Origin of the sequence: Clostridium cavendishii DSM 21758, assembly GCF_900141845.1 — a bacterium.
In the GTDB taxonomy this organism is placed as follows: Bacteria; Bacillota; Clostridia; order Clostridiales; family Clostridiaceae; genus Clostridium_AG; species Clostridium_AG cavendishii.
On sequence record NZ_FQZB01000005.1, the window covers coordinates 1 to 57,671 of the forward strand.

At 26.9% G+C, this 57,671-nt stretch carries 49 protein-coding genes, 1 pseudogene and 2 other annotated features (1 of these 52 running past the window's edge); of the genes and pseudogenes, 36 read left to right on the plus strand and 14 right to left on the minus strand.

Going from position 1 to position 57,671, the window contains the following annotated elements; genetic code table 11:
• From BUB01_RS23075 to BUB01_RS03805, 3 genes are all read left to right on the plus strand, one after another.
• On the plus strand, positions 1-1,486 hold a 1,486-nt coding region (locus tag BUB01_RS23075; RefSeq protein WP_159433202.1), incomplete at its 5' end, for a tetratricopeptide repeat protein.
• 64 nt (positions 1,487-1,550) lie between these two features.
• Positions 1,551-2,186 carry an HAD family hydrolase gene (locus BUB01_RS03800; RefSeq protein ID WP_341422257.1) on the plus strand — a complete coding sequence of 212 codons (636 nt, stop codon included), beginning with the start codon at positions 1,551-1,553 and terminating at the stop codon, positions 2,184-2,186.
• A 194-nt stretch (positions 2,187-2,380) separates the two neighbouring features.
• Positions 2,381-2,433, plus strand: a sequence feature (sodium ion sensor (DUF1646 type); this cis-regulatory element may regulate processes involved in with the transportation of sodium ions).
• Positions 2,434-2,590: 157 nt separating this feature from the next.
• The gene (locus BUB01_RS03805) at positions 2,591-3,601 is read left to right on the plus strand and encodes a DUF1646 family protein (protein ID WP_072985368.1); all 1,011 of its coding nucleotides are present in this window, start codon (positions 2,591-2,593) and stop codon (positions 3,599-3,601) included.
• A 163-nt stretch (positions 3,602-3,764) separates the two neighbouring features.
• Here the strand turns inward: BUB01_RS03805 and BUB01_RS03810 are convergent, their stop codons facing one another.
• Positions 3,765-4,151, minus strand: coding sequence for a hypothetical protein (locus BUB01_RS03810; RefSeq protein WP_072985369.1), 387 nt, complete (start codon positions 4,149-4,151; stop codon positions 3,765-3,767).
• Positions 4,152-4,489: 338 nt separating this feature from the next.
• Here BUB01_RS03810 and BUB01_RS03815 point away from each other — a divergent pair, with 338 nt between their 5' ends.
• Positions 4,490-4,948 (plus strand): MgtC/SapB family protein, encoded by a 459-nt coding sequence (locus BUB01_RS03815; RefSeq protein WP_072985370.1) that lies wholly within the window; start codon positions 4,490-4,492, stop codon positions 4,946-4,948.
• A gap of 93 nt (positions 4,949-5,041) precedes the next feature.
• Here the strand turns inward: BUB01_RS03815 and BUB01_RS03820 are convergent, their stop codons facing one another.
• Entirely contained in the window at positions 5,042-5,635 is a 594-nt protein-coding gene (locus BUB01_RS03820; protein ID WP_072985371.1) for a hypothetical protein, read from the minus strand.
• Positions 5,636-5,814: 179 nt separating this feature from the next.
• On the opposite strand from BUB01_RS03820, the gene BUB01_RS03825 reads away from it, so the two are divergent.
• The 4 genes from BUB01_RS03825 to BUB01_RS03840 all read left to right on the plus strand — a co-directional run bounded on the left by BUB01_RS03825 (position 5,815) and on the right by BUB01_RS03840 (position 10,635).
• Entirely contained in the window at positions 5,815-6,483 is a 669-nt protein-coding gene (locus tag BUB01_RS03825; protein ID WP_072985372.1) for a response regulator transcription factor, read from the plus strand.
• Positions 6,480-7,493, plus strand: a complete 1,014-nt coding sequence (locus tag BUB01_RS03830) for a sensor histidine kinase (protein ID WP_072985373.1) — start codon at positions 6,480-6,482, stop codon at positions 7,491-7,493. Before BUB01_RS03825 ends, BUB01_RS03830 begins: the two co-directional genes overlap by 4 nt.
• A 375-nt stretch (positions 7,494-7,868) precedes the next feature.
• Positions 7,869-8,639, plus strand: coding sequence for an ABC transporter ATP-binding protein (locus tag BUB01_RS03835; protein WP_084108322.1), 771 nt, complete (start codon positions 7,869-7,871; stop codon positions 8,637-8,639).
• Positions 8,629-10,635 carry an FtsX-like permease family protein gene (locus BUB01_RS03840; RefSeq protein ID WP_072985374.1) on the plus strand — a complete coding sequence of 669 codons (2,007 nt, stop codon included), beginning with the start codon at positions 8,629-8,631 and terminating at the stop codon, positions 10,633-10,635. The genes BUB01_RS03835 and BUB01_RS03840 overlap by 11 nt, the downstream gene beginning before the upstream one ends.
• Before the next feature lie 89 nt (positions 10,636-10,724).
• Here BUB01_RS03840 and BUB01_RS23900 read toward each other — a convergent pair whose 3' ends face one another.
• The 3 genes and pseudogenes from BUB01_RS23900 to BUB01_RS03870 form a co-directional block, all read right to left on the minus strand.
• Positions 10,725-11,540: an immunoglobulin-like domain-containing protein gene (locus BUB01_RS23900; protein ID WP_341422409.1), complete on the minus strand. Its 816-nt coding sequence runs from the start codon at positions 11,538-11,540 to the stop codon at positions 10,725-10,727.
• Positions 11,532-13,337: pseudogene (locus BUB01_RS03865) on the minus strand (glycosyl hydrolase family 18 protein); the annotation flags it as partial. The pseudogene BUB01_RS03865 and the gene BUB01_RS23900, both read right to left, overlap by 9 nt.
• Positions 13,338-13,539: 202 nt before the next feature.
• Positions 13,540-15,354, minus strand: coding sequence for a glycosyl hydrolase family 18 protein (locus tag BUB01_RS03870; RefSeq protein ID WP_072985375.1), 1,815 nt, complete (start codon positions 15,352-15,354; stop codon positions 13,540-13,542).
• 252 nt (positions 15,355-15,606) lie between these two features.
• On the opposite strand from BUB01_RS03870, the gene BUB01_RS03875 reads away from it, so the two are divergent.
• Entirely contained in the window at positions 15,607-16,197 is a 591-nt protein-coding gene (locus tag BUB01_RS03875) for an NUDIX hydrolase (protein WP_072985376.1), read from the plus strand.
• Between the two features lie 56 nt (positions 16,198-16,253).
• On the opposite strand, the gene brnQ is transcribed toward BUB01_RS03875, so the two are convergent.
• Positions 16,254-17,591: a branched-chain amino acid transport system II carrier protein gene (brnQ, locus tag BUB01_RS03880; RefSeq protein ID WP_072985377.1), complete on the minus strand. Its 1,338-nt coding sequence runs from the start codon at positions 17,589-17,591 to the stop codon at positions 16,254-16,256.
• Between the two features lie 240 nt (positions 17,592-17,831).
• Positions 17,832-18,092 (minus strand) — a binding site (T-box leader).
• Positions 18,093-18,153: 61 nt separating this feature from the next.
• On the minus strand, positions 18,154-20,208 hold the full coding sequence (locus tag BUB01_RS03885) for a glycosyl hydrolase family 18 protein (RefSeq protein ID WP_072985378.1): 2,055 nt from the start codon (positions 20,206-20,208) through the stop codon (positions 18,154-18,156).
• Between the two features lie 401 nt (positions 20,209-20,609).
• Between BUB01_RS03885 and BUB01_RS03890 the strand changes: the two genes are divergently transcribed.
• The 7 genes from BUB01_RS03890 (at position 20,610) to rpsD (ending at position 27,170) form a co-directional block, all read left to right on the plus strand.
• Positions 20,610-21,995, plus strand: coding sequence for a TldD/PmbA family protein (locus BUB01_RS03890; RefSeq protein WP_072985379.1), 1,386 nt, complete (start codon positions 20,610-20,612; stop codon positions 21,993-21,995).
• A 12-nt stretch (positions 21,996-22,007) separates the two neighbouring features.
• Positions 22,008-23,351 (plus strand): TldD/PmbA family protein, encoded by a 1,344-nt coding sequence (locus BUB01_RS03895; protein ID WP_072985380.1) that lies wholly within the window; start codon positions 22,008-22,010, stop codon positions 23,349-23,351.
• 162 nt (positions 23,352-23,513) lie between these two features.
• Positions 23,514-23,930: a hypothetical protein gene (locus BUB01_RS03900; protein ID WP_072985381.1), complete on the plus strand. Its 417-nt coding sequence runs from the start codon at positions 23,514-23,516 to the stop codon at positions 23,928-23,930.
• A 185-nt stretch (positions 23,931-24,115) separates the two neighbouring features.
• The gene (locus tag BUB01_RS03905; RefSeq protein WP_072985382.1) at positions 24,116-24,661 is read left to right on the plus strand and encodes a sigma-70 family RNA polymerase sigma factor; all 546 of its coding nucleotides are present in this window, start codon (positions 24,116-24,118) and stop codon (positions 24,659-24,661) included.
• A 1-nt stretch (position 24,662) separates the two neighbouring features.
• Complete coding sequence (locus BUB01_RS03910) at positions 24,663-26,021, plus strand: DUF4179 domain-containing protein (protein WP_072985383.1); 1,359 nt, start codon at positions 24,663-24,665, stop codon at positions 26,019-26,021.
• A 13-nt stretch (positions 26,022-26,034) separates the two neighbouring features.
• The gene (locus BUB01_RS03915) at positions 26,035-26,439 is read left to right on the plus strand and encodes a hypothetical protein (protein ID WP_072985384.1); all 405 of its coding nucleotides are present in this window, start codon (positions 26,035-26,037) and stop codon (positions 26,437-26,439) included.
• A gap of 137 nt (positions 26,440-26,576) precedes the next feature.
• Positions 26,577-27,170, plus strand: coding sequence for a 30S ribosomal protein S4 (gene rpsD, locus BUB01_RS03920; RefSeq protein ID WP_072985385.1), 594 nt, complete (start codon positions 26,577-26,579; stop codon positions 27,168-27,170).
• A gap of 157 nt (positions 27,171-27,327) precedes the next feature.
• Here the strand turns inward: rpsD and BUB01_RS03925 are convergent, their stop codons facing one another.
• A complete protein-coding gene (locus tag BUB01_RS03925; protein ID WP_072985386.1) occupies positions 27,328-28,620 on the minus strand; it encodes an NCS2 family permease in 1,293 nt (430 codons plus the stop codon).
• 456 nt (positions 28,621-29,076) lie between these two features.
• On the opposite strand from BUB01_RS03925, the gene BUB01_RS03930 reads away from it, so the two are divergent.
• Positions 29,077-30,264, plus strand: coding sequence for an SEC-C metal-binding domain-containing protein (locus tag BUB01_RS03930; protein ID WP_072985387.1), 1,188 nt, complete (start codon positions 29,077-29,079; stop codon positions 30,262-30,264).
• Between the two features lie 153 nt (positions 30,265-30,417).
• Here the strand turns inward: BUB01_RS03930 and BUB01_RS03935 are convergent, their stop codons facing one another.
• Complete coding sequence (locus BUB01_RS03935; RefSeq protein WP_072985388.1) at positions 30,418-31,278, minus strand: hypothetical protein; 861 nt, start codon at positions 31,276-31,278, stop codon at positions 30,418-30,420.
• 177 nt (positions 31,279-31,455) lie between these two features.
• Between BUB01_RS03935 and BUB01_RS03940 the strand changes: the two genes are divergently transcribed.
• Positions 31,456-32,319: a DUF975 family protein gene (locus BUB01_RS03940; RefSeq protein WP_072985389.1), complete on the plus strand. Its 864-nt coding sequence runs from the start codon at positions 31,456-31,458 to the stop codon at positions 32,317-32,319.
• Between the two features lie 366 nt (positions 32,320-32,685).
• The gene (locus BUB01_RS03945; protein ID WP_072985390.1) at positions 32,686-33,618 is read left to right on the plus strand and encodes a DUF975 family protein; all 933 of its coding nucleotides are present in this window, start codon (positions 32,686-32,688) and stop codon (positions 33,616-33,618) included.
• A 166-nt stretch (positions 33,619-33,784) separates the two neighbouring features.
• On the opposite strand, the gene BUB01_RS03950 is transcribed toward BUB01_RS03945, so the two are convergent.
• Positions 33,785-34,225, minus strand: coding sequence for a hypothetical protein (locus BUB01_RS03950; RefSeq protein ID WP_072985391.1), 441 nt, complete (start codon positions 34,223-34,225; stop codon positions 33,785-33,787).
• A gap of 169 nt (positions 34,226-34,394) precedes the next feature.
• Between BUB01_RS03950 and BUB01_RS03955 the strand changes: the two genes are divergently transcribed.
• The 3 genes from BUB01_RS03955 (at position 34,395) to BUB01_RS03965 (ending at position 36,473) form a co-directional block, all read left to right on the plus strand.
• A complete protein-coding gene (locus tag BUB01_RS03955) occupies positions 34,395-34,589 on the plus strand; it encodes a hypothetical protein (protein ID WP_072985392.1) in 195 nt (64 codons plus the stop codon).
• A 32-nt stretch (positions 34,590-34,621) separates the two neighbouring features.
• Complete coding sequence (locus BUB01_RS03960) at positions 34,622-34,810, plus strand: hypothetical protein (RefSeq protein WP_072985393.1); 189 nt, start codon at positions 34,622-34,624, stop codon at positions 34,808-34,810.
• A gap of 193 nt (positions 34,811-35,003) precedes the next feature.
• Positions 35,004-36,473, plus strand: coding sequence for a methyl-accepting chemotaxis protein (locus tag BUB01_RS03965; protein ID WP_072985394.1), 1,470 nt, complete (start codon positions 35,004-35,006; stop codon positions 36,471-36,473).
• 82 nt (positions 36,474-36,555) lie between these two features.
• On the opposite strand, the gene BUB01_RS03970 is transcribed toward BUB01_RS03965, so the two are convergent.
• A complete protein-coding gene (locus tag BUB01_RS03970) occupies positions 36,556-36,804 on the minus strand; it encodes a CPF_0552 family protein (RefSeq protein ID WP_072985395.1) in 249 nt (82 codons plus the stop codon).
• A gap of 179 nt (positions 36,805-36,983) precedes the next feature.
• Here BUB01_RS03970 and truA point away from each other — a divergent pair, with 179 nt between their 5' ends.
• The 3 genes from truA to BUB01_RS03985 all read left to right on the plus strand — a co-directional run bounded on the left by truA (position 36,984) and on the right by BUB01_RS03985 (position 42,218).
• A complete protein-coding gene (gene truA, locus BUB01_RS03975) occupies positions 36,984-37,733 on the plus strand; it encodes a tRNA pseudouridine(38-40) synthase TruA (RefSeq protein ID WP_072985396.1) in 750 nt (249 codons plus the stop codon).
• 153 nt (positions 37,734-37,886) lie between these two features.
• On the plus strand, positions 37,887-39,068 hold the full coding sequence (locus BUB01_RS03980; protein WP_072985397.1) for a pentapeptide repeat-containing protein: 1,182 nt from the start codon (positions 37,887-37,889) through the stop codon (positions 39,066-39,068).
• Between the two features lie 228 nt (positions 39,069-39,296).
• Positions 39,297-42,218: an insulinase family protein gene (locus BUB01_RS03985; protein ID WP_072985398.1), complete on the plus strand. Its 2,922-nt coding sequence runs from the start codon at positions 39,297-39,299 to the stop codon at positions 42,216-42,218.
• Positions 42,219-42,416: 198 nt separating this feature from the next.
• Here the strand turns inward: BUB01_RS03985 and BUB01_RS03990 are convergent, their stop codons facing one another.
• A complete protein-coding gene (locus BUB01_RS03990) occupies positions 42,417-43,202 on the minus strand; it encodes a histidinol-phosphatase HisJ family protein (RefSeq protein ID WP_072985399.1) in 786 nt (261 codons plus the stop codon).
• 442 nt (positions 43,203-43,644) lie between these two features.
• On the opposite strand from BUB01_RS03990, the gene BUB01_RS03995 reads away from it, so the two are divergent.
• The 7 genes from BUB01_RS03995 to BUB01_RS04025 all read left to right on the plus strand — a co-directional run bounded on the left by BUB01_RS03995 (position 43,645) and on the right by BUB01_RS04025 (position 51,317).
• Positions 43,645-45,216, plus strand: a complete 1,572-nt coding sequence (locus tag BUB01_RS03995) for a MutS-related protein (protein ID WP_159433203.1) — start codon at positions 43,645-43,647, stop codon at positions 45,214-45,216.
• Positions 45,217-45,336: 120 nt separating this feature from the next.
• On the plus strand, positions 45,337-45,678 hold the full coding sequence (locus BUB01_RS04000; protein ID WP_072985401.1) for a hypothetical protein: 342 nt from the start codon (positions 45,337-45,339) through the stop codon (positions 45,676-45,678).
• A 538-nt stretch (positions 45,679-46,216) separates the two neighbouring features.
• On the plus strand, positions 46,217-46,921 hold the full coding sequence (locus BUB01_RS04005) for an ABC transporter ATP-binding protein (RefSeq protein WP_072985402.1): 705 nt from the start codon (positions 46,217-46,219) through the stop codon (positions 46,919-46,921).
• Complete coding sequence (locus tag BUB01_RS04010; RefSeq protein ID WP_072985403.1) at positions 46,921-48,519, plus strand: hypothetical protein; 1,599 nt, start codon at positions 46,921-46,923, stop codon at positions 48,517-48,519. The genes BUB01_RS04005 and BUB01_RS04010 overlap by 1 nt, the downstream gene beginning before the upstream one ends.
• A gap of 179 nt (positions 48,520-48,698) precedes the next feature.
• Positions 48,699-49,481 (plus strand): YhfC family intramembrane metalloprotease, encoded by a 783-nt coding sequence (locus BUB01_RS04015; protein WP_072985404.1) that lies wholly within the window; start codon positions 48,699-48,701, stop codon positions 49,479-49,481.
• A gap of 81 nt (positions 49,482-49,562) precedes the next feature.
• On the plus strand, positions 49,563-49,934 hold the full coding sequence (locus BUB01_RS04020) for a GntR family transcriptional regulator (protein ID WP_072985405.1): 372 nt from the start codon (positions 49,563-49,565) through the stop codon (positions 49,932-49,934).
• Positions 49,935-49,943: 9 nt separating this feature from the next.
• On the plus strand, positions 49,944-51,317 hold the full coding sequence (locus BUB01_RS04025) for a DUF5808 domain-containing protein (RefSeq protein ID WP_072985406.1): 1,374 nt from the start codon (positions 49,944-49,946) through the stop codon (positions 51,315-51,317).
• A 62-nt stretch (positions 51,318-51,379) separates the two neighbouring features.
• Here the strand turns inward: BUB01_RS04025 and BUB01_RS04030 are convergent, their stop codons facing one another.
• Together BUB01_RS04030 and BUB01_RS04035 are read right to left on the minus strand one after the other, a co-directional pair.
• Positions 51,380-51,838: a chemotaxis protein CheX gene (locus BUB01_RS04030; protein WP_072985407.1), complete on the minus strand. Its 459-nt coding sequence runs from the start codon at positions 51,836-51,838 to the stop codon at positions 51,380-51,382.
• Positions 51,829-52,692: a response regulator gene (locus BUB01_RS04035; RefSeq protein ID WP_072985408.1), complete on the minus strand. Its 864-nt coding sequence runs from the start codon at positions 52,690-52,692 to the stop codon at positions 51,829-51,831. Before BUB01_RS04035 ends, BUB01_RS04030 begins: the two co-directional genes overlap by 10 nt.
• Before the next feature lie 348 nt (positions 52,693-53,040).
• Here BUB01_RS04035 and BUB01_RS04040 point away from each other — a divergent pair, with 348 nt between their 5' ends.
• From BUB01_RS04040 to BUB01_RS04055, 4 genes are all read left to right on the plus strand, one after another.
• A complete protein-coding gene (locus tag BUB01_RS04040; protein WP_072985409.1) occupies positions 53,041-54,114 on the plus strand; it encodes a L,D-transpeptidase in 1,074 nt (357 codons plus the stop codon).
• A gap of 339 nt (positions 54,115-54,453) precedes the next feature.
• Complete coding sequence (locus BUB01_RS04045) at positions 54,454-55,704, plus strand: TcaA 3rd/4th domain-containing protein (RefSeq protein WP_072985410.1); 1,251 nt, start codon at positions 54,454-54,456, stop codon at positions 55,702-55,704.
• Positions 55,705-55,970: 266 nt separating this feature from the next.
• Entirely contained in the window at positions 55,971-57,161 is a 1,191-nt protein-coding gene (locus tag BUB01_RS04050) for an efflux RND transporter periplasmic adaptor subunit (RefSeq protein ID WP_072985411.1), read from the plus strand.
• Positions 57,154-57,671, plus strand: the 5' portion of a protein-coding gene (locus BUB01_RS04055) for an ABC transporter ATP-binding protein (RefSeq protein ID WP_072985412.1). 169 nt of this gene lie beyond the right edge of the window; the window shows 518 of its 687 coding nt (coding positions 1-518); its start codon is at positions 57,154-57,156; its stop codon lies beyond the right edge, outside the window. Before BUB01_RS04050 ends, BUB01_RS04055 begins: the two co-directional genes overlap by 8 nt.

Sequence of the window (57,671 nt, forward strand, 5' to 3'; positions counted from 1 at the left end):
TATATATGAAGAAAAAATAGATTCTAATAATGAAAATGAACAGAAACTTTATGAAGATGAGCAACTTGAAGATAGACAAAGAAAGGTTGAATATACAGAACAGAAAGATTTAAAGGAAGTTGAAAAAGAAAAATTAATAAATGAATTAAAATTAAATTATGAAGACTTTTTTAAAAGGATAGAAATAACTACGTGGGCAAATATATTTAATACTTCAAAGCTAATGTGGAATATAGATGATAGTTATTTATTGAATAGAATTATAATAGATTTCATTAAGGAAAATCATTTTTTTCCAAAGAAAGTTTTACATTTTTTTGATAAAACTTTTAAATTTAATGAAAATAAAGATAATTTATATAGAATTTTTGGAAAGGATGATATAGATTATTTATTAAAGGATTTAAATAATAATTTAGAGGTAGACTATATTTATCTTTCTGAATGTAAAGATATTGATTATGATGAGTTCCTTAAAAACGTTGAAAGTGGAAGAGAAGCCTTAGAAAATAATAATTACTCTAAAGCAGGTTATTATTTAAGTAAGGCAGAAACTATATGTAAAGGAGAACCGTATACTTGTAAATTGCTTGCAAAATATAATATTGAAGAAAAACATTTTGAAGACGCGCAAGAATATATAAAGATATATTCAGAATTAAGAAAAGATGATATAGATATAATTTATTATAGAGGATTACTTCAATTTTATATGGAAAACCATGCTGAGGCTTTGAGATTTTTTGAACGAGCAAGTATGGAGGGGTATAACAGTTTAGAATTTCTAATTAAGTTGGGGACATGCTATTTTTATTTAAAAGATTTGCAAAAAGCAAAATATATTTTTGAAAAAGTTATTAAAATAGATAGTGGAAATAAAATAGCACTAAATTATTTAAGACTTATAGAGGAACAAAGTTATAAAGTAAAAAACAAAATTAGCACAAATAGAAGAAGAAATTTTAAAGGCTTGAGTAGTTTTATTGTAATTGCGATGGTCATAATCTTAAAAATTTCAGCTAATGCATCTAGAATTGATAAGATGAAGGATTTTAACTTTTCAAAACAAAATGTAGAACAGAGGATTAATGATAAAAAAACGATTGTTAAGAATAATAACTTAATGACAGTTCATGTAACAAACTTGGTTCAGTCTGGAGTTTGTATTATAGAGAAAGAAGAATTGGACTCCTCAGGGAATAAGGTTAAAAAAGAGAAATGGATGGATATGGATAGAGTAAAGAACGAGAATCTTGGTAAGATGGTTAAAATAATTTTAATTGGAGAAGTTAATGGTAAGAAAACTGCGTTTTTTTATCCTTGTTTTATTGATGGTAGTTGCTTATTTAGTAGTAACTGCGATTTAAAAGTCTCTGAAAAGTCATTTTATAAAGATTTGGTGTCTAAACATATGAAAGATTCAATTCTGAAAAATAAGGATGTATTTATGGATTTAGAGAATTATTATGATGTTAATTTAAATTAAAAACTAAAAAGATTAATTAAAATTTTAAGGAAATTAATTTTAATATGTGGTTAGGAGGTAGGAGATGAGAGGAGAAGAAAAAAGGATAATAAAAAATATAGTATTTGATTTAGGTAATGTTCTTTTAGAATTCAAACCTATAGAGTATTTAAAAGATAAAGAGTTTGAAGAAGATAAGATAAAAGAATTATATGAAGAAATATTTTTAAGTAAAGAGTGGCCTATGTTAGATAGAGGAGTAATAACTGAAGAAGAAGTTATTAATATATTGTGTGAAAGAAGTAGAAATGCTGATTTAATAAGAAAAGCTATGGACAATTGGTATGAAATATTAAAGCCAATTAAGGAAAGTATAGATATATTAAAAGAATTAAAGGAAGCAGGCTATGGTTTGTATATAATATCTAATTTTCATCATTTAGCATATGAAAATGTAACTAAAAGATTTGAATTTTTTAATTATTTTGATGGTGGGGTTATATCTTACGAAGAAAAATTACTAAAGCCAGAGGATGAAATATATAGGAAGTTACTCCAAAAATATAATATAAAAGCTGAAGAAAGTGTATTTATAGATGATACGCTTGTAAACATAGAAAAATCTAGAGAGTTAGGTTTTTTAGGAATACATTTTGATAATCCTAATAATTTGAGAAAAAAACTTATAGATTTAGGTGTATTAAAAAATATTCTTTATTAAGAACTAAAAAGGTAAGAGAAAGAAATTTTATAATTCTCTTATCTTTTTTAGTTGTTGAAATTACTATTATATTAGATATTCAAGCAAAACTACTGTTATATAAAAATTGATTATTTTAAAAATTAATAAAAGAGCTTGTCAAAAAAACATTCTCATGATATACTACTTAAAGGAGTAATTAATACTATTTATTCGGTCGGAATAAAACTTTTTATTTCGAGATATTTTGTTTCTAGGGTGGGAAACTATTTATTAGTTGACCACTTTTTTGTTGTCTAAAATTTTTATACCTTATATTAGTAAAGGTGAATTTAACTTTTGGTTAAGAAAAATTATAGTATAAGAAAAATTATAGTAATAGAAACAATTTAAATGGTTAAATTGAAAATGAGGAGGAAGAAAATATGATGATAGGATTAATAATTTTATTAATGGTAATTTTTATTGCACCATTGGTATTTCACAAAGTAGAAGAGAATTTAGAAATTTTTCTATTTATAATTGCACTTTTAAGTGTAATTATTTCAAATACTTTAAATTTAGATTTAGTAGGTCATATATTAAGCAATAAATTTATTTATTTGATAACAGCAGCAGTACTTTTGGGTGGAGTTTTATTCAATTATTTTAGGGTTAGCATAGGAAGATTTTTTGAAAAGTTAACTAAAAAAGTGAATGTGAAAATAATAGTTTTTATGCTTATAGTAGTACTTGGACTTTTATCAAGCCTTATTACTGCTATAATAGCAGCTCTTGTATTAGTAGAGTTGATACATTTTTTACCAATTAGTAGAAAAAATAAGATCAAAATAAATATAATAGCTTGTTATTCCATAGGACTTGGAGCAGCATTAACACCAATTGGAGAACCTTTATCAACAATTGTAGTATCTAAACTTAATGCAGATTTTCTATATATATTTAATTTACTTGGTGTATATATAATTCCAGCTATAATTTTTTTAGGTTTACTTGGAGCATATTTAGCTAAACCAGAAGAGAATTTACAGTCAGAAGAAATGAAAGAAGAAACTAACAAAGACATAGTTATAAGATCAATAAAAGTATTTGTTTTTATTATAGCTTTAGAATTACTAGGAACTGGATTTAAACCATTAATAGATGAATATATACTAAATTTAAATGGTAGAATACTTTATTTTGTAAATATTTTATCTGCTGTTTTAGATAATGCTACTATGGCATCAGCTGAAATAAGTCTTAAGATGACGCAGGAACAAATAAAGGCTATATTAATGGGATTACTTATAAGTGGTGGCATGATGATACCTGGTAATATACCTAATATAATATCTTCAAGTAAGATGAAAATTACAAGTAAAGAATGGATGAAGTTTGCGTTACCTTTAGGTATAATTTTACTAGGTGTATATTATGTAATATTATTTATTTAGGAAACTGTTAAAAATATTTAAAGAAGAATAAATGTTTATTTAAAGTAACTAATATAAAAAAGCTACATTAAATTTAAATTGAACTGCTCATTATCAAGAAGGCAGTGACAATTCAAATCTAGTGTGGCTTTTTCAATATATTAATACTTTAAATTAGAATAATTTATTTAATAACAACTAAATCTCCATCGCAAAATCCAGTTGTAATATGTTGTACATTTAAAATATTTAAATAGTCTAATTCAACAATAAGCTCTTTTAAGAGCTTTACTACAGTATCTAATACATATTCCCACTCTATAGTATCATCAATTTCGAAATTTGGACAGTATCTTTGATTTGGTTCAAAGTCTTCTTCACATGCCCAGTCATCATCTTCAACATTATATTCTTTAGCTCCAATTAGTTCTATTCCATATGGCTCATATAAACCAAAATTAAGTGCCACTATATCTTCAGGTAGTTCTTCTTTGTTATTAATAGATATAAGCCACTTTTTTACACATTCTTTTAATTCTAAATATTTTTGCTCACTTATTTGTAAATTCATATAAAGTTCCCCTTTTCAATATAAGAATTATTAATTTCTAAAAATATTTTAATGTAGACTTTACATTTGGTATTAAACATTTATTTTATTTATATTATAGCTTATTAACTAATAAATATCTATTTTTAATATTGTATAAAAAGATATGAATAAATTATAATCTCCAAATACATACTTTATTAGCAAGTAAATAAGTTAAAACATATAATGTATAAATATCAAGCTGAGTTGAATTTGTTAATAATTTTTAGAGAGATATTTACCCATAAATTAGAAAGTAGGAGCATTAGAAATAGTAGCTATGGGATAAAATAGATTTAAATAAAAGGAGAACTTAAATGCCACTTAGTGAAATAATTTTAAGACTGATTTTAGCAGTTATAATTGGTGGCGCTATAGGATTTGAAAGGGAGTCTCATAATAGACCTGCTGGATTTAGAACTCATATATTAGTAGCTTTGGGTGCAACTATTATATCTATAATACAGGTTCAAATGTTTGATGAAGCAATGAATTTGATTAAGGAAAAACCTGAGCTTGTAAATGTGATTAAAATAGATTTTGGAAGATTAGGTGCTCAAGTAGTAAGTGGAATAGGTTTTTTGGGTGCTGGAACTATAATTCATAAAAGAGGATCGATTGAAGGATTAACTACAGCGGCTACTTTATGGGTAGTAGGTTGTTTAGGACTTGCAGTAGGGCTTGGATATTATACAGTAAGTATTTTAGGAACTATAGCGGTTATATTAATATTAGTAATTTTGAAAAGATTTGAAGATAAATTTATAAATAAGTAATTATAGAATAATAAAATGGTAGAAACTAAATTAATTAGAATAAATTTAGTTTCTACCTAATTTAATTAGATATAGTAAGATAATAAATTGTTTTTAATCATTAGGATGGCATGAACATTTATCTTTTGGACAAAATATATCTTTTTGTAATCTACAATCGCAATCATAAGTTGAGAAGCTTACAGTTAAATTAGGTGTATAAGCTAAAGTAGTTACATCTGTAAAAACTTTAGCAGCTACTTCATTAAAGTTCCTACATAAATCACTTATATCATCATTGTAGAATTGTACTATTTCTTTAGCAATAACTAAAACTACATTGCCAATTGGTGGGGTGGCATCATCAGATATTAATACAGCACCTTTAAATAAAGGATTTTTATAAAGGGCTGTGCAGAAAGTAGTTGCAAGTATTTCAGGTGTATAAGAAATATCTTCTGGTTGAACTATATTATTTTTTTCATCATAGATTAATATAATTACCTTAATGTTACCAAAGGTTTTGATTAGAGGTAAAATTGCCCTTAATGCATGAGCAATTTTATCAGAAGAAACAAAAATATTTAATAAATATTCATCATCAACTTGAGCAAGATTAGATACTTTAATATAAGGACTTAGTCCATAAGTGTATTTTATTTCATTTGCAAAAGTGTACCAAGGTGGAGACAATTTAACTTCTGCCATATTAATACCTCCATTTATTTAAAGGCATAAAGGATATGTTTATCCAATATGCCTAGTTATATTTTACTATAGTATATGTAAAGTTGATTTGAAAAGTTCTTTATATTATTCTGATTTGTATATTTTAGTATGGCTTTGGTATAATTAACTTTAATAATGATAATTATGGGAGTGAATTTATGAATAAGATATTTATTATAGAGGATGATGTTAGGATTAGAGAGGAGCTTAGTACTTTTTTAAATAGATACGGTTATGAAAGCCTCTTTTCTATAAATTTTGAAAATATAATAGAAGAAGCCTTAAAAGAAAAGCCGAGTATTATTCTTTTAGATATTAATTTACCATATTTTGATGGCTATTATATATGTAGGGAAATAAGAAAGCATTCAGATGTTCCTATTATAGTAGTTACAAGTAGAGATTCTGATATGGATGAACTTATGAGTATAAATTTAGGTGCTGATGATTTTATAACAAAGCCATACAATACTCAGATTTTACTTGCTAGAATATCTTCAATTTTAAAAAGGGTCTATGGAGTTAGCAGGGGAGAAATTTTAGAATATAGAGGAATTATTTATAATATGGCTATGAGTGAAGTTACTTTTAATAATAATAGTTTAGAATTAACTAAAAATGAAAGTAGAATTTTAAATATACTTATAAATAATAATGGAAAAATAGTTTCAAGGGATGAGATTATGAAGACCTTGTGGCAGGAGGCTGAGTTTGTAGATGATAATACACTTACTGTAAATGTAAATAGACTTAGAAGAAAGCTTGAGGACTTAGGAGCAATTAATTATATTCAAACTAAAAGAGGACAAGGGTATATTTTAATATGAAGTTTTTAGATTATTTTAAGGAGAAGATAATTTTCATTATAATTAATTTAATAGTAGTAATTTTTACAGCTATATTTTTAGAAGCTTTAGATTTTAATAATTATGCTACTTTATTTATTTGTATATTAAACTTTTTAGTAAGTACTAGTTTTTATATTTATGATTACAAAATTAAAAATAAATATTATAAGAAAGTTTATGAAAAATTAAATATTTTAGATAAAAAATATTTAATTTCAGAACTTATATGTGAAGGAGACTTTTTAGAAAGTCAAATTTTATATGATATATTAGTTCAGGCTAATAAATCTATGAATGATGAAATAGCCACTTTTATTAATGATAAAAGAGAGTATAAAGAATACGTAGAAATGTGGATACATGAAATAAAATCACCTATAGCAGCTATTAAGCTAATTATTGATAATAATAAGAATAATGTTACTTCTAATATCCTAAATGAAATAGAAAGAATAGAAAATTACATAGAGCAGTCACTTTTTTATAGTAAAAGTGATCAAGTAGAAAAAGATTATATAATTAGTAAATTTAATATTAAGGATGTTATAAATAATGTAGTTATTAGAAATTCAAATGTACTAATTGAGAAACGTATAACAGTTAAGCTTGATAATTGTGACGAGTTTGTTTGGTGTGATAAAAAGTGGATAGAGTTTATTATGCACCAGATAATAAGCAATTCCGTTAAATATACCCAAAGTGATAGTGGTAAGATTCTATTTAATTGTAATAATAATAATGGAGAAGTGATTTTAGATATAAGCGATAATGGAATTGGAATAAATGAAAAGGCTTTAGTGAATATATTCAAGAAAGGTTTTACTGGTGAAAATGGTAGAAGTTTTAAAGAAGCTACAGGCTTTGGGCTTTATCTATGTAAAAAGCTTTGTGATAGTATGGGACTTGGAATCTCTATAAAATCTAAAGAGAACGAAGGAACTAAAGTATCGATATTGTTTCCCAAAAACAATATGTATACATTTAAGTGAGAATCCAAACTCTAATTTGGTTAGTTGAACTTACTCCTATGAACGATAGTGAATAGGAGTTTCATTTTAAATAATAAATTTTAATTTTGTTATTCGAAGTTAAGTGACATTCTAAATTTTCAATTTAGTTAATGTAATTCATTTAAAAAAAAATATTTTTATAAATATTATATTGATAAGAGTTTTGTTTTGACAAAATTAGGCTTTGTTAAAGGAGTATTTTTTTGCTTTATTTTAACATAGCCTTTTGTTATGTAGTAATGTGACAATTTTGTTAGTGTTATGTTGTATAATTCTATGGTTTAAAAGAAGGAAAAATTTTAAGATATATACATGAGGTACCTATTTATAAATTACATTATAAAGGAGAAGATTATGATTAAAGAGATACTGAAAGTTCAAAATATAGAAAAATATTATGGTAGTAAGGGAATTTTAACAAAGGCAATTAATAATATAAGCTTTACTGTTAATGAAGGCGAGTTTGTAGGGGTTATGGGAGCTTCAGGTAGTGGGAAAACAACCTTGTTAAATTGTATATCAACAATAGATAAGGTAACTAGTGGACATATAAATATAGCAGGTAAGGATGTTACATCGCTTAATGGCAAAAAGATAGCAGCCTTTAGAAGAGAAGAGTTAGGATTTATATTTCAAGATTTTAATATTCTAGATACGTTAACAGCTTATGAAAATATAGCTTTGGCACTTACTATAATGAAGGTAAATGCTAAGGAAATAGATAGAAGAGTTATGGAAGTTGCTAAAAAGCTTAATATTGTAGATATTTTAAATAAATATCCTTATGAAATTTCAGGGGGGCAAAAGCAAAGGGTTGCGGCAGCTAGAGCTATAATAACTAATCCATCATTAATACTTGCGGATGAGCCAACAGGAGCTTTAGATTCTAAGTCTGCTAAGATGCTTCTTGAAACTTTAGAAAATCTAAATCAAAGTATGAATGCTACAATTATGATGGTAACTCATGATGCATTTTCAGCTAGTTATGCAAAAAGAATATTATTTATTAAGGATGGAAAGATATTTAATGAAATTATCAAAGGTAATGATTCAAGAAAAGAATTTTTTAACAAGATTATAGATGTTGTGACCCTTCTTGGAGGTGACCAAAGAGATGTATTCTAAACTAGCAAAAAGAAATATGAAAAGAAGTTTAAAAGACTATACAATATATTTTTTAACACTTGTGTTTGGAGTATGTATATTTTACACCTTTAATGCTATAGAGGCACAAAAGGTTATTATGAAGTTAAATGAATATCAAGCTCATAACTTTTCAAGATTGGACAAATTAATGAGTGTAGTATCTATATTTATAGCTTGTGTACTTGGTTTTTTAATAATATATGCAAATAATTATCTTATAAAAAGAAGAAAAAAAGAATTTGGTGTTTATTTAACTTTAGGAATGGAAAAGAGGAAAGTATCTAGGATATTATTATTTGAAACTATTATAATTGGAGCTTTTTCTTTAATAGCAGGATTAGTCTTAGGTATTTTTCTATCACAAGGAATATCCGTTTTTACAGCTAAACTATTTCATGTAGATATGCAAAGTTTTAAATTTATTTTTTCAGCGAGAGCTTGTATAAAGACTATAACTTATTTTGGAATAATGTATTTAATAGTTTTCTTATTTAACTCTAGATGTATAGGAAAAATACAGCTTATTGATTTATTAACAGATGGGAGAAAAAATGAAAAGGTAAGATTAAAGAGTATAAAAGTATCAGTTATAGTTTTTATAGCTAGTATTATATTTATTGGTGGTGCTTATTATACAATGTTAAAAATAGCAGTTGATTTAATGAATATGTTTACTTTCATAGCTATAATATTAGGTGTTATTGGAACATTTTTATTTTTCTTCTCATTAACAGGGTTTTTATTAAAAATAGTTCAAAAAAGTAAAAAGCTATATTTAAGAGAATTAAATATGTTTTTATTGAGGCAACTGAATAGTAAAATAAATACCACATTTATATCGATGTCCTTTATATGTTTAATGTTATTTATATCAATATGTATGCTTGCAAGTGGATTTAGTATAAGTAAAACGTTAAATAGGAATATAGATGATTTATCCCAATACGATGCTAGTTTAATGGGTGGAAAAGTAAATGTACCTATAGATGAATTTCTGGAAAAAAATAATATAAAATTAAGTGATTATGCTAATAAATATGTTAAGTATAATGACTATATGAATAAAGGTGGGGAAGAACAATTAAAATTACAAATAAAAAAATTTCTTGGAGAGGAAGAGGCAAGTAAGTATAATTCATATTTTGATGTAGCTCATAATAGTATAATTCCAATTATGAAATTATCTGATTTTAATAATATTATGGAACTAACAAATAAGAAAAAGATAGACTTGAATAATGGTGAATATGCTGTATTTAGTGATTTAAATGGACTAATAGAGCCTATACAAAAAGCGCTAGATAATAAAACTAAGATTGAAGTTAATAGACAGGAATTAATACCATCTAGAAAGCCTGTAATAGAAGTTACCATTAGAAATGATTTAAATAAAAGAAATTTTTGTACTTTTATTGTAAGAGATGAAGTAGCAGAAGGCTTAGAAAAGGGTTTTACATTTTTAAATATTAACTTTAAAGGAGATAAGCTTAAGACGGAACAAGATTTTTCTAAAGCAATAGCTCCTTTAGTTGATAACAATCAAATATTTAGTGTATCTAAAGAGAGCGTAAGAGCAGATTCTTTTGGTATGGGAGCTATGATTTGTTATCTAGGAATTTATATAGGAATAATATTTTTAATTACATCAGCGGTTTTATTAGCACTTCAACAGTTATCAGAATCAGCAGATAATATTGAAAGATATAAATTGCTAAAGAAGATAGGCGTAGATGATGAAATGATAAATAAAACAATTTTATTTCAGGTAGGAATTTATTTTTTATTACCATTAATTTTAGCTCTAATTCATGCTATTGTTGGGTTAAAGGTAGCTAAAGTAGTAGTTGATATGTTAGGAACTGGTGAGGTTAAAGGACAGCTTATAGTAACTACAGTACTTTTTGTTATTATTTATGGAGGTTATTTTTTGATTACTTATACTGGAGCAAAAAAAATGGTTAAATCAAATAGTTAGATATTTTATGAATATAAGATACTTTGATAAATAAAAAAATAACTCTTAAGATTTAATTTCTTAAGAGTTATCTTTTTTATCTTCTTAAATTATTTTACTAGACTCCAAGAAGAATCACTTCCAGGAACAGAAGTAGTCCACCAGTTTGCTTTATATATTAATCCATTATAGCTAACCTTTTCTCCTCCAGAATAAGATTTTCCAGGGACATATGGCTTAGAGCCATCCGGATTGCTATCTATAACTAATTCCCAAGCAGAACTTTTATCAGGGATATCTCCTTTAGTCCACCAATTAGCTTTGTATTTTGCACCTTTGTAAATTACTGTATCGCCAGTGTTGTAAATTTTATTTGCATCATAAGTGTCAGAGCTTATAACTTTTTCTTTAACTGTTATTATAGCTTTTGCAGTAGTAGTAGCACCATTTTTATCTGTAACGCTATATACTAATGTATAGGTTCCAGCTTTAGATGTATCTACAGAGCCAGAAACCTTGATAAAGTTTGTTAAGTCACCATCTTCCTTATCAGTAGCTGAAATGTTTGCAAGGGGATTAAAGCTATCAGAAACAGTTATAGTCTTATCGGTAACTCCCGATAATATAGGAGCTGTATTAGTAGGTTCTACTACATCATCTATTACTGTAATAGTTCTTGTAATGGAAGTGGTTAGATTTTTACTATCTGTTACAGAATAAATTATTTTGTATGTGCCAGTTTTACTTGTATCAACACTTCCAGATATAATTATTTTTGAAGTTAAATCGCCATCTTCTTTATCAGTAGAGGTTACCCCAGCTTTAACATCAAAGGTAGAGCCCTTTTTTATTTGTACATCAGCAGCGCCTAGAATACTTGGAGCAGTATTTTCAGATGGAGGTACAACTTCACTACTAGGTCTCATACCATTAAAGGTTATATTTCTAACACCAGAGAAACATAATCCTATCATTCCTTGAAGGGTAGTAGATGCATTAGGCGCTAAATTTTGCCACGCTCCAGAAGTTAAGGTCACAGTATTAAAATCACCGTTATCTTTTACTTCAGAGCTACCGCCCCAAGAAGATTTAAATACAGCTGATTTTGGAAGATCAAAAGAAACTTTCCAGCCACCTTTTATAGTTTCAGTTGTATTATTTTTTACAGTTAGGGCATAGGTATAATTAGGATGATCATAAACTCCAGTTAACTTTACATCAACATTTATTGGAGCTAAGTTGGAATTTCCATCAGGTGTTTCTGTACAAGCACCTATATTATTAAGATCTTTTTTAAGTCTACTAGTTAAAGTATCACCAAAGCAATACTTACCTTCATTAACTTTAGTTGAACCTTCAACATAATTAGGATTTAAACCATAATCACCATTCATAACCCAAATTAAAGCGCCACCAAGATTCTTTTCTTTTATATAATTAACTCTATTATCTATAGAGTTCTCATCTTCAAAAGATAAAAATACTCTTTCTTTATCTTGCCATACATGAGGCACGCCACCTATAGGATCATCATATTTTTTTAGGTTTTTATCATTTTCCATTAAGTTTAATACATGCCATAATGGATTAGCACCAGCAGGTTCTAAAGAATTTCCGTCTTTAGTAGGATCTCCCCAAACATTGTATTTTCCACTAGCAGGTTCAGCGCTTGATCCATGAAGACCATTAGTGCCACCAGATACATTTTGCCAACCTCTAGTATAATAAGGTATTCCCATTATTATCTTTTCGGGAGGTAACACACCTCTATAGAATCTATAAGCCCAATCCATAGAAAGTGTAGGCATTAACATGTTTAATGTTTCAGTATCATTAGGGTCGGGTTTAATATTAGCTAAATTTTCTACATATTTATTCCAACCACCATGAAAGTCATAAGACATAACACTTAAAAAGTCTAAATATTTAGCATATTCATTGTTTGGAACTCCACCAAGTACCCAAGATGAAGCTGTAACTGCTGCTGTTAAAAGATAAGGTTTACCATCTTTTGAAGAAGCAGCATCTAATTTTTCTCTTAAAGTTTTTATCATTAAGTTATATCTTTCATTTAGTTTTCCTCTTCTGCTTTCTGATAAATCAAAATCAGCAGGGTTTCCAGATTGAGAGGTGGAAGATGGATATTCAAAGTCTATATCTATACCATTGAAATTGTAAGTTCTTATGAAATCAACACAAGAGTCGGCAAAGGTGTTTATACCAGCATCAGTATCTAGCATGGTGTAAAAACCACGAGAACCAGCCCAACCACCAACTGACATAAGAAGGTCAACATTTGGATATTGTTTTTTCATTGTTTGAAGTACATTGAAGTGACCTTTATAAGGTAAGTTAGGGTCAAGAGTTACGGGTTTTCCTTTAAAGTTTAATTTATAGTCTTTAAAATCTTCTTCAATTGCAGCATGCTTGTCCCCAAATTTTATTTTATTAGTTGAAGGGTCAATACCTGCAAAAGAATATTGGATGTGAGTTAGTGAGTCCCATTGTAGATTAGTAACATTAAAATTACCTTGGACTTGACTTTTGTAAGCCCATTCTGGAAAGTAACCTATAATTTTTCTTTGTAATTGCTTTTCTTTTGGAATATCGATTTTCTTATCTTGTGTAGTTGATGCATATGAATAGGTCGCAGGTAGAATTGAAACAGTAAGTGCAGTAATTACTAAGCAGGACAATGTTTTTTTGAATTTTTTAAAGTTCATTTTAAACACTCCTTATTTAATTATAATTTTAATTCAATTTAATTATAGCTTGTCTTAGAATACGATTACAACAATGTTTTTGCGTCAAATTATTACAAAAAACGCTAAAATAAATTCAAATATATGAACTGTGAAAATAAATTATGAAAAGAACAGCTATACAATATAAAAATATTTTATAGCTGTCTATTTTTATTATGACTTAGTTGGTAGGTTTCATTCCATTAAATGTAATATTTCTAACTCCAGAGAAACATAAACCAATCATACCTTGAAGGTTAAGCGATGCATTAGGTTCTAAGTTCTGCCAAGCTCCAGAAGTTAGTGTTATAGTTACAAAATCACCATGATCTTTTAATTCATAGTTTCCTCCCCAAGATGATTTAAATAGAGCTGATTTTGGAAGATCAAAAGAAACTTTCCAGCCACCTTTTATAGTATCTTTAGTATTATTTGTTACAGCTAACGTGTAAGTGTAATTAGGGTGATCATAAACACCAGTTAATTTTACATCAACGTTGATTGGTGTTAAGCCAGTGTTTTCGTCTATTGTTTCACTACAAGATCCAAGATTATCAAGACCAGTTTTTAATCTTTTAGTTAGCGTATCACCAACACAATATTTACCTTCGTTAACCTTTGTAGATCCAGGAACATAATTAGGATTTAATCCATAGTCTCCGTTCATAACCCATATTAAGGCGCCACCAAGATTATTCTTTTTGATATAGTTAACCCTATTATCTATAGAATTTTCGTCTTCAAATGATAAGAAAACTTTATCATTTGATTGCCATAAATAAGGGACTCCTCCTACAGAATCATCATATTTTTTTAGATTTGAATCATTTTCCATCAAGTTTAATACATGCCATAATGGATTAGCACCTGCTGGCTCTATAGAACCATCAACTCTAGGGTCACCCCAAAGATTATATTTTCCGGTAGCAGGTTCGTTACTTGTACCATGAAGACCATTATCTCCACCAGATACATTTTGCCAACCTCTAGTATAATAAGGGATTCCCATTATTATTTTTTCAGGAGGTAAAACACCTCTATAGAATCTGTAGGCCCAATCCATACTAAGAGTAGGCATTAACATGTCTTTGGTTTCAGAATCTTTAGGGTCAGGATAGATATTAGCTAAGTTTTCTACGTATTTATTCCAACCACCGTGAAAATCGTAAGACATAACACTTAAGAAGTCTAAATATTTAGCGTACTCATTATTTGATACTCCACCAAGTACCCAAGATGAAGCTGTAACAGCTGCTGTTAAAAGATAGTGTTTTCCATCTTTTTGTGAAGCTGTATCTAATTTTTCTCTTAGAGTCTTCATCATTAGATTATATCTTTCGTTAAGTTGACCTCTTCTTGGTTCAGATAGATCAAAATCTTTTGGGTTTCCACATTTAGAAGTTGAAGATGGATATTCAAAATCTATATCTATTCCATTAAAACCATACGTTCTAATGAAATCTACACAAGAATCAGCAAAGGTATTAATTCCTTGATCTGTATCTAACATAGTATAGAATCCTCTAGAACCAGCCCAACCGCCAACTGACATAAGTAAATTGACATTAGGATATTGTTTTTTCATAGTTTGAAGTAAATTAAAATGACCTTTATAAGGTAGAGTAGGATCTAAGCTTACAGGCTTACCTTTGAAAGACAAATTATAATCTTTAAAATCCTCTTCAATTGCAGAATGCTTGTCCGAAAAAGTTATTTTATTTGTAGAAGAATCTATTGAGGCAAAAGAATATTGGATATGAGTCAGATAGTCCCATTGAAGATTAGTAACATTAAAATTACCTTGTACAGTACTTTTATAAGCCCATTCTGGAAAATAGCCTATAACTTTCCTTTGTGAATTAATAGTTGATTTGGCTTGAGGTTTGATATTAGTTGGTTTTTCTTTAGCATAAGCAGGTATTGATGATAATGGTGATAGGGCTAAAGCTGCAATAACAAGAGTTGACAAAAATGTTTGTAATTTTTTTGTTTTCAAATGATTCACTCCTTATTAAATTTTTAGTATTCAAATAAATTATATTAATAACATAAAACGATTACAACAAATAAAATAAATCAAATTCATACAAAAAAATACAATAAATTACATAAAAGAATTGTTTAATAATAAATTTTAAAATTTTGTTATAAAGAATTAATAATTTAGATTTAAAATTAATATTTAAGATTAGATATTTATTGATATGTTATAATATATATTAAGTAATATAGAAATGGAGAGGAAAATATGAAAAAGCCTAAAATAAAAAAAGTAGAAACTTTAGCTGAAACTAAATTTTTAAAATTATATGATGCAGAATATGAAAATAAAAATGGAGATGTTAGACACTGGTCTATAGCGTCAAGAAAAGATTTAGTTACAGTTAAGGCACAATATTTTAATGGACTTAAGGAAAATATAGATGCAGTGATTATAGTAGCTGTTCATGAAGAGTTTAATAAATTAGTTATTATAAAGCAGTTTAGGGTACCTCTTAATAATTATGTATATGAGCTTCCTGCTGGACTTATAGATGATGGAGAAGATTTTGAAACTACAGTTAAAAGAGAACTTAAGGAAGAAACGGGATTAGATTTAGTTAGTATAGATATGAAGAGAACTAAAAAGCAAGTTTACATATCTACAGGTATGACAGACGAATCAGTAGCATTGGTTTATTGTACTTGTAAAGGGGAAACTTCTGATGAGAATTTGGAAGCTGATGAAGATATAGAGGTAATACTAGCGTCAAAAGAAGAAGCTAAAAAAATAATAGATTCCAATGAAAAAATAGATATAAAAGCATTATTAGCCATACAAAACTTTATATATTCATAAGAATAGAAGAGATTGTATTAAAACAAACTTTAACACAATCTCTTCTTGTATACTTTTTATTCTGTAACATTTAAACTTGAATTTTTTAGTTTAAGATCTTTTTTTGAAGTAATTTCTCCATATATGAAACCAACTAAAATACCAACAATAGCAGGAAAAGTCCAAGCAAGTCCTTCTTTTGAAAGTGGTAAATATTTAAGAAATGGCATATTTAGACCTACCTGATTTAATGAATCTGATATGCTAAATATAGCAGTAAATAACATAGTTGCAGAATAAACAGAGTTATAGCCTTTAAAATATCTGTGAGCAAAGGGTAGTATTATAAGTACTATTGCCATAGGATAAATAGCTGTCAAAATTGGCACTGAAATTTTCAATATTTTAGATAATCCAAAATTGGCAAATAGCATACTGGATATTGAAATTAGAGTAACCCAGCTTTTATAAGATACTCTAGGAACTAATTTAGAAAAATATTCGCTACAGGAAGTTATAAGTCCTACACAGGTTGTTAAACATGCAAGCATAAAAATAAGCCCTAGAATAATAAGTCCATTATGATTAAAAAGATACGAAACTATGTTAGTTAATATTTGGGCACCATTTTCGGAGCTACCAAATCTAGTTTGAGCACAAGCTCCTAAATAAGAAAGTATTAGATATATTATAGTTAAGAATAAGCCTGCAAAAGCACCAGCTTTTATTGTATAGTAACTTAATTTATCATCACTTACGCCTTTACTTTTTAGAACTAAAGCTATTACTATTCCAAAATTAAGAGCTGCTATAGCATCCATTGTCATATAGCCATCTAGAAAACCTTTTAGAAGAGGTGTGTTTCTGTATTCACCTAATGCAGAACTAAAGCCTCCTATTGGATTGAAAAAGCTTGCTATAAATATTGTAGCAATAAGTAGTAATATTGAGGGTGTTAAAATTTTGCCAAAACGATCAACTAATTTAGTTGGATTTATGCTTAGCCAAAAAGCTACAGAAAAGAAACACAAACTATATACGAATAAAGGTAAAAAGCTAGAATTAACTGACTTATCTAAAAATGGAGATATTCCCATTGTAAAAGATAGGCTAGCTGCACGAGGTATTCCTAAAAAAGGTCCTATTGATAAATAAATTAGTAATGTAAATACTATTGCAAATTTTTTATTTACACGAGAAGCTAACTTTTGAAGACCATCAGCTTTGGCTACTACAGCTACAGCAAGTATTGGTAAACCTACAGCTGATAATAAAAAACCAGCTAGTGAAAAGATAAGCTTTGTACCTGACATTTGACCTAGTAATGGTGGAAAAATTAAGTTTCCTGCTCCAAAAAACATTGAGAATAACATTAAACTGATTAAAAGTAAATTTTTTTTTGATAATTTGCTCATAAATATTCCTCCAATTATAATTAATTTTTATAAATATGATGTTATTGTAACTAATAATGTCTATGTCACTATCCACTTAACCACCCCCCTTTAAGTACGAAGATAAATTTTAGATTTGTTCCTTATAATTTAATGCTATAAATATACTGAGTATTAGTTTTATTAAAAAACTGAAATGTTAATATAGATTTATATAAACCTATATTAATATTTATATAAATAAAAAAAGCCCATCCCTATAAAAGGGACGAGCTAATAGGCACGTGTTACCACCCTAATTCTATCAAACTTTATATTTATGAGTACAAAGTTAAATAGCACTTAATCAAGATACAAACATATCTGTTCCTTATAATGGTGGACTTCCATTAAACCTTAATAAATTTCAGGTTTACTTCTCAGAGATGATTTTCAATTATAGACTAAACGTTGACTTTCAGCAAATATCAACTCTCTTTAGATTAGTTACTAAAATTTACTCTTTCTCTTCACAGAATTATTTTTCAATTTATATAATAATATCATTAAAAGAAAAATAATGTCAATACCTAATTGAAAAATATTAATTTATTCTTTGCCATAATGCTGGAACAGCTTCAGGAGTCCAGCCATCTAATGCAGTATTTGCTATTGTACATTTATATGTGTGACCATTATATTTAACAATATCGCCTATTTTATAGGAAGTACCAACCTTCCAATCACTATCGGTTGGAGGTATTGGAGCTTTTTCTACTGTTACATTTAATAAATTACTTACAGTTTGTCCATTAGTGTTTATAGTTTCTAACTTATAAGAATAATTTCCAACAGCTTTTGAAGTAACTGTATATTTAAAGGAAAAACTTAAATCAGTAACAGTTCCTTCTTTAACTACTGTGTTATTTTCATAAAGTTTATAATTAGTAGCTAAACTTTTAGCAGGAATATTTAAAGTTACAGTATAGTTACCATTATTTTTTTGATTATCTACTGATAAAACTCCTGCTAAAGGAAGATTGATGTTAGGTGTTTCTTTTACAGTAACAACTACGTTATCTCCTACAGTAGTACCATTTTCATTAATAGTATCTATTCTATAGGTGTAATTACCAACAGCTTTAGAGGTAATCTTTAAAGTATCTGAAAAGGCATTTGAATTAATAGTTCCTTCTTTTATTACGGAGTTATTCTCATATAATTTATAGCTAGTTGCAAGACTATTATTAGGGATATTTATAGTTAGATTGAAAGAACCTGTATTTGTAGAATTATCAACAGTTAAAAGTGCCTTTTGGGGTTTATTTTCTGGAGTTGGTGGAAGTGGATTATTTTTTATAAGCCCGTTATAAAGTATAGTATGCATAGTTCTAGCACCATCAAAGTCATCTCCGCTAGCATCCCAAACTATTAAACCACCGTAGTTATTGCTATTTATATAGTTAATCCTCTCTTGTAAGGATGTTTCATCTTCATAAGTTAAAAATTGTTTTGTAGAAGCGTTATAAAGGTATGGAACTTTAGCTATAGGATCTCTATATTTTGTCCAACCAGGAGCTTTTTCTAAGTTTTTAAGATCAAACCAAGAATACTGTCCACCTTCACCAAGATTACCTTTAAATGTTCCATCACCCTTTTGGAATAGACCATCACCATTTGGACCAGCTTGTACATTTCCCCAACCTCTTGAATATAATGGAGTGCCACCAAGTAGTTTATCTTTTGGAACTTTATAATCGTTTACAAAGATGTTCATAGCATCATTCATATTAAATTTTGCTCTTGACTTATCTGCATCATTAGGATTTCCATAAATGCCTGCCAAATGACCAGTTGTAGTATCCCAGCTACCAGCAAAATCATAGGTCATAACACCTATATAATCAACATATTGTGCATACTTGTCAGGTTCTGTATTTCTTATTTTACTTTCTCCAGCAGATACTGCTACTGTAAGCAACTTGTCTTTCATTCCATTAGCATTGAAGGTTTCTCTTATGTCTTTTAAAAGTAGGGTGAAGTTTTGTTTATCTTCTGGACCACCTACACAACCACGATCATATTGATCTTCTGGAGCTCTTGTTACAGTTGGATATTCCCAATCTATATCCATACCATCCACAAAATTGTATTTTTTCATAAAGTCTACCATGCTATTTGCAAGTATCTTTCTTTTCTCAGGTGAAGCTGCTATTTCATGGAACTTATCACTTCTAGTCCAACCGCCTACGGAGATAAGTAGTTTAACATTTGGATATTTTGATTTGTAGTATTTATATTCGCCAAAATGACCAAATACAGCATCTTTAGGATAACCAGTGTTTGGATATTTATCCCAGTCTGCTTGAGGAGCATGAGGAAAACCTTCGTTTTCAAAATCAGCATAAGAGTCGGTAGTTTGAATTTGGTATGAGTTGTTGATTTCAAAGAACCCATGATTAACATGAGTTACCTTGTCCCAAGCAATATCCTTTACTTGTACATTTTTCTGACCAGCTTGATATATTCCCCAACTAGGGAAATAGGTCACGATTCTTTTGTTTGGAGTTTCAGTAGCACTAGCAGTTGTTGAAACTTGAGGAACTAGAATAGAAGCCATAAACAATGAAGCTATTAGAGTTGAAATAGTTTTTTTCATGGAACACCTCCAAAATATAATTTATTTTTATTTTTAATTAATAATTATTAATTAAAAATATATTCTTAGTTAAAATGTGATGTTGATATGTAATTTAAATAAAGTAAATTATTATTTTCTATCAGTAAATTTGAATAATTTTTTGGAGTAATTTCCATTAACTAAATTAGAGATTTAGCTAATAAAAATTAACTTTAATTAATCAATTTAGAAAAAAATGGACCTTATTTTAGTAGAAATGTTTAGTACGAAAAAACTATTATATCTAGATTATTATACATTTATACAATTAAGTCAATCGTTTACAAAATATATTTATAAATATATTTAAATAAAGAAGGAGTTTCAATTAGGTTAAAGAATATAGTATTATTGACTAGAAAAAAGAGGGGGTTAACTAAATGTTGTCTAGAGAAAAAATAAGCAAAGTTCTATTAGAGGCTTTAAAAAGTGGGGGGGATTTTGCAGAAGTATTTGTAGAAGATACTATAAATAATAATATATCAATGAGTAATGGGAATGTTGAAAAAATTGTATCAGGAAGAGATTATGGTGTAGGTATAAGAATTTTTAAGGGATTTAAAAGTATCTATGCATATATAAACGATGACAGTTTATCATCACTTTTAAATACTGCTAGAAAAGCAGCGCTTGCAATTGGTGATTTAAAAGAAGATCAAAATATAAATTTAAATTTTATAGAAAGAGTTAATAAAAATATAAATCCTATTTTATATGTACCGTCATATATAAGCACTGATAAAAAAATAGAAAAGCTTAATTTAGCTTATAATGTAGCTAAATCTTATAATAATGAAATAGTACAGGTAACTACAACTTTACTAGAAAAAGATAGGAAAATATTAATAGCCAATAGTGAAGGTTTATTTACTGAGGACAGAAATATAAGAACAAGACTTGGAGTATTATCAGTAGCATCTAATGGAAAGGAAAATCAAACAGGATTTCAATCTCCAGGCAGACTTATGGGGTTTGAATTTTTTGATCATATAGATCCAGAATATTTTGCAAGAGAAGCAAGTAAAACAGCAGTTACCATGCTTCACGCAGATTATTGTAAGGCAGGTAAAATGACTGTCGCTATTGAAAATGGATTTGGTGGAGTGATTTTCCATGAAGCTTGTGGTCATGCACTAGAAGCTTCATCTGTAGCTAAGGGTGATTCAGTATTTACTAATAAATTAGGAAAGCAAATAGCATCAACTAAAGTTACAGCACTAGATGATGGAACTATGCCAAATCTTTGGGGTTCTATTAATATAGATGATGAAGGGGTACCTAGTGAAAGAAAAATTCTAATAGAAAATGGAATCTTAAAAAACTATATGATAGATAAATTAAATGGTAGAAGAATGAATATGGTTCCAAATGGCAGTTCAAGAAGAGAGTCTTATAAGTTTGCACCTACTTCAAGGATGACTAATACCTTTATAGCAAATGGGGAAGATGAGAATGAAGATATTATAAAATCTATGTCATATGGACTTTATGCTAAGAAAATGGGTGGAGGTTCTGTAAATCCAATCACAGGTGAGTTTAATTTTACTGTAGCAGAAGGGTATATAGTAGAAAATGGAGTTATACAAAGGCCAGTAAGAGGTGCAAGTTTAATTGGGAAAGGTTCTGAGATACTTATGAATATAGATATGGTTGGTAAAAATCTTGATCATGGGCAAGGAATGTGTGGAGCATCAAGTGGTTCAGTACCAACTAACGTAGGGCAGCCGCTTATAAGAGTAAGTGAGATTACAGTAGGTGGTAGATAAGGGGGAATAACTATGGAGTTTTTAGATTTTAAGGAAGCTTTATTTAAGAAAGCAAAAGAAGAGGGATTGGAAAAGTATGAAATATATTATATAACTAAAGAAAGCTTAGAAGTTAAAAGCTATGAAGTGCAAGTTGAAGGCTATGCGCTTAGCGATTCAAAGGGATTATGTTTTAGAGCTTTAATAGACGGAAATATGGGGTATTCATATACTGAAAAATTAGATATAGAAGCTATAGATATATTAATAAAAGGTGTTAAAGATAGTGCAAAATTTATAAAGAATGAAGATCAAGAATTTATATATGGTGGTGGATCAAAATATGAAACTGTAAAAGCAGAAAATGAATCTTTAAAAAATTTATCAGCAGAAGAGCAAATAAAAATGGTGCTGGAGTTGGAAGAAAAGACTAAAAACTATGCGAAGGAAGTAGAAAAAGTTGCAGAATGTGCTATGGAAACCACATCTGGTAGTGTAACTATTATAAATTCAGAAGGGCTAAATGTAAGTAGAAAATATAATACAGCATATAGTTATGTTGCTCCAGTAGTATTAGATGGAACAGAAATGGTAGATGGCTTTAATATAGTTGTTTCAAATAATGTATTAGATTATGATATTGATAAAATGGCAAAAGAATCTGTTGAAGATGCTTTAATAAAAAGAGGAGCTAAACCAGTTAAGTCAGGAAATTATAGAATCTTACTTTCAAATGAAATGATGGCTGTAATGCTTAAAATTTTCCAGAGTGCATTTAATTCAGATAAAGTTCAAAAAGGGCTATCCTTATTAAAGGGAAAAGAAGGAGAAACTATAGCTTCAGAAATAGTAAATATAGTAGATAACCCTCTTATGAATAACGGACCATGTTCTACGCCATTTGATGATGAAGGTGTAGAAACTAAATTTAAATATTTAGTTAAAGATGGAGTATTTCAAACATTATTATATAATTTAAAAACTGCAAATAAAGCAGGTGTTAAGACTACAGGTAATGCTTCTAAAACAAGTTTTTCAAGTGCTGTTGAAGTTGCAGCTACTAACCTTTATTTAGAAAGTGGAAATTTAAACTTTGAAGAGTTAGTATCATTAGTTAATGATGGGCTATATATAACATCATTAGAAGGAACTCATGCAGGAGCTAATGCAGTAACTGGAGATTTTTCATTAGCTGCAAGTGGAAGAGTTATAAGAAATGGTGTCCTTTGTGAAGCTGTAAATCAAATAACTGTTGCAGGTAATTTCTTTGATGTGTTAAAGGATATTGAAGCTATAGGTAATGATTTTAAATTCTATCATAGTAATACGGCTTCTTCATCAGTAATAATAAAAGGTCTAGCAGTAGCTGGGGAATAAGAAAGAAAGCTTCCTTTTGGTAGGAAGCTTTCTTTTTACATACCATAAACTTGAGTTTGGAAATGTATTTGCAAAATATGATATTAATGGTAGCATTGATTTACAAGATAAATTTTAAGTTTATAATTAGTAAAAAATTATATCATAAAAAGAGGGTGGGTTATGAGAAAACAAGTAGTACTTAGACAAGGAGTTATTTCTATAATGGTGCTTTTTTCTATAATATTAGTTATTGGTGCTATTAAAGGGGAGATTGATATGAAAAGAACTTCTGAAGAAAAAGGTAGGAAAGATTTTAATAAGACAGGAGAAATAACATTTAGTAGAGGCGACAATTTTAGAAATCAAAGAATAAAATTGTTTATAGATAATCATGAAACAAATGATAAAGTAGCATATGTTTTAAAAAATCCACAAGGGGAGATTCTTTTAAAAGGGGAAGTTAAGGCCCAGGAAGTAGTGGATATATCCCAAAAGGTTTATAAATATCAAAAGGGTATTTGGAAAATAGAAATTACTAAGAAAGAAAGTGAAAAAACTACTAACGTAAGTTACATTTTTAATGAAGATAATAAGTAAGTTGTTAGTAAATAAAAAATAGAATTTAAAGATGTTGATACAGAGTGCCTTCCTATAAAATTATAGGAAGGCATTTTTAAAAAGAAGTAAATGTTATGATTAATATGAATTTTTTGTACATATTTTAAAAGATTTGCGATTTTCAATCCGTTATAATTAATGAAGGCCTTGAAAGGAGAGATTTTATGAGAATAAATGAAGAAAATTTTCTTGAACAATTAAATAAGGAAAATGAAAAAGCCTTAGATTATGTAATTAAAAATTACTCAGGTTTAGTAAATGGAATAAGTATAAGTGTTTTGAATAATTTAGGAGATAAAGGGTTGATAGAAGAATGTAATGCTGATGTTTTTTTAGCCGTATGGAATAATATAAGTAGCTTTAGAGGTGATAGTAATAACTTTAAAAGTTGGATAGCTAAAATAACTAGGTTTAAAGCTATAGATTATTATAGAAAACATTCTAGACAAGCTATGAAGGAAGAACTAGATGATAATCTGGTAGGAGATTATGATATATCACTAAATGAAATAGAAGAAAGTGAAATAGTTAAGGAGATTTTGAGCTTTGAAGAGCCAGATAAAAGTATATTTATAATGAGATTTATATTAGGTTTAAGTGCAAAAGAAGTAGGGGAAAAGCTTAGCCTATCACAGGGAGCTATAGATTCGAGAGTTTTTAGAGGTAAAAAGAAAATAAGAGATAAATTTTTAAAGAAGGAGGTAATTTAATATGGCAAATATTTATGAAGAATTAAATAATGTAGATTATGATTTTTCTAATATAGAAGAAGTACCTTTAAATGATATTGAAATGAAAAAATTGAATAAAAATATTAAAAAAAATATTAAAAAAAATATAAAGATAAATGGAGCTCACAAAAAGCGCAATTTAAAGATAGCTATAGTTTTATTATTAACAGCAGGTAGTTTATTCTTAGCACCAGGCTATAATCCGCTAGCTAAGGAAACCTATAATCTTATAAATAGCACCTTGGCGAAATTTATATATAAGGATGATGTGGATAAACTAAAGGACTATGTAACAGTAGTAGATAAAGAAGTAGATAATGGCAATTTTAAAACAACTTTAAAGGATGTTGTAGTAGATGACAATAATTTTTGGATTAGTTACAGAGTTGAGTCAAAAAACAAAGAAATAGATGCTAATAATATGAGAGCACTAACTGCAGGGATTAATATTGTTATAAATGGAGAGAAGCTAAATGCAGGTTTTGGTGGAGAGTCAAAGCAAATAGATAAAAATACTGCGGAGGTATTATTAAAATATAACTATAAGGATTTAAAGCTAAAGGATAAAATGGACATGAGAATAGTCTTTAGTGAATTTTTTGGTGAAGAAGGAAATTGGACTTATGAGTTTAAGGCTGACAAAAGTGATTTAGTTAAGAATACTAAGGTAAAAGAAGTTAATAAAAAGATAGAGATAGATGGAAAGGAAATAGAATTTAAAGATGTTAAGCTTTCTAAAATGACAACTATGGTTGAATATAAGAAAAATTATAGTTTAGAAGATCCAGGAGTTAGAGATGACTTGAATTTTATAATTAAAAATGATAAGGGTGAAACTTTAAACTTTATAGGTGGTCAGGATGGAGATAAGGGTGCATTTATGAACTTTAAACCTATAAATGAAGATGATAAAATGATTTATATAGTTCCAATAAAGTTTATAGGAAGTTATGAAAAAAAAGATGAAAATAGTAGTCGTAGAATAGTTAAATATACAGAAAAATTACTTTTTAAAAATGCACCTATGGAAATAAAAAGAGGAAATGGAGTAAGTATATTTATAGAAAGTTATAAGGATTTAGGAGATAGTTTTGAAATAACTTACAAAACCAATCAAAAAGCTTTTTTACCTTTTATAAGTAATGATTTAAATGTATGTAGGACAGATGGTAAGGAACTTTTACTTCTTAATGATGAAAATAGTTCAGGTTACGAAAAAGGAGAAGTAGTTAAAAAGGTTTATAAAAAGCCTAAAAAGGGTGAAGTATTTGTATATGTTGAAAGTTTTGAGGATGTTAAAGTATTAGAGGATAAGTCTATAGAAATAAGTTTAAGGTAGGGGACGAATATAAATGAAAAAGAAGTTTGGTATTGTGGTTGTAATTATATTTATAGTATTAGTTATAGGCGGAGTTACGGCTTATAGTTATATGAATAAAGGGCAAATGTGCTCACAAGGGGGAAGACATGAAGTTTCGAAGAGAGAACAAATAACGTTTAATGCAAATGATAATTTTAAAAATCAAAAATTTAAAGTTACAATAGACAATAGTGAGACTGAAGATGAAGTAGCATATGTTTTAAGGAATCCAAAAGGAAAAATTATTTTAGAAGGAAAAGTAAAGCCTAAAGAAAAGCTAGAGATACCTGAAAAAGTCTATGAAGGTAAAAAAGGTATTTGGAAATTAGATATTGATAAGGAACAAAATGAGGATTTGACTAGAGTAGATTATGATTTTAAAGCAGATAATAAGTAATACTTAGAAAAAAAGAGTTTATAAAAGTAAGAAAGAGATAATTGTATTAAAAGATATTGATAATCATTTTCATTTATAAAGATATTGTGTTAATATAAGTTCATAACATAATAACTTTAAAGGAGGTAAACAAAAAGATGGCTAGGAATAGAGGTCCACGTTTTAAGCTTTGTAGAAGGCTAGGACTAAATGTAGTTGGACATCCAAAAGCAATGGACAGAGCTACTAAAGGAACTAGTAGAGCAGATAAGAAGTTATCTGATTATGGGATAAGACTTTTAGAAAAACAAAGACTAAGAGCTTACTATGAAGTTTTAGAAAGACAATTTGAGAGCTATGTAAATGCTTCTTTCAAAAAAGGAGAAGTTACAGGTTATAATTTGCTTATAAAACTAGAATCAAGACTTGACAATATGGTTTATAGAATGGGGTTTGCTACTTCTATTAGAGGAGCGAGACAAATGGTAAATCATGGTCACTTTTTAGTAAACGGTAAAAAGATAAATATACCATCTTATCAGTTAATGCCTGGTGACGAAGTGGTATTGAGAGAAAAATCTAGAAAATCAGCTAATTTTTTAGATGCAATAGAAGTTAATAACTTTAAAACATTACCTTATATTGAAAAGGATATGGAAAATTTCAGAGGTGTATATTTAAGAAAACCTCAAAGAGAAGAATTACCAATACAAATAAATGAACAGCTTATAGTGGAGTTTTACTCAAAATAGTCTGAAAGTTACCTACCTTCTAATAAAGTTATCAGTATATCTTGCTATGAGAAAAGAAGTATTTGTGCAGAAATACTTCTTTTTTATAATTCATTAAATATAAAAATCTATATAATTAAAAAAGAAGCTAAGAATTTATCCTAACTTCTTTTTTGTTTTATATAAAGAATTTTATTAAGAATAATGCAGCTATTATATAAGTTGAAAGTTTAATATTCTTTTTATTTCCTGTTGTAAAGTTGATTATTACATAAGTTATCATACCAAAAGCTATACCATCAGCTATACTGTAAGTAAGAGGTATAGCTATTAAAGTAATGAAAGCTGGTATGGCTTCTGCAAAATGAGTTAAATCTATATTCTTTATTGGTTCAAGCATAAATAATCCTACAAGTACTAAAGCTGGTGCTGTAGCAGCTGATGGAATCATTAAAAATATTGGTGACATAAATAGTGCTATTATAAACATAAATGCTGTAGACACTGCTGTAAGTCCAGTTTTTCCACCTTCAGCAACGCCAGATGCACTTTCAACATAAGCTGTTAAAGCACTTGTTCCTAAACAAGCTCCTACTGTTGTTCCTATAGCATCAGCAAGCAAAGCTTGTTTAGCATTTGGAACATTTCCATTTTCATCAAGCATATTAGCTTTAGTAGCAACTCCAACTAGAGTTCCTATAGTATCGAACATGTCCATGAAAAGAAGAGTGAATAAAACTATTGCCATATCTTTAGTGAATACGTGTGTCCATTCAAAAGCCATAAAAGTTTTTGATATTGATGGAGGAGTACTTAATATACTATTTGGAAGCTTAGTTATCCCCATAGGTATTCCTATAAGCGTAGTTATTAAAATACCTATCAATAAAGCACCCTTAACTTTTCTAGCAACTAATATACTTGTGATTATAATGCCTATAATAGCTAAAATAACTACTGAGCTTTTTAAATCACCTAAAGATAATAATGCTCCCCCTTCGTTATGAACTACTATTTTAGCATTATCAAGACCAAGTAATGCTATAAATATACCTATTCCTACCGAAATAGCTCTTTTTATATTCATAGGAAGACTATTTATTATAGCTTCACGAACATTAAATATAGTAAGTAATATAAATATTATTCCTTCTAAGAAGACTGCAGTCATAGCAAATTGCCATGAATAGCCCATTATTTTGCAAACTGTAATAGCTAAAAATGCATTTAATCCCATACCAGGAGCAGCTGCAAAGGGTAATTTAGCTAATATACCTATTAAAAGTGTTGCTATTATAGCTGAGACTGCAGTTGCTGTAAATACTGCACCGGAGTCCATACCAGCTTGTGATAATATAATTGGATTTACAATAAGTATGTATGCCATAGTCATGAAGGTAGTTATACCTGCAAGAATTTCTGTTTTAAGATTTGTATTATTTTTTTCTAATTTAAAAAAATTTTCAAGCATTTAAAAATCTCCTTTAATTTATAAATAATTAGTACATTACAAATAATATCAGAATAAATTAAAAGAATCAATAGAAATACGAATATTTATTTTTGAAAAGATGTATAATGTTTGTTATAAAAATAAAAATACGAATTATACAATAGAAAATTAACTTTTTGAAAGCTAAATAATACAATAAATACATTTTGTATATTGGTAATGTTCATATTATACAACTAAATGCGAATATTGGTATTAATATGTAATATTTTTATAGATGTTTTGAAAAATAAGATTTATATGTTTATAATATAGTTAAAGTTTTTATGGATTTAACATAATATATCTTAATTTGCTTGATAAAATTTCACAATAATGATATATTAGACTATAGCAAAGTAGGAAGAAATTTGAGATTACTGTTTCAGGAAAATTTTTTGAACGGTAATTTATTTTTTTGTGAGGTGTTTTAATATGAATAAAGATAATTTTGAAATAGAATCAAATCTAAATGAACTGACTGTTTTAAGAGACGAGATTCTTAAAACTAGAGGTAAATTTGAGGACAAATTATGGAGAGAAGTTGAATTAAGCTTAGATTTAAAAGAAAATTTAGTTAGATACACAAATGTTGATCTTAAAAATATAGCAAAAATTTTAGATATAAATAAGGTTAGTTCTTTAAAGAAAGATAATTTAGCAGAAAGAATAGCTAGTTTAGCAAAGGAAAAGTTGGAAGTTGTTTTTGATTTATTTGATGAGGAAAGATACAAGCTTTTACATAATATAGTTAAAAATAATGGAGTTTTAAGTTTAGATAATAAGTTTGATCTTGATAAAACTATATATTTTAGAGATAGGTCAATAGCTTTTCCAGTTTTGAATAAGGATAAATATAATATAGTAGTACCTACAGAAATACAAGAGTTAATTAGTGAAAAAGATAATATAGCTTACTATTCTAAAATAAAACATAATGAAGAGATAATAAAACTTTTCTGGGGTATGACATATTATTATGGAGCTTTAACGCTTGAAGATTTTAAAATTCTTGTTAAACAATATATAAATTATGACATAGAAGATATTAATATTGAAAAAGTATTAGAAGACGCTGCTATATACCATGAAGAGTTTCAATTTAATGGAGAGTATGGTTTCCATATAGATGTAACTGATGAAGAAGCTTTACTTGAAGTAAATAAAACTAATAAAAATATAGAATACAAAAAGCTAGCTAAAGAAGATATACTTAAAGCTGCAACTTTTGACTATATAGAAAAGAATTCAATATATCAAGAATTTTATAAATTCTTAACTGAAGTTTTTGAAATAACTGATGAAGAAATAGAAGGATTAATAGTAGACCTAGTTTTTGATGCCCGTAATAATCCTAATCTAGAAGAAATAGTGGAGGAATTTTTAAGTAATTTTGAATTTGAGAATGATAAAGAATTAGACTTTGTTGTATATAATTTATTAAAGTTTTTAAACAATACACCACAATGGGTGTTAAAAGGACATGTGCCAGAAGAGATTGTACCTAAAAGCACAACTGTTGTAAAAGAAGAACCAAAGGTTGGAAGAAATGAACCATGCCCTTGTGGAAGTGGTAAAAAATATAAGAAGTGTTGTGCTTCAAATGTAATAAATTTAAAATAATTGAGTATTAAAAATAACTTGTTTTAAAGTTTGGGTTTAAAGCAAGTTATTTTTTTTGAATTTTTTACGGTAACTCTATATCAATATAAAGTTATAGATGTATAAATATAATCTGAAAAGGATGTGATTATATTTATACAGTAATTCACTTTTTTATAATGCAGCGTCATCAGTGCCATAAAATCCTATTTCATTAAGTTGGTCTAATAATGAAAAAGCATTTAAAGTATGACTTTCATTTTTATATTTAATTGTGATATTTTCTATAAGCATTGGTAAAGTTATCTTTATTATATGATTATAAAATTCAAATTTATTTAAAGGTTTTAATATATAATTATTCTGTAGCAAAACGTTATCAGCGGAATAGAAAAAATTTTCAGCAGTAGATTTATTAACAAATACTAAATCTTCATATACATTTTTTTCAGGTTCAATAGGCTTATTTTTTTTAAATAGTCCCAAAAAGCCAGAAGTTTCTTTAGGTTTAAGTTCTATTATATAAGGAGTTTCTCCCCCACGCCAAATGTAATTCATAAGATAAGTTATTCTTATATAGGTATTGGTAAAAAATTCATTTTTACCAATATAATCAAAATATCTCTTTACAATATTAGAAGTTAAATCACAAATCCAATTAGAGCCTTCATCAATAACAATAGAATAAATTCCAAGTGGAAAAAGATTTCTAGTCATAAGCATAACTTCTAACATTTCTATTTCAGCAATTAAAGGTATATTGTCTGTAATTAAATTATGCTTTATAGCAGCTTTACAGGCTATGTCCTTGTCAGAAAATACTCTTAATGCAAGAAAGTTATTACCAACTTTAGATTCAGATATATAAGGTTCTATAGATTTTTCTTTAATATCATTAAGACTACATTTATCACTCACTAAAATATATATTTTATCTAACGAAAAGAAAAAATTAAGAGCTAATAAATATTTTTCTAAAGCTTTATGTTTTTCTTTTTCAGAAGAATAATCTTTTATTAAATCTTGAAAATTCATAAGCTCCCTCCTGTAGTTTGCTAAAATTGCTGTTAATATTATTATACCATTTTAAAGTAAAAAATGGTATTAATTATAATATTATTTTGAAGTATAAAATAATATCAAAGTAAAAGGTATTTTATTAAAACATATTGTATAAGCTAATAGTGAAAAAAATTTTAGGGGGTAAAAATTTTGGAGAATCATTTAACTATGACAGAACTAAGACAAAAAGCAAGGGATGCTTTAAGAGGAAATTGGACAGTAGCAGTGTTATCTAATTTAATAGTAGGAATAATATTAGGAATAGTTCCTACTATTATAAATGCTTCTAACTCAGCAGATAGGATATCGATATTTAGAAATATGATTGAAGATGGAAGCTTTTCATATAGAAATTCAATTGATCCTTATGAAATGGATAGATTATCTTCAATGAATACTTCGTCAAATTTAATATCATTTATTATTGGATTACTTATTACAGGAGCTTTAACATATGGTTTGAGCAAAGTGTTTCTTAGTATAAAAAGAGGAAATACATCAAATATAGAAATGATTTTTGATGGGTTTAAAAAATATAAAGAAACTTTTTTAATAAATCTTTTGTTGGTTATTTTTCAATTTCTTTGGGGATTACTATGGGGTGTAGGAGTTGTAATTTTAATATTAATTGGAGTATTTGGAGGAATAGCATTAGCAACGGGTGGTACTTCATTAGGTGGGGTTGGTGTAATATTTTTTATAATATTACTAGCATTAGGTATATCCTATTCAATATTTATAAATAGGTATTCTATGACTTATTTTATAGCATTAGATAATGAAGGTATTGGTAGTATGGAAGCTTTAGAAGAAAGTATTAGAATAATGAAGGGAAATCAAATAAGGTATTTTTTATTACAATTAACTTTCATTGGATGGTTTATTTTAGGATTAATTCCTTGTTGCATAGGCTTGCTTTGGGTAATACCATATATAAAGGCTACGAAAGCTGCTTTTTATGATGATTTAATTGGAAGGAATGAAAAAGATTTTGATTTTAGATTAATGGAATAAACTTTAATGAACTAGTTGATTATAAAATCTAAAATGGTGAAGTGATTTCTGAAATATATTATTTTTAAAGGATAAGAAAAATTAATAAATATCAAAAAAGATGATTTCTGTATTGTTAATAGAAATCATCTTTTTTATGTATGAAACTAAATAGGAATATAAATTTTTAATATTAGATATTAATTTATTTAGTAGAAACAATGCTGATTTATGGCGATTTGGATAAAAGTATAAAATAACTTTTCAATTTCAAGCTATATAGAAAAATTTAATTGTTATAAATTGTTATAAATTGGTGAATCTAATGGCATTTCAGTAGAATATAATGTATAATCGAATAGTAAAAAAATTTAGGGGGTAAAAATTTTGGAAAATCATTTAACGTTAACAGAATTAAGGAGAAAGGCAAGGGAGTCTTTAAGTGGAAACTGGGGCATTGCTGTTTTATCCAATTTAATAGTTGGCCTAATATTATGGATAGCGCCTAACATTTTTAACTTTGCTACATTAGGAGATAGAACTAGGCTTTTTAGAGAAATACTTGAAGATGGTAGCCTTTCATATAGAAATTCACTTGATACTTATGATTTAGGAAGACAGTCTGCATTAAATAATACTTCAAGTTTAATATCATTTGTTATAGGATTACTTATTACAGGAGCTTTAACATATGGATTAACTAAGGTATTTCTTAACCTAAAAAGGGGAGAAAAATCAAGAATAGAAATGATTTTTGATGGATTTAAGAAATACAAAGAATCTTTTTTAATAAATCTTTTACTAGTTATCTTTAAAGTGCTTTGGGGATTATTATGGGGATTAGGTTTTATAATCTTAATAGTAATTATGTTTGTTGGAGGTTTTTCTGCAGCAAGAGGTGAAGTCTCAGGTATAGGGATTGTACTTGTATTATGTATTATAGGTATGCTGGCTTTATCAATAACTTATTCAATATTTATAAATAGATATGCAATGACTTATCTTATAGCATTAGATAATGAAGGTATTGGTAGTATGGAAGCTTTAGAAGAAAGTATCAGAATAATGAAGGGAAATAAAATAAGATATTTCTTATTGCAGTTAAGTGTTATATGGTGGGTTGTTTTAGGAGTAATAGTATGTATTTCGGTTATGTTTACAGAAATTCCTGCTCTTATTATTTCTGCTCTTATTGGAATTATATTATTAATGATAAGTTTAATTTGGGTAACTCCATATATGAAAGCGGCAAATGTAGCTTTCTATGATGATTTAATTGGAAGAAATGAAAATGATTTTGACTTTAAATTAACTGAATAAAAATTTTTATTGAATTGAAAAGACTACTTAGATAATTTGTTATTTAAGTAGTCTTTTTGTTTTAATATTAAGATTTTAAAATAAAAGAATTAAAGGTTTAAATCTTTCTTGACGACTTATAATTTTTGATACAACAAGAAAATAAATCTAATTATTACCTGTGTATTTATGCAAGTAAGGCATTTGCTTTATTTTTTAGTTCTTCGATTTTTTCTTCTACATTAGAGAAAGTTACTGTATATAGAAGTTGAACTTCATGGAAGAAATTAATATATGAGTTAACTTTAATTTCATCTATACCGAAGTCTTTTGCTAAATTATTTAAAAAGACTATTTCTTTTTCATCATAGTTTCCATCAACTAAAGCCAGTCCGACTAATTCAAAAAATACTATGTTCTTGTTTCTATTAGAAGATGATTTTAAAGTATTAACGGAAACTTCTAAAGCTTCATTAGCTATTTCTAAGTTTTTAAGATTAAGTTCTTCAATATAATCGTCTATTAATTCTTTTTCTTCTTTTGCAAAAACTTCATCTACAGTAGCAAATTTTTTTACTAAGTTTACAAAGGCTAGGGCTTCATTTTTATTTAATTCATTTAAAAACATAAAAGATACCTCCCAAATTTTATTCCAATTTAAACTAATTATACAATATTTAAAGAATAAATCCAATATAAAAAATTACTATAATTTTTTTAGGGATAAATTTCTAGTATTATATAAGATATTTAAGCAATAATATTGTTGTATCAATTAAATGGAGGAGTGATTTAAAATGAATAATGCAATAGAAAATGTAAAAACAGCAGCTCATGATTTACAACATGCAAGACAACATATACAGGATGCTTTGAATTCTGTAGAAAAACAAGAAAATAGAACTAAAATACAAGGCACTTTAAGTGCAATAGATAATGCAATTACTTCAGCACAACAAACAATTAATAATTATATGGAGAGTTCTAAATAAAATAGTCAATTAATAAAAAGGAGTGTTTTAAAATGAATAATGCAATAGAAAATGTAAAAACAGCAACACATGATTTACAACATGCTAAACAACATATACAGGATGCTTTGAATTCTGTAGAAAAACAAGAAAATAGAACTAAAATACAAAGCACTTTAAGTGCAATAGATAATGCAATTACTTCAGCACAACAAACAATTAATAATTATACAGAAAGTTAAAATAGAATTGTTTTAAAGGATGGTATGCAAATTTGAGGCTATGTGGATGTTTCCATGTAATTTTAAATATTGTATACCATTTTTTTATAGAAACAAACAAAAATGTTAAAAATTAAAGATAAAGATTGAAAAAAGTCAAAAAAGGTAATATAATCCTATTACAAGAGTAAATCAATAGAAGAGGATGAGGGGTATGGAAAATAAGAAACCAAGTTCACTAGCAAATAAATATTTTGTTATGTGTAGCAGTATACTAACTTTATTTTATGCTATAGGTACTATAGTAATGGCTAAAAGGTATGAAGTTAATTTTTATATAACTTTAATCGAAATAGGGTTAATTATTATAGTTTTAGTTACAAATTTAATCATATATTCTAAAGATAAAAATTCAGAATATATTAAATATATAATGAGTGGGTTGATTGGTATTATATATTTTATGTGTTTATTATATTCTAAATCAGCATCATCAGTTATGCTAATTGTACCATATATAGTTATAACAACTATATATTTTAGACTGGATTATACTTTGAAAAATATGATAGGAAGTAGTATTATATTAGCTGTTTGGAGTTATATAAAGATTCAGAATGGAAGTTTTGAAGTTAATATTTTGGTACAACTTATGATTATTTTAATGTTATTTATGTCTATATATTTTACTAATAAGGTAATGGACATGTTTAAAACTAAAGGTGATGAACAACGGGAAAAAGCAATAGATAATATGAAAAAGCAACAACAAATAATGAGAGGAATAGTTCAAGCAGTAGAGCTATTAAATAAAACTTCAGATAAGCTTGAAGAGGTGTTTGATAATTTAGAAGGCGCATCTTCTAAAATTAATGTAGCAGTATCAGAAATAGTAGCAGGCTGTGAGGATACATCAAATAATATAGAAAATCAAACTAAAGCAACAGTTGATATAAGTGATAAAATTTCAAATGCTGTAGATATTTCAGCTTCTGTGAAAAGAGCAATAAGTGAAAATAAAAATACTTTTGATGAAAGTAGGATTATTGTAAGTAATCTTTCTAATATGTCTAAAAATGTTGAGAATAGTAATGATAATGTTTACGCTTTAAGTATAGGCTTAAAGGAAAAAACAGCTAAAGTAAAAACAATTACTGATATGATAACTGCAATATCTGAGCAAACTAATCTTTTAGCCTTAAATGCAGCAATTGAGGCAGCTAGAGCAGGTGAGTCAGGACGTGGATTTGCAGTAGTGGCTGAGGAAGTTAGAAAGTTAGCAGAACAAAGTAAACAATCTTCTGATGAAATCGGAAATATAGTTAAAAATTTAGAAATAGAAACAGAAAAAGTAACAGATTCTATAAGTCAATTGTCACAAATAAATAAACAAGAAAATGAATTAGTAACTAATGCAGAAATTAATCTTAAATCTTTATATAATGGTCTTGAAGATGTTATATTAAAAGTTGATGATATTACAAATATTATAAATTCTATAAATAAACAAAATAAATCTATAAATGATAATATATTAAATGTATCTGCTATTTCAGAACAGACTTTAGCAAGTTCACAAGAGACTAGTGCAACTGTAGAGAATTTTGTTAGCAATACTTTAACAGCTAGACAAGCTGTTAAAGAATTAATTAGGATTAATGAAAATATGAAAAAGTTTGTATAAAGATAGAGTAGGTAAAGCTAATATTTCTTTACCTACTCTATTTTAGTATGTTTACAAAATAATATATTCACTACATTTTAACTTAAATTTCAAGTAGTTTGGCTGTAACATTATCTATAGAATTTAATTCAGCTAAAAGATTTTGAATTTTTTTTTCGTCATCTCTTAAAAGATCCAAAAGTATTAGACCTGCAGTAGAGCAAGTATCTTTTGATGCTTCATGCAAACCAATTCTTGTTTTAATTATACATCCATACTTTGTAAGTATTTCTTGTGCTTTTGGAGCAGAACTAGTTCTTGGTGAAAGTTTAATTGCCATTACAGAAAACATAATAAAATCCTCCTGAAAATTTTAAATTACAGTTTAAATACTGTATACCTATACAGTATAAACTAAAAAGGAAGATTTTATAAGTAGAGTAATTAGAAAAAGAAAAATAGACTTTTCTATACATAAATAATATCATAGGCTATAATTATTTATGTAAAAAATATTAAGGTAGGTTTAAAATGAAGAATATAAAGTTAACATTACAGTATGATGGTACTAAATATAATGGATTCCAAAAACAAAATCAAAAGGGGAGTACAGCTGTTACGATACAAGGAAAGATAGAAAGTGTATTAAGTAAAATGACGGAAGAAGAAATAAGTATTATAGGATGTGGAAGAACCGATTCTGGTGTACACGCAGAAAATTATGTTGCAAATTTTTTCACAAATAGTGAAATGAATCTTGAAGATATGGAGATTTACTTAAATAAATATTTACCAGAAGACATTGTCATAAAAGAATTAAGATATGCAAGTGATAGATTTCATGCAAGATATAATGTAAAAAGTAAAACATATTTATACAGAATAAATAATGCAAGATATAATAATGTATTTAATAAAAGATTTGCAACATATGTAGCGGAAGAATTAGATATAGAGGCTATGAAAAGAGCAAGTAAATATTTAATAGGAACACATGATTTTAGGAGTTTTACAAGCCTAAAAATAAAGGAGAAGAAAAGTACAATAAGAACTATAAATTATATAGATATAAAAAAACAAAATGATTTAATAACTCTAGAGATAAACGGAAATGGCTTTCTTTTAAACATGGTAAGAATAATAACTGGGACACTTATAGAAGTAGGACGCCACAAAATATCACCAGATGATATTAAAATTATACTTGAAGCTAAGGATAAGGAAAGAGCAGGTTTTAGAGCTGAAGCAAAGGGACTTACGTTGTTAAATTTAGAGTATTAGATTTTTAGATAAAGTGTTTTAAATATGAAGGGAAATATAAGAAATGGCTTCTATGATACATATAAAACATTAATTGGTACCGAAAATTTCCAAGGCATAAAATAGAATAGCTTAAATAAACATAAGCCACAATAGCATTATGGAGGTGCTATTGTGGCTTATATTAATTTTAAAGAAGAAAAGGCTAAGACAGTAATTCAGCTTGAAAAAAGAAAAGAAAATAATAAAAAAATATGTTCAGAGCAAAAAAAAAATAAACCAAAAGATAATAACTCTGAAAAATACAGCTTCAAAGTTTTAAATAATGTTCATTTTGGAAGTAAAGATTATAAAAATGAAGATGAGTTTAAGGTTATTCCTGATGAGAATATAGAATGCACAGTTTTTGAAGGCTGTACTTTTTCTAATGTTAAATTTAAAAACTGCAATTTTTCAGGCTGTAGATTTGTTGATTGTAAATTTAATAAGGGTGGAGTTGTTTTTGAAGATTGTATATTTTTAAAAGAAACAGGTGATAATGTACCTAATTTAAATAAACGAATTAATTTTTCTTGTGAGTTTTATAATTGCAAGCTTTATGCTAAGTTTATTAATTCAAACTGTGGTTTTTTAATATTTGATCAGTGTAATCTTAAAGATACAGCTTTTGAGACTAGTGATCTTAGAAGCATTATAATAATTAATTCGGAACTTAATGCTATAAAGTTTAAAGATTCAAACCTTAGTGGAATAAAGGTTTTAAATACTTATATTATGGATTTAGAATTTACTGATGATGATAAAAGTAAATTGGATGAAAAGAGTTTTTTTGATAAGATAACCCTTAGAAAAAATACAAAAGAAGAATATGAAGGAATATACATGGTCTATGAAACGTTAGCTAATAAATTTAAAGAGAATTCTTTAAACAATAATTTTGGAGAGTATTATTATATATGTAATATTATTAAAAGAAAAAGTCTTAAGCCAATGCCTAAATTCACATCATACTTATATTATATTAGTTGTGGTTATGGAGAAAGACCTATATATTCTGTAATTACTTCACTCTGCATGATAATTATTTTTGCTATACTTTATTTAATTTTGGGACTGCAAATAGATGGCAAAGTTATAAGCTATGGGGTTTATGGAATGGGAGGTATATCTATTTTTGAATTTCTTTCGCAAATGAAGGAGGCAATAACAGTAAGTGTAAGTGTTTTTGGTGGAGTTGGAGTTAATGATACTATACCAGTTGGATATGCTTATATATTAACTAATTTTGAGATTTTATTTGGTGTAATTATGATGGGAATTGGAATAGGTACTATTACTCGAAAATTGGTTAGATAAGACAAAATACACTTATCGATAAAGATATTGTAAAATAGAAAAATGTTCTATAATATACTTTAATTGTATAATAAATATTTTATATTTAGTAAATAATAAAATATATTGAAAGAAAAATATTTAGCAATTGGGGCATTGCTAACTTTTTAATTAATAACTGTTGTCATACATGGATAAAGTGTTAAAATAAGGTATAATATTAAATATAAACTTAAAGGAGTGAAAAGATTGAAATATACTGTAGGTAATTTATATAAGGGCTTTAAGCTTTTAGAAGAAAAAGAAATCAAAGAATTAGGTGCTAAAGGGCTTATATTTGAACATGAAAAAACAGGAGCTAAGCTAATTAAGCTAGAGACTGTAGATGATAATAAGGTATTTTCTATAGGATTTAGAACACCACCACATGATAGTACAGGGGTACCTCATATTTTAGAACATTCAGTTCTATGTGGTTCTAGAAAGTATGATACAAAAGAGCCTTTTGTAGAACTTTTAAAGGGATCTTTAAATACATTTTTGAATGCAATGACTTTTTCAGATAAAACTATATATCCTGTAGCATCAAGAAATGAAAAGGATTTTTTCAATTTGATGGATGTATATTTAGATGCTGTTCTATATCCTAACATATATAAACATGAAGAGATTTTTATGCAGGAGGGATGGCATTATAACATTAAAAATGAAAATGAACCATTAACTTATAATGGAGTTGTTTATAACGAAATGAAAGGCGCTTATTCTTCGCCAGATTCTCTTTTATATAGAACTATTCCAAGCAGTCTTTTTCCTGATAATACTTATAAATATTCTTCAGGTGGTAATCCAGCAGATATACCAAATTTAACTTATAAAGAGTTTCTAGATTTTCATAGAAAATATTATCATCCATCTAATTCGTATATATTACTATATGGAAATGGTAATATAGAAAAAGAATTAGAATTAATAAATGAAGGATATTTAAAAAATTTTAATAAACAATGTGTTGATTCTGAAATACCTCTTCAGAAACCTTTTGAAGAAATGAAGGATTTAGAAGTTACTTATGGGGTTTCTGAGAATGAAACTTTAGAAGGAAAAACTTTTTTAAGTTTAAATTATGTCATTGGTGAAAACAAAGATCCAGAGCTTTATTTAGCTTTTGAAATTTTAAATTATTTGTTATTAAGATCTACATCAGCCCCTCTTAAAAAAGCACTTTTAAATGCCGGGCTAGGTAAATCAGTAACTGGAAGCTTTGATAATTCTATGAAGCAAAGTACGTTTACAATAACAGTTAAAAATGCAGAAGAAAATCAAAAGCAAGACTTTAAGGCTGTAGTTATGAATACGCTTAAAGATCTTGTTAAGAGTGGAATAGATAAAGAAATTGTAGAAGCATCTATAAATAGAATTGAATTTGAGCTTAGAGAAGGTGATTTTGAAGGATATCCTAAAGGTCTTATATACTATATGAAGATTATGGATAGTTGGCTTTATGGAGGAAAACCTTTTGTACATTTAGAGTTTGAAAATACTTTAAAAAAGATAAAAACAGCATTGACTACGAATTATTTCGAGAAACTTATTGATAAATATATAATAAATAATTATCATAGTTCTTTTGTTATATTGAAGCCAGAAAGAGGCGTGAATGAGAAGCAAGCCAAAGAGTTAGAAGATAAACTTGAGATCATTAAAAATAGATTATCAAAAGAACAAATAAATGATTTTATAGAAAAGGCTAGGGCACTTAAAATAAGGCAAGAGACTCCTGATAGTAAAGAAGTCTTAGAAAAAATACCTGTTATATCATTAGAAGATATAGATGAAAAAGCTGAAAGATTACCTTTAGAAGTTAGAGAGATATCAGGGAGCAAGGTGTTATTTAGTAATTATCATACTAATAAAATAGCTTATGTAAACTTATATTTTAATAGTCTAGGAGTTAAAGAAGAGTTTATACCATATGTTAGACTTATAGGAGATTTATTTTCCAAGGTTGATACTAAAAATTATTCTTATGAAAAAATTTCGAATCTCATAAATATAAATACAGGTGGTATAAGCTATAGTGCACTTAGTTATGCAAATAACGAAGCTTTTGGAGAATATACGCCATATTTTAAGATTTCACTTAAGACTTTAGAAAGTAAGGTACCTAAGACTTTTGAACTTTTAGGAGAGGTTTTATTAAACAGTAAATTTGATGATGAAAATAGAATTAAACAACTTATTTCAGAGCTTAAATCAAGAGTTCAAAGTGGACTATTTAGTAGTGGTCATATAATAGCTATAAGAAGATTGCTTTCTTATACTTCAAAAAAAGCTTATTATGATGAAATTATACAAGGTATAGCTTATTATAAATTTCTATGTGATTTAGAAAAGAATTTTAATATAAATATTTTAGCTGATAATTTAAATGAAGTTTCGAAAAATTTATTTAATATAAGTAATATTATAGTAAATTATGCTGGTGTAGAAGAAGATTATACAAACTTTGAAAAAGTATATAGTAGTTTTCTTAATACTTTAGATAAAGATAATGTAAATTATAATAATTATGATTTTAAAGTAACTGCTAAGAATGAAGCATTATTATTACAAGGTGATGTTCAATATGTGGCAAAGGGAGGAAACTTTAAAAGTCTTGGTTATGAATATAATGGAGCTTTAACATTATTAGAAACTATAGCAGGCTTTGATTATTTATGGAATAATGTAAGAGTAAAAGGTGGGGCTTATGGTGTATTTGCAAATTTCAGAAGAGATGGCGGTGGATATATAGTTTCATATAGAGACCCTAAGGTTAAAGAAACTTTAAAGGTTTATGATGAAATGTATAAATATTTAGAAAGCTTTGATGTACCGCTTAGAGAAATGCAAAAATATATAATAGGTACTATTAGAAAATTAGACCATCCACTTTCTAATTCTTCAAAATGTGAAGTTGCAGCAGCTTATTATTTAGCAAATATAAAGCAAGAAGATATTCAAAAAGAAAGAGATGAAGTATTAAGGGGAAAAGCAGAAAGTATTAAAGCATTAGCACCTATATTAAAGACATTAATGGAAGAAGACATTCTTTGCGCAGTAGGAAGTGAAGCTACTCTTAATGAAAATAAAGATGTGTTTAAAAACTTCATGAAAATAATAGAATAATAGAATAGAGGCTGTAGAACTTAATATTAGTAGTTCTACAGCCCCATTTTTTATAGGTTGCAATATGATTTCGATGAATTAAATTTAATGTTGCTTCATTTTGTTTTTAACAAGTATATCAAGATAAATTTAAAATTTAAATTGCAACATACATATTCTTTATTTTTATTTTAAAATGTACACTAAAATATAAAAAAATTAAAATTTGTCAATAAGCATTTTTCTTTTTTCAAAATGGACTGGAATAAGATTTGTTTTCTCTAAAATAAATTTTACACCGTCTATATTTCTACCTATTTGAGTTTTATTATGGGCATCAGAACCTATTGTTACATATTTTCCGCCAAGTTCTTTATATCTTGTATAAAGTTTAAGCATGTTATTTATGGCAGAAGTCTCATTAAGTCTAGCTGAATTTATTTCTATTACTTTATCAGAATCTATTAAAGCTTTAAAAACAGCATCTAATCTATCAGAAAACTCATTATAGGTTACTTCAGGATTTTCATAGGGAGCATATCTTGAAATATAATCAATGTGGGCTAGTGAATTAATAAAATCATATTGTTTTATACAAGAAAGCATAGCTTCTAAATACTGATTGTAATAAGTTTCCTTAGGTATTACTGTATTATTTTTTACTAAGTATGAATAAATGTCATTGTGGTTAAAAGCATGAATAGAACCTAATATAAAGTCTAAATCATTTTTATGTTTTTCAAAAATAGCTTTATTTTCAGTTAATGTGTATTCAGTCATTCCAAATTCCACACCAAATAAAAGATTAGATTTTCTAAGTGGCATATAATTTTCTAAATATTTAGGTATATCAACTCTAAAGGCTGTAGGATCTTCAAAATCTAAATCTAAATGTTCAGTTAAAGTTATTCCTAGATTTAGTTTAGTACTTTTATCAATTACATCTGAAATTTTCATGTTGCTATCACTAGAATATTCAGTATGCATATGAGTATCAAAAATCATAAATTGTATTTACCTCCTCAAAATGGTGAATATAAAAATTTCAACTTAAGTTATAATTAATTATTATAATTTACTAAAATAATTATAGCATAATTTTATTAATTTTATTTGAAGCAATGTTAAAAATTTATAATAATAGTAAATAATATTTTTTAAAATTAATTCTGAAGAACATTAGATGCTGAATTTGTAATATTTTAAGATATCTATTATAATAAAACGATAAACTTATATAAATTTATTTAGTTAATAATTTTAAAAATATTATTTATAATAAAAAAACTCCCTAAAGAGGGAGCCAAAAATAAATAAAAACAACAAAGTATTGAGGGGGGATCTCACTACTTTGTAATTCTTCGGGGGAAGAATCACTTTATATATTATATACAAGCGTTTATAAAAGTGTACACGAATTATATTTCTTTTAGAAGGTGGGATGTTTTTGAAAAGCTCAGATTTAAAAATGATAAGATATTATTGGCCAAAGGGAAATGAAAGAAAAAGAGATTTTAAGCAAATTAAACAATTATTCGCTTCTACAGTTAAAGAAGGAGAAAGGGTTATAGATGATCAAACTTTTAGTGATTTAAATCTAGAAAGTGTCTTTAAAGATATGGATAGAAATTATTCAACACTAGGTCAGCAATCACTTTATAATATGCTAAGAAGGCCACTTTATAATATAGAAGAGCTTGAAAAAAGAGATAAGCTTATAAGTGCTTTAGCTAAAGATACAGAAACTAGAGAAAAGCTTCAATTACCTTTGTTTAATTTAGGTTACCAAAAAAGAGGAGAAACATTAGATTTACTTACTGCAGATGTAAAAGGTAGTAAGTTTATGGTAGTACTTTATACTATACTTGGAATTATACCAATCTTACTTTTAGCTAGTATATATTTTGTAGGATCAATTGCATTAATAGCTTTTATACTACTAGGTTTTATATATTCATATATTCATTATAATAGAAATAAAAAAATACTATCATATGCATCAGCACTTTCTTATTTAGCATTGATAATTAAAACAGCTAAAAAGCTAGGAAAGGTTAATTGTCCAGAACTTAAGTTTCAAATTGATAGGATAAATGAATTATTAGAGGTTACTAAAAATATTTCTAGATATGCAGTAATATTAAATAGAGTAGAAGGTTTAGATGCTATAGGTGATTATGCATTTATGTTATTATTTATACAAGAAAAAGCATATTATAAGGCTGCAAATACTATAGCTGAAAATAGAGACGCTATTTTAGAACTATACAAACTAGTAGGTGAAATAGATGCCTTAATTTCAATTGTTGCTTATAAAGAAGAAATAGGAGAAACTGGAAAGCCAGAGTTTATAGAAGGTATCACTACAATAGATATAGTGAATGGAAGACATCCGCTAGTTAAAAATTGTGTGGAAAACTCTTTAAGTCTAGAAGAGAAGGGCGTTATACTTACAGGAACTAATATGTCTGGTAAATCAACATTCTTAAGAACTGTAGTTATAAATGCATTACTTGCTCAATGCTTTAATTTTGTGTTAGCAAAGTCTTATAAAGGAAACTTTTTTAGAATAATTACTTCTATAGCACCACTTGATAATGTTAATGAAGGTAAGAGTTATTATATGAGTGAAGCAGAAGCTATGCTTAGAATTATAAAGGCTGTTGACAATGAACCTAAGGTTTTATGTGTAATAGATGAAATATTTAGAGGAACAAATCCTATAGAAAGAATAGCAGCTTCAGAAGAAATATTAAAATACTTAGTTAAAAATAAAAATAATATAGCTTTAGTTGCAACTCATGATCATGAATTAACAAAGCTTAGTGATAGTGGATATGAATGTTATTACTTTACGGAAGATGTAAATGAGAAATCTGGACTTAGTTTTGATTACAAAATAAAAAGAGGTATTTCGCCAAGTGCAAATGCTATAAAAATGCTTAAGTTTATGGGGTATCCAGAAGTAATAACAAACAATGCTTTTGAAAAGGTAAAGAAACATAAAAGTGCGAACTAATATAATGTAAGAAAAAATAGATAGTAAGGAAATGTAATTTTTTATGCTTAAATATTACTTGCTATAAAATAAAATATTTAGTAGTATTAACAAGAGAAAAAAGAATTAGAGGTGCTGAAAATGAATTTGCTATTTGAAATTGATAAAATTAAGTTTTATGAAGAGGACTTTCAAGATGATATAACGGAATATGAAGACATAATTCCAATAGTTCAAGACATACAAGAAAGCTTAAAGGTAGAAGAAATTCAATGTACAGATGAAAATGATTGTTGTAATAAAACTAAGATGAATTATTTTGTAGAAATACAAGGATTTATAACTCCAGAGGATGAGTTTGTATTACAAAGTGAAATGGAACAATTTAAGCATATGTTTGAAGGACAAATGTTAGATTTATTTGTTATTAGAATCTACAAATGTATGGAATGTAATAAGTGGATATTTGATATATTAGAATAATTATTAAGGTATGAAGAGCTTTAGATTTAGCTTTTCATGCCTTTTTATATATTGTATAATATCTTTTAAATACAATTATTGGTATGAAGTTTGTATTTAAGTGGAGGTAGAGTGACATGGATAATAGTTATACTTTTCAATTGGAAAATGTAATGGATAATATAACTTCTAAAGATGCATTTTTAACATCAGGAAATGAAATTAAGTTTAATACTATGATAATTAGTTGAAGGGTGTAATAGATATTATGAATGTAAGGTTGTTTTGAAACAAGATATAGATTTAGCTAAGATTGATAATAAGACCAATTATAAGTATGGAGAATCAGAACATATGATGTATTTTGGAGAAATAATAGGTGAATATTAAATAAAGAGCAAGTATATTATTTTATTGGCTTAAAGATGATAAAATAATATACTTACATTTTTAGTTGTATAAAAAAATAATTAATATTAAATTAATTTAGAAAATGCTTGATTCAGTACTTTATTATATGGTAACATATACTATATAACGAAAAGGTAGGTGGGATAAAATGAAATTAATATTAGATAATATAGAAAAAAATTATGAAGGGAAAAAAGTTATAAAGGGAGCTAGCTTTACATTTGAAAAAGGAAAGATATATGGTCTTTTAGGAAGAAATGGCGCTGGTAAGACAACACTTTTTAACTGTATAAGTAAGGATATAGAATATGATAATGGTAAGGTACTACTTTCAGATGGTGAAGGGAATATAGAAGATATAGATTATTCTAAAGTAGGATTTGTTTTTTCAGATCCAGTACTTCCAGAATTTTTAACGGGTTATGAGTTTTTAAAATTTTTTATTGATATAAATAAGGATAAAATTCAAGATTTAAAAGCTATAGATGAATATTTTAATATTATAAAGATTGATGAAGAGGATAGATATAGACTTATAAGAGGTTACTCTCATGGAATGAAAAATAAGCTACAAATGCTTTGCTATCTTATAACAAGACCAGAAGTTATTTTGTTAGATGAACCTTTAACTTCATTTGATGTGGTAGTAGCTTTAGAAATAAGAAATCTTTTAAAAGAGATAAAACATAATCATATAATAATTTTCTCAACTCATATACTTCAGCTTGCAACAGATTTATGTGATGAAATAGTAGTTTTAAATAATGGAACTTTAGAAGGTGTAGATTCAAGTATTATAAGGAGTGCAGATTTTGAAGAGAAAATAATAGAAATCCTAAAGGAGGAAAACTAATGTTTAGTATGTTTAAAAATACATTTAAGTTTTCTTTTGTAGAAAAGGCTAATAATATAATATATATTTTAACTAGAATACCCCTTATAGGTAAAAAGGTTCCGATTAGGTACTATAAAGAAACAAATACTAAAATAGTATTAGGAATTATAGGTGAGATATTAAATTTAGGACTTGAATTTATTAAAAAGTTTATGTATATATTATGTTTTATAACTTTCCCTATTATTTTTATTTGTAAGGGAAATATGCAATATAAGGAAGCTGTTTTTGTATATATATTTCTTTGTCTTAATTTAATTTTAGGGACTATAATAAGAAGCAGTATATTTCTAAAAGATGATAAGAAAGCATTTAATATGATTGGATTAATGAGGTGTAATCCTAGAGAGTATTATTTAGGATTAGTTTTTTATAGGAGAATAATAGATTTTATATTTTTAATGTTGCCTGTTATTATAATGAATACTATAGGATTTAAGCAAATAGTTATACTTCTCGTAGAGCTTACAGCGTTTAGATTATTTGGAGAAGCTGTTAGATTAGAAATAAATTATAAATTTAAAAACATAGATAAGTTTAAAATTTATATTAATGTAATATCATGTATAGTATTCATGTCTGTAGCTTATTTAATACCTTTTAGTTTTAGGATAATAGATGTACGGAATGTAGTTTTAAGCTATATTATGATTATTTTAGCTATAATTGTAGGAGTTTTAAGTACAATATATTTATTAAACTACAAGCATTATAAAGAAATTTCAAGAAATTTAATTATAAAACCTAGTTTATATAATAGAGTGGACAAAACAGATATAACTTTTTCTAATGTTAAATTAGATGATAAAGGAATTAAAAAGGAAGAGTTAAATCCAGACTTATATAAAGATAAGAGTGGTTATGAATATTTAAATGCTATCCTTTTTAAAAGACATAAACGTATACTTTTAAATCCAATGTATATAAGACTAGGGATTATCGGAGTTTTATTTTTTGTAGGATTAATTTGTGTAGTAATATTTAAAGATAAAATGATTAAATTTGATGAAGCCTTAGAAGCATCTTCAGGAATTATGGTTATGATAATGTATGGTATGTCTACAGGGGATAGGTTTTGTAAGGCTATGTTTTATAATTGTGATGTAGGACTTTTAAGATATGCTTATTATAGAGATCCAAAGGTTATATTATCAAATTTCACTATAAGGCTTAAAAGGTTATTGTTTTTGAATGTAATACCAGCTGTAGTATTATGTATGGCATTATCTATACTAGTTATTTTAACTAGTAATTTAAATATGATAGTTAGTTTAATACCATTATTTTTAAGTATAGTAACTTTAGCTTGTTTTTTTGCTACATATCATTTATTTATGTATTATGTAGTTCAACCTTATGCTTTAGATTTAACGGTAAAAAGCCCAGTATTTAAAGTGGTTAGTTTTATTATATATATAGTATCCTATATTTGTATGAAGCTTAAAGCAACTACGATATATTTCACGATAGCTGTGATATTAATAACTATAATTTTTAGTGTAGTTTCAACGATTTTAGTATACAAATTAGCGCCTAAAACATTTAAACTTAAATAAAAAGCTTAAAGTAGCCTTATCAATATTTTAATATTGATAAGGCTACTTTTTAGTTAAATTAAAATAAAAAACTAAAAATTTATAAACTGCAAAAAAGTGTTGATTTTATATTATATTTGTTATACTATATATATAACAAATATAATTAATATTTTATAATTAATCAGGAGGGGCTTATTATGGTTAATCAAAGTATAATTATTACAATGATAGTTGCTACTGTTATTTCTATCTTATTACCAATAACGTTAATGTTATATTGGAAGAGAAAAGAAAAATTTCAAATCAAAACATTTTTTCTAGGAATGTTAGGTTTCTTTTTATTTGCTATGATATTAGAAAGAATATTGCATACAGTTGTAATATCTACAAAGGTAATTCCAGTAAATACTATTTATTTTGCTATATACGGGGCTTTAGCAGCTGGTGTTTTTGAGGAGGTTGGTAGATTTGTGATATTTAAGTTCTTCCTAAAAAACAATAGGGAATGGAAAGATGGGTTAGGCTACGGTTTAGGGCATGCTGGAATTGAAATGATATTACTTGGGGGATTAACTTTTGTTAATTATATAGTAGTAGCGTTAGCAATAAATTCGGATAAATTGGATAAATTACTTCAAGGGCAAAATGCAGAAGCAGTTACAAATTTAAAAAATACTATTTTAAATTTAACTGCACCTGAAATTGCAATGGGGATAGGTGAAAGAATATTGGCTTTAGTGCTTCAATTAGCTTTTTCATTTATAGTACTTTATGCAATAAGAGAAAGAAAAAATATATATCTTTTAATAGCTATATTAGTTCATGCATTAGTAGATTTTGTTCCTGCTTTATATCAAATGAATTTAATATCAAATATATATTTTGTAGAAGGAATAGTATTTATATTTAGCATTCTTGCTTTTATATTTGTAATTAAAAGTAAAGCTATATATAGAAACAATAAACAATTAGGGATATAAAACTAGCAATTAAGTTATATTTTAATCTTAATTATTATTGGTATATTTTTAAATAAGTTATTTTAGAAAGAAGATGATACGTTGATAAAGATAATATTTGATAGTGAAACTCCAATTTATTTACAGCTTAAAAATGAAATAATAAAGGCTATAGCAAGAGGAGAGCTAGAGGATGGGGAGTCTTTGCCTTCGATTAGAGATTTAAGTGTAGATATAGGTGTTAATTTACACACGATAAATAAAGCTTATAATTTATTAAAGGATGAAGGCTACCTTATTATAGATAGAAGAAAGGGCGCTATAGTAAATATAAAGAAGAATTCTAAAGAAGAATTTATAAAATCTATAGATGAAGATATAGAAGTTTTTGTTTCAAGCTGTATATGTAAAGGGGTAAGCAAAAATGAAATAAATAAAATAATTAGTGATAAATATGATTTTATTAAAAAGTAGGTGGATTTTATGAAAACTGGTTTAATTTTAAATACTTTTCTAATATTGCTTTTAACAATACTAGCATTTTTTATGCAAAAACTTTCTCAAAGATCTGTTTTTTATGGAATAAGAATTCCAATAGGCTTTGAAGATAATAAACAATTAATATCAGAAGATAAGAGGTATAAAGTTAAACTTCTAATGTCTGAAAGTCTAGTTTATATAATAAGTTCAATAATGATATTGAAGTTTAATGAAGATTATGCTCCGGCTATAGTTATGTTAAGTATGATTATGGCCATGCTAATTATTTCAATATGTTATTATAATGCAAACAAAAAAGTAAAAGCTATAAAGCTTAAAGAAAATTGGATAAGTTTAATGACTAAAGAAAAAGTAGTTATGGTAGATTTAAATATGAAAAACAGAAAGGCAGAAAGATTAAGTTCGTGGTACTTTATGCCTAATATAATAATTTTTATAGCAATCGGCATAGTAAATGTTATTAACTATAAAAAGGTTGATATAATAGCAATATTAATATTTTTGGTAATGTTAATAATAATGTATATAAGCTTTATCTCAGTAAATAAGGCTAGACAAAATTTAAACGGTGGAGAAGTTAATAGTATAAGGGCTCAAAATATTAAATTTAGGAAAATAAATGCAGTGTTTATTATTGTTAACTCTTATTTGTTATCTTTATTATTTGCAGTAAGTAATTTAAGTGAGTTGAATATAATTTCTGCCAATATTGAAAGTAATTTAATATCGATATCAATATGTTTAATATTATTAATAAGTATATTAATAAGTATATATAGCTTTAAAATGGGGCAAGGTGGAAAAAATTTAAAGGTTGGAAATGAAGAAAAGTCAGAAGTAATAAATAGAGATGATGATAATGATTATAAATTTGGAATGTTCTATTATAACAAAAATGATAATGCAGTATGGGTTGAGAAAAGATCAGGATCAGGATATACAGTAAATTTTGCTACACCAATAGGGAAAATATTTGGAGTTTTAATTACAGCTATATTAGTAGGTTCTGTAGGTATTGTAATATATATGTCTATATCAATGAAAGTAGATTTAAATATAGATAATGCTTCTGTAAATATTAAAGGAATGTACTCAGAAAATATAAATAGAAAGGAGATTAAAGAAGTAAAGCTTGAAGATGGATTACCTAAAATAACTATGAAACAAAATGGTGCAGCTATTGGAAAGAAGAAGATAGGTTATTTTAGAATGCAGGATGGAGACAAGGCAAAGTTATTTGTCGAAAATGCCAAAGAAAAAGTAGTGAAAATATTAACCTCGGATAAAATAATTTATATAAATTATGATGATGAAAATAAAACTAAAGAGCTTTATGAAAAATTAAGATTAGATTAGAAAAAATAATCCCGCCCAATGCGTTGGACGGGATTTTAACATTAATTTATATTAGATAAGCTTTATTCAAATGCAATATTAACTTCGATTAAATTGCCATCTACTAAAAGTTCAACACATAAAACTTTATCAGTGTTCATTTTAGCTTCAAATTCTGTTCCAACCATTAAAGTTGGTGTTGAAATATTAATATTTGTTCCCATATTAGCTAAATTTGTACTGGCATTAGCTGTAATCATATTAGATAATTCTGAAATAGCACTTTTAGCCATTTCATCTAGTTCTGTTACTGGCATACCCATCATCATTGTAGATGCAATTTTCTTTGCACTTTCCATATCTATTCCGTAGGCAACGTTTCCTTTTATATCACCGATAAGACCAACTATTAACATTACACCTATACTTTTTATATTTTTACCTTTTACGCTAAGAGATTTTTTTTCTACATTAGTAAAGCCTAGTTGAGGCATAACATTTAAAAAAGCATCTAAAAATGGATTAACAAATTTTATATCCATGAGTCGTCACCTCTTTTAAAGCCCACATTTAAATATATTTCTCCAAATTCAATGTTTGCTACTGCAGCTGTAGATTCACTTATAGTTTTACAAATATTTATTGAGCTACCATGAAAAATAGTAGGAGGAGCAACTCTTAAACCCAATATTTTATTTTTACGATTTAATATTGAACATGCATTTCCAGCGATGATATTAGTAAATTCTCCTAAAGCAGCTAGGACTTCTTCTCTATTTTTAACTTTTCTTTTTAATATTCTTTCTGCCAAGCTTTCTGCTGTTTCATAAGAAGTATCGAGTATAACACTGCCAGAATATTTACCTATTATCCCCATTACTACAGAAATTCCTCTTGATGCTTCAATTTCGTTATCTTTTATATCTTCACCAAAGGCGGTGGAAGCTTTAACAAATCTATTTATTGCGTCTGAAATAGCTTCTTTAAAAACAGTGAAATAAGTATCTTTTAATTCGTTAAATAATTCATTACCAGCTGTAACTCTTTTAATTGCAGTGACTAATTCATCAGCATCTACTGGTTTTTGAACATAGCCAGCTACTTTAGCCCTTTTTGCTTTTTGTATTATTTCTTCATCCATCATAGAGCTTACAATGATTACTTTTATATTTTCATCTATTTCATGTATTGCTCTAGTACATTCTAGTCCATCAGTTCCAGGAAGTGTCATATCCATAGTAACTAAATCGGGTTTCGTTTCAGTAACAACAGCAATTGTTTCATCTAATGAACCAGCTTCTCCTACAACATCAAACTCATTATCGAGTAAAATATCTTTTAATATACTTATGGAAAAGGGTGAATCATCTACTATTACAATTCTTAAATTTTTCATATAATCACTCACTTTCTATTATAAAGTTCTGTAATATTTTATCCTATTATTTCAAACATTATCCTCTAATAAAACATATAAATTTATAAAAAAGAAGTAATTTGTTTTTTATTGCTAAAAAATAAAGAAATAAGAAAGTAAACTATTGCATTGTTAGGTGATTATTATATATAATATGTTATGAAAATTAATGACAATGAAATAAATATTTAATAATATTTTGTTATTATTTTTTTTATAGAAGAATTCACACTACTTTGAGTTGGATGAGGGATAAGAAAATTTATATTAGGCTTATTTTTTATTTAAAATTTTTAGATGAAGGATTATAATTTGAGGGGATTTAAAATGAAACAACTATTTACCAAACTAAATAAAAGAAAAATAATAATAGGAATAGGTTCTTTGGTCATAGTAATATGTACTAGCTATGCTTATTCTAAAAATGTTAAGGCTACAGAAATTAAAGATAATTTTAGTAAGAAGATAGGTAACAATAATTATGAAGATGCTATTAAAATATATAATGATAGTAAGGACGATGTAATAGTTATGAAGACTTTAAATACTAAAGCAGATTTAAAGAAAACTATAAACACTGAATTATTGGAAATAAAGGAAGATTATATTTCAGAAAAACTGTCTTTTAAAGAAGCAATTGATAAGGTGAATAAACTTAAAAATTTAGATGTTGTTGAAGAAAAATATTATACTGATGTTCTGAAAATTATAGAAAGAATAAATGATTTCAGAAATGATTATAAGGAAGCTGTAGAATTAAATGCAAAGGGTATTTATAATAAGTCATTAGATAAACTTTCTAATATAGCTAAAGAGGACAAGTTATATGCAGAAAAGGCATTAAAGCTTAAAGACGAGGTTAATGATAAAAATGAAAAATATAAAGTAGAAATTGAAGAAGCTAAAAAGGATTTAACAGAAATAGTTTCAAGATTAGGATTAGATGATTTAAAGGATGCAATATCAAGTTATGTCCCATTTCCTGAAATCGAGGGTTTTGTAAATAATAGTGATATCTCAAGTAATAACGAGTTTTTAATTTGGGTTGATATTAAGAATCAAAAAACTAATATCTTCTTAGGTAAGAAAAATGAATGGAAATTAATTAAGAGATTTGAATCAGCAACAGGGGCAGAAGGAAAAGATACTCCAACAGGAGTTTTTAAAGTAAAAGATAGGGGAATATGGTTTTTTAGTCATAAATATAATCAAGGTGGTAAGTACTGGGTACAATTTATGGGAAATTATTTATTTCACTCATTACCTATGAATATGAATAAGGAAGTTGTAGATGATACATTAGGAACTCCAGTTTCACACGGATGTATAAGACTTGCAGTAGAAAATTCGAAATGGATATATGATAATATACCTAATGAAACTACTATATATATAAAATAAAAATAACCTTAAGAGGGCGTTAAAGCTACATCTTAAGGTTATTTTTTACTTGTATAAATTTTAGTAATGTATATAAGTAAAATTAAAACATTTATCTTTATAAGGTTTAAAATCAATATTTACAAGTTTTTTAATAGAAAATTTATAAGATTAGAAAGGAATTCATTTACATATATCCTTATAAAATAATAATAAATATAGTATAAAATAATATACTATAAATTTAAGATAGTATTATAAGATAAATATTTTATTTTTAATAAATTCTTTATTGTAACAGTTAGCAAAATTAGATATTATAGTTTATAATATAGAAAAATAGATAGGGGATGAAGTTTTTTGAACTTAAGTTTAAATGATATAAAAAATCAGATGAAAGAAAAAAACATTAAATTATGTAAGTTTTTTAAAGAGTTAATTAAAAAGACATATTTTAAATATATAATAATCGGTTTTTTTGTTCTAGCTTTGATTATAGGATTTTTGTTAGGAAGTGGAAAAACAAGTAGAGAAGCAATGATTTTAAAAATAGATAAGGCTATTGAAAAAAATGATTATAAAGAAATGTCTAAGATAATAAAGTTTGAGAATAAAAATGAAAAAGTTACAGAAGAAAATATAATTCCTTTGGTGAAATATTACAAAGAAAATAATATAGCAAAAGAAAGTTTAATTAATGCACTTAAACAAGATGGTAATAATATAATTAATTTAAAAAAACAAAAAAAATTTTTAGGAGAAGATTATTATTTAACTGTAAAACTAGCAACAATACAAATAAAAAGTAATATTCAAGGAACAGCTATATATTTAAATAATAAAAAGTATGGTGAAATAGGGGAAGAAGGTATTTTAAAGATAGAAGGAATAGTTCCAGGTAGTTATGATCTTCTTGCAAAAAATGAAAGTAAGTATGCTAAATTAAATAAGAAAGATAAAATAAATTTTCAGCAGGATTCAATTTTTGAAGAGAATTTAAATGGAATCAATATATCTGTAAATAGTGAGTTTAAAGATGCAAATGTTTATATAAATGATGAAGATACAAAAATAAAAGTAAAAGATTTTAAAAATATAGGACCATTTGATATAGATGAAGGATATAAAATAAAGCTCAAAGAAGAGAGCCCATGGGGAGAAATCTTTAGTGATGAAAAGGAAGTAAAAAATATACCTGCTATTAATCTTAATATAGACTTAAAAAATGAAAGTATAAATAAAGAAATAGAGGCTTCCCTTAAGGAATTTTATATTAGTGTTTTTGAGGCGTTAAATAAGGAAGATAGTAAACTTATTAAGGCAACTACAAAAGAAAGTAAAGAACAAATATATAATGAATTAAAAAAGGAATATAATTTTTTGAAAAATAATTATGATATAAGTGATTTACAAATTAGTATGGAAAAAAGTGAAATAAAATATGAAGAGGGTAAATATAAGGGTAATATAGTAGTAGATATTAATTATAGTATATCTAAGAAAATATTAGGATTTGAGTTTGAAAAGGAAAAACAAAGTAAAAGCTTTTTTAATGGTGTAAAATATGAAGATGGAAAATGGCTAGTAATAGAAGCTTACAAATTCAGATAAAAATGAGAGCTATGTGGATGTTTACTACATAGCTTTAGTTTTTAGATTACATAATTATTACAACAAATTAAGCTATAAAATTAAATTGATATTAATAATACGAAGGTTCTTTGAAATAGAAGGTTATTTAAAAATAAACCTAATAATAAACTTAATAATATTAAATAAACCTTAAAATTTGAGTATTTTATTGAAAATGCTTACATTATTTTGATAAACTAAGTATAAATTGATTATAAAAGTAAAAATGAGATGGGGAGTTAATTATGAAGAAAAAACAAATAATTATAATTACTTCAGTAATAGTAGGAGTAGTTTTAATAGGTGGTATCACTTATGCTGTATCAAAAAGCATTAAAGGTGCAACAAATGCAAAAAAAAATAACAAAGTAGCAGTGTATACAGTTCAAGCAGCTCAGCCTATATACTTTGAAGGTGAGTTTCAAAGCGCTAGAAAAGTTAATTTTATGCCTGATATGAGTAAAGGAACTGTGGATAAAGTATCAGTTTCAGATAAGCAAAAAGTTAAAGAAGGAGAAGTTTTATTTACATATAAAAATTCTCAAGTAGATACGCAGAAGGAAGCATTGAGTGATCAATTAGAAACTTTAAAATCTACTTATACTAAATTAAAGGCTCAAATGGATAAACCACAAGAAAGTATACCAGTAGTGCCTAACCAAGTACCAAGTAATAATCCAGGACAAGCAATGCCAAGCATATCGGAAGCTGATATTAAAGCTCAAAAAGATTTGATGGCAAAGCAAGCACAACAAGCAAAGGATCAAATTCAAAGCCAATTAGATGAGAATTTAAAGCAACAAAAACGTATGGAAAAGCAAATATCTGATTTATCATCAAAATCATCATATGAAGTTAAGGCTCCATTTGCAGGAACAGTAGCAAGATCATCAGATGCAGCAAATGATCCTACAAAGCCGGTACTTACACTTATAAGTGATAATACACAAATTGTTTGTAACGTATCAGAAAAGGATGTCTTAAAGATAAGCGAAAATCAAGATGTATCTATAACTATTTATGGAAGTGGGCAAGTTATAAAAGGAAAAGTTAAAACTATAAATACAGAACCTAGTCAAGGTGTTATTCCTCAAGTAGGTACAAATATGATGGCACAAGGTGCTAGCGGTAGCCAAACTAGTAGTTATACTATAAATATAGAACCTAGTTCTACAGAAGGAATATTACCTGGTTTCCATGTGCAAGTATCTGTCAAACCAGAAAAGGAATTGGTTAAAATACCAAAGACAGCCATATTTAAAGAGGGAGATAAGAGTTTTATATGGACAGTTAAAGATGGAGTGTTAAAGAAGACTGAGACTGAAACAGAAGAATTTAATGATAAATACTTAAAAGTTAAGAATGGCGTAGCAGCAGATACAAAGGTAGTTCGTGAACCTAAAAATACAATGAAAGAAGGGGACAAGGTTGACTGATTTAATAAGAGTTGAAGGAGTTACAAAAAACTATAGCTTAGGAAAAGAAAAATTTGAAGTTCTAAAAGGTCTTGATTTTAGAGTAGAAAAAGGTTCCTTCGTTGTTATTATGGGTAAGTCAGGTAGTGGTAAAACAACCTTCTTAAATCTTTTAGGTTTATTAGATAAATTTGATGGTGGAAAATATATTTATAATGGTACTGATGTTACTGGAATGTCAGACAATCAAAGATCAGATTTTAGAAATAAGAATTTAGGTTTTATATTTCAACAATTTCACCTTATAGAGTCTTTAAATATTGGACAAAATATAGAACTTCCACTTCTATATAGCGGTGTTTCTGATAAAAATAAAAGAGTAAAAGCTGTAAAAGAGGCTTTATCAAAAGTTGGACTTTTAGAGAAAATAAGAAATTTTCCCAATCAGTTATCAGGAGGTCAGCAACAAAGAATATCAATTGCTAGAGCTCTTGTGAATAATCCAGACATAATTTTAGCTGATGAACCAAC

Bases quoted from the DNA above. Each gene is read 5' to 3' on its own strand.
- BUB01_RS04040 (WP_072985409.1), top strand. From the start codon at position 53,041: ATGAAACAACTATTTACCAAACTAAATAAAAGAAAAATAATAATAGGA.
- BUB01_RS03890 (WP_072985379.1), top strand. From the start codon at position 20,610: ATGTTGTCTAGAGAAAAAATAAGCAAAGTTCTATTAGAGGCTTTAAAA.
- BUB01_RS03810 (WP_072985369.1), bottom strand. From the start codon at position 4,151: ATGAATTTACAAATAAGTGAGCAAAAATATTTAGAATTAAAAGAATGT.
- BUB01_RS03900 (WP_072985381.1), top strand. From the start codon at position 23,514: ATGAGAAAACAAGTAGTACTTAGACAAGGAGTTATTTCTATAATGGTG.
- BUB01_RS03925 (WP_072985386.1), bottom strand. From the start codon at position 28,620: ATGCTTGAAAATTTTTTTAAATTAGAAAAAAATAATACAAATCTTAAA.
- BUB01_RS03915 (WP_072985384.1), top strand. From the start codon at position 26,035: ATGAAAAAGAAGTTTGGTATTGTGGTTGTAATTATATTTATAGTATTA.
- brnQ (WP_072985377.1), bottom strand. From the start codon at position 17,591: ATGAGCAAATTATCAAAAAAAAATTTACTTTTAATCAGTTTAATGTTA.
- BUB01_RS03990 (WP_072985399.1), bottom strand. From the start codon at position 43,202: ATGATTTTTGATACTCATATGCATACTGAATATTCTAGTGATAGCAAC.
- BUB01_RS03835 (WP_084108322.1), top strand. From the start codon at position 7,869: ATGATTAAAGAGATACTGAAAGTTCAAAATATAGAAAAATATTATGGT.
- BUB01_RS03885 (WP_072985378.1), bottom strand. From the start codon at position 20,208: ATGAAAAAAACTATTTCAACTCTAATAGCTTCATTGTTTATGGCTTCT.
- BUB01_RS04015 (WP_072985404.1), top strand. From the start codon at position 48,699: ATGGTTAATCAAAGTATAATTATTACAATGATAGTTGCTACTGTTATT.
- BUB01_RS03840 (WP_072985374.1), top strand. From the start codon at position 8,629: ATGTATTCTAAACTAGCAAAAAGAAATATGAAAAGAAGTTTAAAAGAC.
- BUB01_RS03960 (WP_072985393.1), top strand. From the start codon at position 34,622: ATGAATAATGCAATAGAAAATGTAAAAACAGCAACACATGATTTACAA.
- BUB01_RS03815 (WP_072985370.1), top strand. From the start codon at position 4,490: ATGCCACTTAGTGAAATAATTTTAAGACTGATTTTAGCAGTTATAATT.
- BUB01_RS03910 (WP_072985383.1), top strand. From the start codon at position 24,663: ATGGCAAATATTTATGAAGAATTAAATAATGTAGATTATGATTTTTCT.
- BUB01_RS03930 (WP_072985387.1), top strand. From the start codon at position 29,077: ATGAATAAAGATAATTTTGAAATAGAATCAAATCTAAATGAACTGACT.
- BUB01_RS04030 (WP_072985407.1), bottom strand. From the start codon at position 51,838: ATGGATATAAAATTTGTTAATCCATTTTTAGATGCTTTTTTAAATGTT.
- BUB01_RS04000 (WP_072985401.1), top strand. From the start codon at position 45,337: ATGAATTTGCTATTTGAAATTGATAAAATTAAGTTTTATGAAGAGGAC.
- BUB01_RS03820 (WP_072985371.1), bottom strand. From the start codon at position 5,635: ATGGCAGAAGTTAAATTGTCTCCACCTTGGTACACTTTTGCAAATGAA.
- BUB01_RS04050 (WP_072985411.1), top strand. From the start codon at position 55,971: ATGAAGAAAAAACAAATAATTATAATTACTTCAGTAATAGTAGGAGTA.
- BUB01_RS04005 (WP_072985402.1), top strand. From the start codon at position 46,217: ATGAAATTAATATTAGATAATATAGAAAAAAATTATGAAGGGAAAAAA.
- BUB01_RS04025 (WP_072985406.1), top strand. From the start codon at position 49,944: ATGAAAACTGGTTTAATTTTAAATACTTTTCTAATATTGCTTTTAACA.
- BUB01_RS03830 (WP_072985373.1), top strand. From the start codon at position 6,480: ATGAAGTTTTTAGATTATTTTAAGGAGAAGATAATTTTCATTATAATT.
- BUB01_RS03805 (WP_072985368.1), top strand. From the start codon at position 2,591: ATGATGATAGGATTAATAATTTTATTAATGGTAATTTTTATTGCACCA.
- BUB01_RS03875 (WP_072985376.1), top strand. From the start codon at position 15,607: ATGAAAAAGCCTAAAATAAAAAAAGTAGAAACTTTAGCTGAAACTAAA.
- BUB01_RS03950 (WP_072985391.1), bottom strand. From the start codon at position 34,225: ATGTTTTTAAATGAATTAAATAAAAATGAAGCCCTAGCCTTTGTAAAC.
- BUB01_RS03965 (WP_072985394.1), top strand. From the start codon at position 35,004: ATGGAAAATAAGAAACCAAGTTCACTAGCAAATAAATATTTTGTTATG.
- BUB01_RS03970 (WP_072985395.1), bottom strand. From the start codon at position 36,804: ATGTTTTCTGTAATGGCAATTAAACTTTCACCAAGAACTAGTTCTGCT.
- BUB01_RS03825 (WP_072985372.1), top strand. From the start codon at position 5,815: ATGAATAAGATATTTATTATAGAGGATGATGTTAGGATTAGAGAGGAG.
- BUB01_RS03905 (WP_072985382.1), top strand. From the start codon at position 24,116: ATGAGAATAAATGAAGAAAATTTTCTTGAACAATTAAATAAGGAAAAT.
- rpsD (WP_072985385.1), top strand. From the start codon at position 26,577: ATGGCTAGGAATAGAGGTCCACGTTTTAAGCTTTGTAGAAGGCTAGGA.
- truA (WP_072985396.1), top strand. From the start codon at position 36,984: ATGAAGAATATAAAGTTAACATTACAGTATGATGGTACTAAATATAAT.
- BUB01_RS03800 (WP_341422257.1), top strand. From the start codon at position 1,551: ATGAGAGGAGAAGAAAAAAGGATAATAAAAAATATAGTATTTGATTTA.
- BUB01_RS03955 (WP_072985392.1), top strand. From the start codon at position 34,395: ATGAATAATGCAATAGAAAATGTAAAAACAGCAGCTCATGATTTACAA.
- BUB01_RS04035 (WP_072985408.1), bottom strand. From the start codon at position 52,692: ATGAAAAATTTAAGAATTGTAATAGTAGATGATTCACCCTTTTCCATA.
- BUB01_RS04010 (WP_072985403.1), top strand. From the start codon at position 46,921: ATGTTTAGTATGTTTAAAAATACATTTAAGTTTTCTTTTGTAGAAAAG.
- BUB01_RS23900 (WP_341422409.1), bottom strand. From the start codon at position 11,540: ATGAGACCTAGTAGTGAAGTTGTACCTCCATCTGAAAATACTGCTCCA.
- BUB01_RS03895 (WP_072985380.1), top strand. From the start codon at position 22,008: ATGGAGTTTTTAGATTTTAAGGAAGCTTTATTTAAGAAAGCAAAAGAA.
- BUB01_RS03935 (WP_072985388.1), bottom strand. From the start codon at position 31,278: ATGAATTTTCAAGATTTAATAAAAGATTATTCTTCTGAAAAAGAAAAA.